This window comes from Streptomyces sp. CRN 30, assembly GCF_034105845.1.
In genome coordinates this window covers 1-45,690 of sequence record NZ_JAVRHI010000120.1, presented here as the reverse complement: position 1 = coordinate 45,690, position 45,690 = coordinate 1, and the positions used below count along the sequence as shown (strand labels likewise).

At 73.3% G+C, this 45,690-nt stretch carries 39 protein-coding genes, 2 pseudogenes and 1 riboswitch; of the genes and pseudogenes, 31 read left to right on the top strand and 10 right to left on the bottom strand.

Features of this window, described 5'->3' with window-relative positions:
• From UW392_RS11540 to UW392_RS11515, 6 genes are all read left to right on the top strand, one after another.
• On the top strand, window positions 1–283 hold a 283-nt coding region (locus UW392_RS11540), incomplete at its 5' end, for an integration host factor (RefSeq protein WP_320774833.1).
• Between the two features lie 37 nt (window positions 284–320).
• Window positions 321–914 carry a guanylate kinase gene (gene gmk, locus UW392_RS11535; protein WP_320774832.1) on the top strand — a complete coding sequence of 198 codons (594 nt, stop codon included), beginning with the start codon at window positions 321–323 and terminating at the stop codon, window positions 912–914.
• Window positions 915–979: 65 nt separating this feature from the next.
• Entirely contained in the window at window positions 980–1,252 is a 273-nt protein-coding gene (gene rpoZ / locus UW392_RS11530) for a DNA-directed RNA polymerase subunit omega (protein ID WP_006382157.1), read from the top strand.
• A gap of 109 nt (window positions 1,253–1,361) precedes the next feature.
• Window positions 1,362–2,564 (top strand): bifunctional phosphopantothenoylcysteine decarboxylase/phosphopantothenate--cysteine ligase CoaBC, encoded by a 1,203-nt coding sequence (gene coaBC / locus UW392_RS11525; RefSeq protein WP_320774831.1) that lies wholly within the window; start codon window positions 1,362–1,364, stop codon window positions 2,562–2,564.
• A 240-nt stretch (window positions 2,565–2,804) separates the two neighbouring features.
• A complete protein-coding gene (metK, locus tag UW392_RS11520) occupies window positions 2,805–4,013 on the top strand; it encodes a methionine adenosyltransferase (RefSeq protein ID WP_320774830.1) in 1,209 nt (402 codons plus the stop codon).
• Between the two features lie 121 nt (window positions 4,014–4,134).
• A complete protein-coding gene (locus UW392_RS11515; protein ID WP_320774829.1) occupies window positions 4,135–6,297 on the top strand; it encodes a primosomal protein N' in 2,163 nt (720 codons plus the stop codon).
• Window positions 6,298–6,383: 86 nt separating this feature from the next.
• Here the strand turns inward: UW392_RS11515 and UW392_RS11510 are convergent, their stop codons facing one another.
• Entirely contained in the window at window positions 6,384–6,923 is a 540-nt protein-coding gene (locus tag UW392_RS11510; RefSeq protein WP_320774828.1) for a hypothetical protein, read from the bottom strand.
• A 236-nt stretch (window positions 6,924–7,159) separates the two neighbouring features.
• Here UW392_RS11510 and fmt point away from each other — a divergent pair, with 236 nt between their 5' ends.
• The gene (gene fmt / locus UW392_RS11505) at window positions 7,160–8,092 is read left to right on the top strand and encodes a methionyl-tRNA formyltransferase (protein WP_320774827.1); all 933 of its coding nucleotides are present in this window, start codon (window positions 7,160–7,162) and stop codon (window positions 8,090–8,092) included.
• Between the two features lie 110 nt (window positions 8,093–8,202).
• Complete coding sequence (locus UW392_RS11500; protein ID WP_320774826.1) at window positions 8,203–9,624, top strand: RsmB/NOP family class I SAM-dependent RNA methyltransferase; 1,422 nt, start codon at window positions 8,203–8,205, stop codon at window positions 9,622–9,624.
• Between the two features lie 379 nt (window positions 9,625–10,003).
• On the opposite strand, the pseudogene UW392_RS11495 reads toward UW392_RS11500, so the two are convergent.
• Window positions 10,004–12,100 (bottom strand): annotated as a pseudogene (locus UW392_RS11495) (MMPL family transporter); the annotation flags it as partial.
• Window positions 12,101–12,257: 157 nt separating this feature from the next.
• Between UW392_RS11495 and rpe the strand changes: the two are divergent.
• The 8 genes and pseudogenes from rpe to UW392_RS11455 all read left to right on the top strand — a co-directional run bounded on the left by rpe (window position 12,258) and on the right by UW392_RS11455 (window position 20,675).
• Window positions 12,258–12,944, top strand: a complete 687-nt coding sequence (gene rpe / locus UW392_RS11490; RefSeq protein WP_320774825.1) for a ribulose-phosphate 3-epimerase — start codon at window positions 12,258–12,260, stop codon at window positions 12,942–12,944.
• Window positions 12,945–13,022: 78 nt separating this feature from the next.
• The gene (locus UW392_RS11485; RefSeq protein WP_320774824.1) at window positions 13,023–14,066 is read left to right on the top strand and encodes a sugar-binding domain-containing protein; all 1,044 of its coding nucleotides are present in this window, start codon (window positions 13,023–13,025) and stop codon (window positions 14,064–14,066) included.
• Window positions 14,067–14,124: 58 nt separating this feature from the next.
• Window positions 14,125–14,493: a barstar family protein gene (locus UW392_RS11480; RefSeq protein ID WP_320774836.1), complete on the top strand. Its 369-nt coding sequence runs from the start codon at window positions 14,125–14,127 to the stop codon at window positions 14,491–14,493.
• A gap of 134 nt (window positions 14,494–14,627) precedes the next feature.
• The gene (locus tag UW392_RS11475) at window positions 14,628–16,070 is read left to right on the top strand and encodes a GuaB1 family IMP dehydrogenase-related protein (RefSeq protein ID WP_320774835.1); all 1,443 of its coding nucleotides are present in this window, start codon (window positions 14,628–14,630) and stop codon (window positions 16,068–16,070) included.
• A gap of 80 nt (window positions 16,071–16,150) precedes the next feature.
• Complete coding sequence (locus tag UW392_RS11470) at window positions 16,151–16,603, top strand: Lrp/AsnC family transcriptional regulator (protein ID WP_320774823.1); 453 nt, start codon at window positions 16,151–16,153, stop codon at window positions 16,601–16,603.
• A 150-nt stretch (window positions 16,604–16,753) separates the two neighbouring features.
• Window positions 16,754–17,929 (top strand): annotated as a pseudogene (locus UW392_RS11465) (MFS transporter); the annotation flags it as partial.
• Window positions 17,930–18,147: 218 nt separating this feature from the next.
• A complete protein-coding gene (locus UW392_RS11460; RefSeq protein WP_320774822.1) occupies window positions 18,148–18,978 on the top strand; it encodes a carbon-nitrogen hydrolase family protein in 831 nt (276 codons plus the stop codon).
• Entirely contained in the window at window positions 18,975–20,675 is a 1,701-nt protein-coding gene (locus UW392_RS11455) for an NAD(P)/FAD-dependent oxidoreductase (protein ID WP_320774821.1), read from the top strand. Before UW392_RS11460 ends, UW392_RS11455 begins: the two co-directional genes overlap by 4 nt.
• A gap of 16 nt (window positions 20,676–20,691) precedes the next feature.
• Here the strand turns inward: UW392_RS11455 and UW392_RS11450 are convergent, their stop codons facing one another.
• Together UW392_RS11450 and UW392_RS11445 are read right to left on the bottom strand one after the other, a co-directional pair.
• Complete coding sequence (locus UW392_RS11450) at window positions 20,692–21,621, bottom strand: LLM class F420-dependent oxidoreductase (RefSeq protein WP_320774820.1); 930 nt, start codon at window positions 21,619–21,621, stop codon at window positions 20,692–20,694.
• Window positions 21,622–21,722: 101 nt separating this feature from the next.
• Window positions 21,723–22,418, bottom strand: a complete 696-nt coding sequence (locus tag UW392_RS11445; RefSeq protein WP_320774819.1) for a DUF5995 family protein — start codon at window positions 22,416–22,418, stop codon at window positions 21,723–21,725.
• A gap of 174 nt (window positions 22,419–22,592) precedes the next feature.
• Between UW392_RS11445 and UW392_RS11440 the strand changes: the two genes are divergently transcribed.
• Window positions 22,593–23,741, top strand: a complete 1,149-nt coding sequence (locus UW392_RS11440; protein WP_320774834.1) for a glycoside hydrolase family 6 protein — start codon at window positions 22,593–22,595, stop codon at window positions 23,739–23,741.
• A gap of 4 nt (window positions 23,742–23,745) precedes the next feature.
• Here the strand turns inward: UW392_RS11440 and UW392_RS11435 are convergent, their stop codons facing one another.
• Both UW392_RS11435 and UW392_RS11430 read right to left on the bottom strand, forming a co-directional pair.
• Window positions 23,746–25,155: a uracil-xanthine permease family protein gene (locus tag UW392_RS11435; RefSeq protein WP_320774818.1), complete on the bottom strand. Its 1,410-nt coding sequence runs from the start codon at window positions 25,153–25,155 to the stop codon at window positions 23,746–23,748.
• Between the two features lie 127 nt (window positions 25,156–25,282).
• Window positions 25,283–26,497, bottom strand: a complete 1,215-nt coding sequence (locus tag UW392_RS11430) for an MFS transporter (RefSeq protein ID WP_320774817.1) — start codon at window positions 26,495–26,497, stop codon at window positions 25,283–25,285.
• 147 nt (window positions 26,498–26,644) lie between these two features.
• Between UW392_RS11430 and UW392_RS11425 the strand changes: the two genes are divergently transcribed.
• A complete protein-coding gene (locus UW392_RS11425; protein WP_320774816.1) occupies window positions 26,645–27,892 on the top strand; it encodes an ROK family transcriptional regulator in 1,248 nt (415 codons plus the stop codon).
• Between the two features lie 15 nt (window positions 27,893–27,907).
• Here UW392_RS11425 and UW392_RS11420 read toward each other — a convergent pair whose 3' ends face one another.
• Window positions 27,908–28,192, bottom strand: a complete 285-nt coding sequence (locus tag UW392_RS11420) for a hypothetical protein (protein WP_320774815.1) — start codon at window positions 28,190–28,192, stop codon at window positions 27,908–27,910.
• Between the two features lie 230 nt (window positions 28,193–28,422).
• A riboswitch (FMN riboswitch) is annotated at window positions 28,423–28,553 on the top strand.
• Window positions 28,554–28,705: 152 nt separating this feature from the next.
• Between UW392_RS11420 and UW392_RS11415 the strand changes: the two genes are divergently transcribed.
• The 9 genes from UW392_RS11415 (at window position 28,706) to UW392_RS11375 (ending at window position 36,112) form a co-directional block, all read left to right on the top strand.
• Window positions 28,706–29,314, top strand: coding sequence for a riboflavin synthase (locus tag UW392_RS11415; protein WP_320774814.1), 609 nt, complete (start codon window positions 28,706–28,708; stop codon window positions 29,312–29,314).
• Entirely contained in the window at window positions 29,311–29,955 is a 645-nt protein-coding gene (locus UW392_RS11410; RefSeq protein ID WP_320774813.1) for a nicotinamide mononucleotide transporter family protein, read from the top strand. Before UW392_RS11415 ends, UW392_RS11410 begins: the two co-directional genes overlap by 4 nt.
• Window positions 29,952–31,232, top strand: a complete 1,281-nt coding sequence (locus tag UW392_RS11405) for a bifunctional 3,4-dihydroxy-2-butanone-4-phosphate synthase/GTP cyclohydrolase II (protein ID WP_320774812.1) — start codon at window positions 29,952–29,954, stop codon at window positions 31,230–31,232. The genes UW392_RS11410 and UW392_RS11405 overlap by 4 nt, the downstream gene beginning before the upstream one ends.
• 26 nt (window positions 31,233–31,258) lie before the next feature.
• Window positions 31,259–31,765 carry a 6,7-dimethyl-8-ribityllumazine synthase gene (gene ribH, locus UW392_RS11400; RefSeq protein WP_320774811.1) on the top strand — a complete coding sequence of 169 codons (507 nt, stop codon included), beginning with the start codon at window positions 31,259–31,261 and terminating at the stop codon, window positions 31,763–31,765.
• A 13-nt stretch (window positions 31,766–31,778) separates the two neighbouring features.
• Entirely contained in the window at window positions 31,779–32,051 is a 273-nt protein-coding gene (locus tag UW392_RS11395; protein ID WP_320774810.1) for a phosphoribosyl-ATP diphosphatase, read from the top strand.
• Between the two features lie 47 nt (window positions 32,052–32,098).
• On the top strand, window positions 32,099–32,956 hold the full coding sequence (hisG, locus tag UW392_RS11390) for an ATP phosphoribosyltransferase (RefSeq protein ID WP_320774809.1): 858 nt from the start codon (window positions 32,099–32,101) through the stop codon (window positions 32,954–32,956).
• 19 nt (window positions 32,957–32,975) lie between these two features.
• On the top strand, window positions 32,976–33,452 hold the full coding sequence (locus UW392_RS11385; protein ID WP_320774808.1) for a PH domain-containing protein: 477 nt from the start codon (window positions 32,976–32,978) through the stop codon (window positions 33,450–33,452).
• Between the two features lie 249 nt (window positions 33,453–33,701).
• Window positions 33,702–35,033, top strand: coding sequence for a hemolysin family protein (locus UW392_RS11380; protein WP_320774807.1), 1,332 nt, complete (start codon window positions 33,702–33,704; stop codon window positions 35,031–35,033).
• Window positions 35,030–36,112, top strand: a complete 1,083-nt coding sequence (locus UW392_RS11375; protein WP_320774806.1) for a hemolysin family protein — start codon at window positions 35,030–35,032, stop codon at window positions 36,110–36,112. The genes UW392_RS11380 and UW392_RS11375 overlap by 4 nt, the downstream gene beginning before the upstream one ends.
• 212 nt (window positions 36,113–36,324) lie before the next feature.
• On the opposite strand, the gene UW392_RS11370 is transcribed toward UW392_RS11375, so the two are convergent.
• Window positions 36,325–38,199, bottom strand: a complete 1,875-nt coding sequence (locus UW392_RS11370) for an AAA family ATPase (RefSeq protein ID WP_320774805.1) — start codon at window positions 38,197–38,199, stop codon at window positions 36,325–36,327.
• A gap of 460 nt (window positions 38,200–38,659) precedes the next feature.
• Entirely contained in the window at window positions 38,660–39,304 is a 645-nt protein-coding gene (locus UW392_RS11365) for a hypothetical protein (protein WP_320774804.1), read from the bottom strand.
• 207 nt (window positions 39,305–39,511) lie between these two features.
• On the opposite strand from UW392_RS11365, the gene UW392_RS11360 reads away from it, so the two are divergent.
• The 3 genes from UW392_RS11360 to UW392_RS11350 all read left to right on the top strand — a co-directional run bounded on the left by UW392_RS11360 (window position 39,512) and on the right by UW392_RS11350 (window position 41,886).
• Window positions 39,512–40,885, top strand: a complete 1,374-nt coding sequence (locus UW392_RS11360; protein WP_320774803.1) for a peptidase C39 family protein — start codon at window positions 39,512–39,514, stop codon at window positions 40,883–40,885.
• 127 nt (window positions 40,886–41,012) lie between these two features.
• Window positions 41,013–41,165 carry an SCO1431 family membrane protein gene (locus UW392_RS11355; protein WP_320774802.1) on the top strand — a complete coding sequence of 51 codons (153 nt, stop codon included), beginning with the start codon at window positions 41,013–41,015 and terminating at the stop codon, window positions 41,163–41,165.
• A gap of 64 nt (window positions 41,166–41,229) precedes the next feature.
• Window positions 41,230–41,886, top strand: a complete 657-nt coding sequence (locus tag UW392_RS11350) for a TetR/AcrR family transcriptional regulator (RefSeq protein ID WP_414495945.1) — start codon at window positions 41,230–41,232, stop codon at window positions 41,884–41,886.
• A gap of 55 nt (window positions 41,887–41,941) precedes the next feature.
• Here UW392_RS11350 and UW392_RS11345 read toward each other — a convergent pair whose 3' ends face one another.
• Window positions 41,942–43,186 carry a glycoside hydrolase family 18 protein gene (locus UW392_RS11345; protein WP_320774800.1) on the bottom strand — a complete coding sequence of 415 codons (1,245 nt, stop codon included), beginning with the start codon at window positions 43,184–43,186 and terminating at the stop codon, window positions 41,942–41,944.
• A gap of 361 nt (window positions 43,187–43,547) precedes the next feature.
• Here UW392_RS11345 and UW392_RS11340 point away from each other — a divergent pair, with 361 nt between their 5' ends.
• Window positions 43,548–44,720: an acyl-CoA dehydrogenase family protein gene (locus tag UW392_RS11340; protein ID WP_320774799.1), complete on the top strand. Its 1,173-nt coding sequence runs from the start codon at window positions 43,548–43,550 to the stop codon at window positions 44,718–44,720.
• Window positions 44,721–45,690 lie beyond the last annotated feature (970 nt).

Below are 45,690 nucleotides of genomic sequence, written 5' to 3'. Positions count from 1 at the left end.
GCTCGAAAAGGCCGCCGCGGCTCGCCGGGAGCGGGCCGAGGTCAAGAATCGACTCAAGCACTCCGGCGCCTCCCTGCACGAGGTCATCAAGCAGGGCCAGGAGAACGACGTCATCGGCAAGATGAAGGTCTCCGCCCTCCTCGAATCCCTGCCGGGCGTGGGCAAGGTCCGCGCCAAGCAGATCATGGAGCGGCTCGGTATCTCCGAGAGCCGTCGTGTGCGTGGCCTCGGCTCCAACCAGATCGCATCCCTGGAGCGCGAGTTCGGCAGCACCGGCAGCTGAGTCCGGACCACTCCGGTATTGCTGGAATAATCGCTGCATGGCTGCAACATTCCGGGGGACGACCCCCGAGCCCCCGGACGTACGTCCGCGGCTGACCGTGCTCTCCGGCCCCTCGGGGGTCGGCAAGAGCACGGTCGTCGCTCACATGCGCAAGGCCCACCCCGAGGTGTGGCTCTCGGTGTCGGCGACGACCCGCAAGCCGCGCCCCGGCGAGCAGCACGGCGTCCATTACTTCTTCGTCACCGACGAGGAGATGGACAAGCTGATCGCCAACGGGGAACTCCTGGAGTGGGCCGAGTTCGCGGGCAACCGCTACGGCACGCCGCGCGCGGCCGTGCTGGAGCGGCTGGACAAGGGTGAGCCGGTGCTGCTGGAGATCGATCTCCAGGGCGCCCGGCAGGTCCGCGACTCCATGCCGGAGGCCCAGCTGGTGTTCCTGGCCCCGCCCTCGTGGGAGGAGCTGGTGCGCCGGCTGACCGGCCGCGGCACCGAACCGCCCGAGGTGATCGAGCGTCGCCTCGGAGCGGCCAAGGTCGAGCTGGCGGCCGAGCCGGAGTTCGACACCACCCTGGTCAACACCTCCGTCGAGGACGTGGCGAGCGAGCTGCTAGCCTTGATGGACGTCGTGTGATCGTCGCCGGTCGTCCGGCGCCGGTCATCCCGACCACATCTTTCCCACCCATCGGAAGGTAGAGCGTGTCCTCTTCCATCTCCACGCCCGAGGGCATCATCAACCCGCCGATCGACGAGCTCCTCGAGGCCACGGACTCGAAGTACAGCCTCGTGATCTACGCGGCCAAGCGGGCCCGCCAGATCAACGCGTACTACTCGCAGCTCGGCGAGGGCCTCCTCGAGTACGTCGGTCCCCTGGTCGACACGCATGTCCACGAGAAGCCGCTCTCGATCGCGCTCCGCGAGATCAACGCGGGTCTGCTGACCTCCGAGGCCGTCGAAGGCCCGGCGCAGTAACCCTCTTCTTCGCACCACACACAGGCCCGGCGGCGCGACCGCCGGGCCTGTGGTGTGTCATGGGAGCACACGGACAACAGGGTTTTCCTTGAGGTGGGAGGCAGACACGGTGGACAGGCCCAGGGTCGTTCTCGGAGTGAGCGGCGGCATCGCCGCGTACAAGGCCTGTGAGCTGCTGCGCAGGTTCACGGAGTCGGGACACGACGTCCGGGTGGTCCCCACGGACTCGGCGCTGCACTTCGTCGGCGCGGCCACCTGGTCCGCCCTCTCCGGCCACCCCGTCTCCACCGAGGTGTGGGAGGACGTCCACGAGGTGCCGCACGTCCGCATCGGCCAGCACGCCGACCTGGTCGTCGTCGCGCCCGCCACCGCCGACCTGCTCGCCAAGGCCGCCCACGGCCTCGCCGACGACCTCCTCACCAACACGCTGCTCACCGCGCGCTGCCCCGTCGTCTTCGCCCCCGCCATGCACACGGAGATGTGGGAGCACCCGGCCACCCAGGAGAACGTCGCGACGCTGCGCCGCCGCGGCGCCGTCGTCATCGAACCGGCCGTCGGCCGCCTCACCGGCGCCGACACCGGCAAGGGCCGCTTCCCCGACCCGGCCGGGATCTACGAGGCGTGCCGCCGGCTCCTCGCCCGCGGCACCGCCGCTTACGACCTCGCCGGGCGCCACGTCGTCGTCAGCGCCGGCGGCACCCGCGAACCCCTCGACCCGGTCCGCTTCCTCGGCAACCGCTCCTCCGGCAAGCAGGGCTACGCCCTCGCCCGTACGGCCGCCGCGCGGGGTGCCCGGGTGACGCTCGTCTCGGCCAACGCGTCGCTGCCCGCCCCGGCGGGCGTCGACGTGATCGCCGTCGGCACGGCCCTGGAACTGCGCGAGGCGGTGCTGGCGGCGCTGCCCGGCGCCGACGCGGTGGTGATGGCGGCGGCCGTCGCCGACTTCCGGCCCGCGGCCTACGCCACCGGGAAGATCAAGAAGAAGGACGGGCAGGAACCGGAACCCCTCGCGCTGGTGCGCAACCCCGACGTCCTCGCGGAGATCTCCGCCGGCCGTGCCCGCCCCGGACAGGTGATCGTCGGCTTCGCGGCCGAGACGGACGACGTCCTGGCCAACGGCCGCGCCAAGCTGAAGCGGAAGGGCTGCGACCTCCTCGTGGTGAACGAGGTGGGGGAGCGCAAGACGTTCGGCGCCGAGGAGAACGAGGCCGTCGTGCTGGGCGCCGACGGCAGCGAGACCCCCGTTCCCTACGGTCCGAAGGAGGCCCTCGCGGACACCGTGTGGGACCTCGTGGCGGGCCGGCTCGGCTGAGGACCGGCTTCCTTCGACGGCACCTCTGAACCTCGTACATTCGTGCGTGGCGACCCTGGCCAAGGACGCAGGTCATTGGGCAGAATGCGGGTGCCGCAGGTCACAGGCTTCCCGAGAGGCGAGACGGGTGGGGCCCTGGCCGAGGGTGACCGATAAGCTGTTACCGGACGCCGCCGGGTGCAGCTCCCCGCGACGTCCGACCATGATCAGCCAGCAGCCGCTGCAACCACAGGGAGCGTTGTGTCCCGTCGCCTGTTCACCTCGGAGTCCGTGACCGAGGGCCACCCCGACAAGATCGCTGACCAGATCAGCGACACCATTCTCGACGCGCTTCTGCGCGAGGACCCGACGTCCCGGGTCGCCGTCGAAACGCTGATCACCACCGGTCTGGTCCACGTGGCCGGCGAGGTCACCACCAAGACCTACGCCGACATCGCGACGCTGGTCCGCGGCAAGATCCTGGAGATCGGTTACGACTCCTCCAAGAAGGGCTTCGACGGGGCCTCCTGCGGCGTCTCGGTGTCGATCGGGGCACAGTCCCCGGACATCGCGCAGGGCGTCGACACGGCGTACGAGAACCGTGTCGAGGGCGATGACGACGAACTCGACCGGCAGGGCGCCGGCGACCAGGGCCTGATGTTCGGCTACGCCTCCGACGAGACGCCGACCCTCATGCCGCTGCCGGTCTTCCTGGCCCACCGCCTGTCGAAGCGCCTGTCGGACGTCCGCAAGAACGGCACGATCCCCTACCTGCGCCCCGACGGCAAGACGCAGGTGACCATCGAGTACGACGGCGACAAGGCCGTCCGCCTCGACACGGTCGTCGTCTCCTCGCAGCACGCGTCCGACATCGACCTGGACTCCCTCCTCGCCCCCGACATCCGCGAGTTCGTCGTGGAGCCGGAGCTGAAGGCGCTGCTCGACGAGGGCATCAAGCTCGACACCGAGAACTACCGCCTGCTCGTCAACCCCACCGGCCGCTTCGAGGTCGGCGGCCCGATGGGTGACGCCGGCCTGACCGGCCGCAAGATCATCATCGACACGTACGGCGGCATGGCCCGCCACGGCGGCGGCGCCTTCTCCGGCAAGGACCCGTCCAAGGTCGACCGCTCCGCCGCGTACGCGATGCGCTGGGTCGCGAAGAACGTCGTCGCTGCGGGCCTCGCCTCGCGCTGCGAGGTCCAGGTCGCCTACGCCATCGGCAAGGCCGAGCCGGTCGGTCTCTTCGTGGAGACCTTCGGCACGGCGAAGGTCGACGCCGAGAAGATCGAGAAGGCGATCGACGAGGTCTTCGACCTCCGCCCGGCCGCCATCATCCGCGACCTCGACCTGCTCCGCCCGATCTACGCCCAGACGGCGGCGTACGGCCACTTCGGCCGCGAGCTCCCCGACTTCACCTGGGAGCGCACGGACCGCGTGGAGGCCCTGCGGGAGGCGGCGGGTCTGTAGCCCGGCGGCGTCTGACGCTCACGAGGCCCGGTGCCCCCTTGAGGGGGTGCCGGGCCTCGGTGCGTCACGGACCGGGCGCCGCCCGCCGCGGACTGTCAGTGGCCTTTGCGAGAATGCCGTTGTGAGCAGCGAGAACGAGCAGGTGGGCGGGGGCGGGGACGGGGCTTCGCATGAGCAGCTCGCGCTGATCCGGGAGAGTGTGCGCAAGGCCGAGGTGCCGCGGGCCAAGCCGCGGACCTGGCGTGGCGCCGCGCTCGCCAAGGAGCTGCCGGTCGCGCGGGTGCTGGTCGACAAGGGCGTGCTCCACCTCGACCGGTACTTCGACTACGCCGTCCCCGAGGAGCTGGACGCCGACGCGCAGCCGGGGGTGCGGGTGCGGGTGCGGTTCGGGGCCGGGACGAGGAACGTACGGGACGGGCGGCGCGAGGGCGGCGGGCTCATCGACGGCTTCCTCGTCGAGCGGGTCGCCGAGGCCGACTACCAGGGGCCGCTGGCCGCCCTGGCACAGGTGGTCTCGCCCGAGCCGGTGCTCGACCCCGAGCTGCTCGCCCTGACCCGGGCCGTCGCCGACCGGTACGCGGGCAGCCTCGCCGACGTGCTCCAGCTGGCCGTCCCGCCTCGGCACGGAAAGGCCGAGGCGCGGACCTTCCCCGCAGCGCCCCCGCCGCCAGGACCGCCCGAGCCCGGGTCGTGGACGCGGTACGAGCGGGGACCGCGGTTCCTCGACGCGCTCGCCTCCGGCGGCGCCCCGCGCGCCGTGTGGACCGCGCTGCCGGGCCCCGAGTGGGCCGGGGAGATCGCGCGCGCGGTGCGGGCGGTGCTCGCCTCGGGACGCGGCGCCCTCGTCGTCGTACCCACCGTGCGGCTCGCCGCCCGGGTCGACCAGGCGCTCGCCGAGGAGCTGGGGCCCGGACAGCACGCGCTGCTGACGGCGGACGCCGGACAGCAGCGGCGGTACTCGGAGTGGCTCGCCGTGCGGCGCGGCGCCGTGCGGGCGGTCGTGGGGACCCGGGCCGCCATGTTCGCCCCGGTCCGCGACCTCGGGCTCGTCGTCGTCTGGGACGACGGGGACGCCCACCACAGCGACGACCACGCGCCCTTCCCGCACGTGCGGGAGGTGCTCGAACTACGGGCCTCGCGGGACAACTGCGCCTTCCTGGCGGGCGGCTGGAACTGCACCGTGGAGGCCGCGCAGCTCGTCCGCACCGGCTGGGCCGGCGCGCTCGCCGCCCCCCGCGACGAGGTGCGGCGGACGGCTCCGCTGGTGCGTACCGTCGGCGACCGGGACCTGGCGCGGGACGAGGCGGCGCGGGCCGCGCGGCTGCCCTCCGTCGCCTGGCAGCTGGCCCGGGACGCGTTGCGGGAGGGGCCCGTCCTGGTGCAGGTGCCCCGGCGCGGGTACGTGCCCCGGCTGTCCTGCCAGCGGTGCCGCGAACCCGCCCGCTGCCGGCACTGCGCCGGTCCGCTCCAGGCCCGGGAGGCCACCGGCGTGCTCGCCTGCGGCTGGTGCGGGCGTGAGGAGAGCGGTTGGCACTGCCCGGAGTGCGGGTCGTTCCGGCTGCGTGCGCAGGTCGTCGGGGCCCGGCGCACCGCCGAGGAACTGGGCCGGGCCTTCCCCGCCGTCCCGGTGCGGACCTCGGGACGGGAGCACGTACTGGACACGGTGCCCGGGACGCCCGCGCTCGTCGTCAGCACCCCGGGCGCCGAGCCCGTCGCCGAGGGCGGCTACGCGGCCGCGCTGCTGCTCGACGGCTGGGCCATGCTCGGCCGGCCCGACCTGCGGGCCGGGGAGGAGGCGCTGCGGCGCTGGATCGGGGCGGCGGCCCTGGTGCGGCCGCAGAGCGCCGGGGGCGCGGTGGTCGTCGTCGCCGAGCCGACGCTGCGGCCCGTGCAGGCGCTGGTGCGCTGGGACCCCGTCGGGCACGCCGTGCGTGAGCTGGGGGAGCGGGCCGAGCTGGGTTTCCCGCCGGTGTCCCGGATGGCGGCCGTCGCCGGGCCGGGGGAGGCGGTGGCCGAGTTCCTCGGCGCGGTGGAACTGCCGCCCGAGGCGGAGGTACTGGGGCCGGTGCCGATGCCCGTCACCGCGCCGGGGCGGGCCCGGCGGCCGGGCGATCCGCCGCCCGGTGAGCAGTGGGAGCGGGCGCTGGTACGGGTGCCGCCGGGGCGCGGGGCGGCCCTGACCGCCGCGCTGAAGACCGCGCAGGCGGCGCGGATGGCGCGTGGGGGCGGCGGGGGCGGCGGCCCCGCCGTGCGGGTGCGGGTCGATCCGCCGGACATCGGGTGACGCGGTGGTGACCCGGGGGAGTCGCCCTCCCTGAACGCCGACTGCCCTCTCCGCCGGGCGCGGGAGGGCAGTGCGGGTACGTCCGTTCAGCCGTTGCGTGGACCGGGGAAGGCCGTCGGCCTCGGCTCCAGTGCGGGGCTGCCCGCCGTCGGCTGGGTCGGCATCGAGCGCGCCGCGGGGACCGTGGGGACCGGGGAGATGCCCGCGCCCACGTTCACCGTGCGGGAGCCCGGCGTCTCCTCGACGTGGTCGGGCTCGGCCGGGGCTCCCTGGGTGGCGGCACGGCGGGCGCCGTACCGGCGGTGCACCGCCTGCTTGGTGACCCCGAGCGCCGAACCCACCGCGTCCCACGAGAAGCCGAGCGACCGGTCGAAGTCCACGGCGGCCGTGACCAGGGTCTCGACACTGTCCCGCAACTCCTGGGCGAGACGGACCGTCGGCGCGGGGGCGCGCCCGTAGACGACGAAGCCCGTGGAGGGGCCCGAGCGGCGCGGGCGGTAGACGTTGCCCAGCTGGGCGGTGAGCGTGCGCAGCGCGTCCACCTGCCGGCGGACCCGCTCGATGTCCCGTACCAGAAGGTGCAGGCTGGCCCGAGCCTGGGCGTCGTGAGTTGCGTGGTCGGCCATGAACAAGCCTCTCGAACCGGCGTTGAAAGGGAACGGGCCGCGTGGCGGTCCGTTGTGGTCAACTCTTCCTTGACAACGCCGGAGCGGTCCGCGGGTCACGGGGTGGGGCGTGGGTTGGTCTTCTGTGCGCCCCCTCGGCCTTCGGCGGCCGGGCGCCGTCGACGGCGCCCGGGAGCGTGGCTCGTAGACTGGTGCGCTGCCCGCAACCGCCCCCGCCCGAGAGGCCCGTCCCACTCATGAAGCTGGTCTTCGCCGGTACCCCCGAGGTCGCCGTTCCCGCCCTGGACGCCCTGATCGCCTCCGAGCGGCACGAGGTCGCCGCCGTCGTCACACGGCCCGACGCCCCGGCCGGACGCGGACGCCGGCTCGTGGCCTCGCCCGTGGCCGAGCGGGCCGAGGAGGCGGGCATCGAGGTGCTGAAGCCCGGCAAGCCGCGCGACCCCGAGTTCCTGGAGCGGCTGCGGGAGATCGCCCCGGACTGCTGCCCCGTCGTCGCCTACGGCGCCCTGCTGCCCCGCGTCGCCCTCGACGTGCCCGCCCACGGCTGGGTCAACCTGCACTTCTCGCTGCTGCCCGCCTGGCGGGGCGCGGCACCCGTGCAGCACGCCGTGATGGCGGGGGACGAGATCACGGGCGCCTCCACCTTCCTCATCGAGGAGGGACTCGACTCCGGGCCCGTCTACGGCACCGTCACCGAGACCGTCCGGCCCACCGACACCAGCGGCGACCTGCTGACCCGGCTCGCGTTCGCCGGGTCCGGGCTGCTCGCCGCGACCATGGACGGCATCGAGGACGGCACGCTGAAGGCCGTACCGCAGCCCGCCGACGGCGTCACCCTCGCCCCCAAGATCACCGTCGAGGACGCCCGGATCGACTGGGCCGCGCCCGCGCTGCGGGTGGACCGGGTCGTCCGAGGCTGCACCCCCGCGCCCGGCGCGTGGACCACCTTCCGGGGCGAGCGGCTCAAGCTGGTGCAGGCCGTACCCGCGCCCGACCGCACGGACCTCGCCCCCGGGCAGATCTCCGCCGGGAAGAAGAACCTGTACGTCGGCACCGGTTCGCACGCCGTCGAGCTGCTCTGGGTGCAGGCCCAGGGCAAGAAGCCGATGGCCGCGGCGGACTGGGCGCGCGGGGTGCGCATCGCCGACGGGGAGCGGCTCGGCGCCTGATCCACCGGGGAGCCGGGCGGTCGGCGGCTGATCCACCGGGGAGTCGGGCGGCGCGGGCACCGACGTAGGCTGGTGGGCGCACGTCCCCCTGGATTCCGGAGCACCTTTTCGTGACTGAGCAGCCTCGCCGTCCGCACAAGCCGGGCAAGCCCTACCGGCGGCCCCAGAAGGACCCCGTCCGCATCCTCGCCTTCGAGGCGCTGCGGGCCGTGGACGAGCGGGACGCCTACGCCAACCTCGTCCTGCCGCCGCTGCTGCGCAAGGCGCGCGAGACGACGGAGGGCTTCGACGCGCGGGACGCGGCCCTCGCCACCGAGCTTGTGTACGGCACGCTGCGGCGGCAGGGGACGTACGACGCGGTGATCGCCGCGTGTGTCGACCGGCCGCTGCGCGAGGTCGATCCGCCCGTACTGGACGTGCTCAGCCTCGGCGTCCACCAGTTGCTGGGCACCCGCATCCCCAGCCACGCCGCCGTGTCCGCCTCCGTGGAACTCGCGCGGGTCGTCCTCGGCGACGGACGGGCCAAGTTCGTCAACGCCGTGCTGCGGAAGGTCGCGCGCGACGATCTCGCCGGCTGGGTCGAGAAGGTCGCGCCGCCGTACGACGAGGACCCCGAGGACCACCTCGCCGTGGTCCACTCGCACCCCCGCTGGGTCGTCTCCGCGCTGTGGGACTCCCTCGGCGGCGGCCGGGCCGGCATCGAGGAACTGCTCGCCGCCGACAACGAGCGGCCCGAGGTGACGCTGGTCGCCCGGCCGGGGCGGTCCACGCCCGACGAGCTGCTCGGCGAGGAGGCCGCCGTGGCGGGGCGCTGGTCGCCGTATGCCGTGCGGCTGGCCGAGGGCGGCGAACCCGGGGCCGTCGAGGCCGTGCGGGAGGGTCGTGCCGGGGTGCAGGACGAGGGCAGCCAACTGGTCGCGCTGGCGCTGGCCGACGCGCCGCTGGAGGGGACCGACCGGCGCTGGCTGGACGGGTGCGCCGGGCCCGGCGGCAAGGCCGCGCTGCTCGGGGCGCTCGCCGCCGAGCGGGGCGCCTTCCTGCTGGCCTCCGAGAAGCAGCCGCACCGCGCGGGGCTCGTGGCCAAGGCGCTGGCGGGCAACCCGGGGCCGTACCAGGTGATCGCCGCCGACGGGACGCAGCCCGCGTGGCGGCCCGGCGCCTTCGACCGGGTGCTGGTCGACGTGCCGTGCACCGGGCTGGGCGCGCTGCGCCGCCGGCCCGAGGCGCGGTGGCGGCGCCGGCCCGAGGACCTGGAGAACTTCGCACCGCTCCAGCGCGGGCTGCTGCGCGGTGCGCTGGAGGCCGTACGGGTCGGTGGCGTCGTCGGCTACGCGACCTGCTCGCCGCACCTGGCCGAGACCCGGGCCGTCGTAGCCGACGTGCTCAAGCAGATGCCGGACACCGACCTGATCGACGCCCGCCCGCTGCTGCCCGGCGTCCCCGACCTCGGGGACGGGCCGGACATCCAGCTCTGGCCGCACGTACACGGGACCGACGCGATGTACTTGGCGCTCATTCGCCGGACCGGTTGAGCCCTGGGCGCCCCGGGTCGCCCGGGTCGCCCGGGTCGCCCGGGTCAGCCGTGTCGGGCGCGCCGGGCGGGTCGGGCGGGGCGTCCGCGCCGGGTGGGTCGTCCGCGCTGGCCGCGCTGCCTGCGCTGCCAGCGCTGCTTGCGTCGCCTGCGCCGCCTGCGTGGTCCGCGCTGCTTGCGTCGCCTGCGCTGGCCGTGCTGCCTGCGCTGCCCGGGTCGCTCGGGACGTCAGGGGCGCGCGGGGCGTCAGGGATACGCGGGGCGTCGGGGTCGGCCGCAGCGCCCACGGTGGGTTTCCGCGCGGCCCCGGCACCGGGCTCCCCCGTGACCCCCGCCCCGACGGTCGGGCCTCCCGCTCCGACAGCCGGCCCTCCCGCCCCGACGGTCGGCTCCGGTGGTGGCCGGTGTGGCCACCACACCTTGCCGCCCGCGTCCAGGAACAGGGACGTGACCAGGACCGACCGTACGACGAACGTGTCCAGGAGGACGCCCAGGGCGACCGCGAAGCCGATTTCCGCGAAGGCGACCATCGGGAGCGTGCCGAGGGCCGCGAAGGTGCCGGCCAGGACCAGGCCCGCGGAGGTGATGACCGCGCCCGTCGCCGCCAGCGCGGTGATCACGCCCGGCCGGGTGCCCTGGCGGGCGGCCTCCTCGCGGACGCGGGTGGTCAGGAAGATGTTGTAGTCGATGCCCAGCGCCACCAGGAACACGAAGACGAACAGCGGGAAGTCCGTCGTCTCGCCCGCGTAGTCGAAGACGTGCCGGAACGCGAGCGCGCTCAGGCCGAGCGCCGCCGCGAAGGACAGGATCACCGTCCCGATCAGCAGCAGCGGCGCGAGCAGGGCGCGCAGCAGGGCGCAGAGGATGAGCAGGACGACCGCCAGCACCAGCGGGATGATCACTACGTTGTCGCGGGTGGTCGCCTCGTCCATGTCGAGGAGTGCCGCCGTACCGCCGCCCACCCGCGCGTCCGCCTCCGGCACCGCGTGCGCGGCGTCCCTGACCCGCTCCACCGTCCGCTTCGCGGCCTCGCTGTCCGCGGGGTCGGTCATCGTGGCCTCGAACAGCACCATGCCCTCGTGCAGCGGCTTGGTCCCCGGCGGCAGGCCCAGCGACTCGGGCACGACGCCCGGCGTCGCGGCCACCGCGCGGCCCACCTCCTCGGCCTGCTCCCGGTCGCTGACCACCACGAGCGGATCGCCGCTGCCCGCGGGGAAGTACCGCGCGGAGACCTCCTGCCCGACGATCGAGTCGGGCCTGCCGGTGAAGGAGTCGGCGTTGCCGATGCCCTCCGCGCGGAGCTGGATCAGCCCCAGCGAGCACAGCGCGAGCGCGGCCACCGTCGCCGCCCACACCAGGCGCGGACGGTGGGAGATACGGCGTCCCGCGCGCGCCCAGACCCCGCGTTCGGTCGGGTCCGGCGTGCCCTCGTGCGGGACCGCCGGCCAGAAGATCCACCGTCCGCAGATCACCAGCAGCGCCGGGAAAAGCGTCAACATGGCCAGCAGCGCCACCCCGACGCCGATCGCCGCCACCGGGCCGAGCCCCCGGGTGGAGTTCATCTCGGCGGCCAGCAGCACCAGCATGCTCAGTACGACCGTGGCGCCCGAGGCGAGCACCGCCGGGCCCGCCCGGTGCAGCGCCATCTCCATCGCCTCGTGCCGGTCACCGTGCCGGCGCAGCTCCTCGCGGTAGCGGGCGACCAGCAGCAGCGCGTAGTCCGTCCCGGCGCCGAACACCAGGACGGTGAGGATGCCGGCGCTCTGGCCGTTGACCGTCAGCCCCGCGTGCTCGGCCAGCAGATAGATCAGCGCCTGCGCGGTGAACAGGGCGCCGACCACGGCGAGCAGCGGGACGAGCAGCAGGGTCGGGCTGCGGTACGTGATCAGCAGCATGACCACGACCACGCCCATCGCCGACAGCAGCAGCGTCGAGTCGATCCCCTCGAACGCCTCCGAGAAGTCCGCCGACGTCCCGCCGGGTCCTGTGATGTGCACGGCGAGCCCGTCGCCGCCGTCGCCCACCTCGTCCCGGACCGAGTTGACCGCCGGCGCGATCCGCTCCCAGCCCTCCGCGTCCATCGTGATGGGGACGTAGATCTGCGCCGCTCGGGGACGCGTCTCACGGTCGAATACCGGGCCCCGGGTCTCGGCGCCGCGGACGCCGTGGTCGCGCAGCTTCCGCAGCTCCCGCACGTCCTGGCGGATCGCCACCCGGTCCCGGGCCGTCAGACCGCCTTCGCGCGCGTACACCACGACCGCCGGGATCTGCTCCGGCCGGAACTCCTCGGAGACCGCCAGCACCCTCGTCGACTCCGCCGAACCCGGCAGCCAGGCCGCCGCGTCGTTGTCCTGGGCGTCGGTGAGCTTCTGCGCGAGGGGCGCCGTCACCAGCAGCACCACCACCCACAGCGCGAGCACCAGCCACTTCGACCGGCGTCCGCACACCAGACGCCCGATGCCACGTGTCCCCGTCATGGCCACCCCCGCAGCCGCGCTGAGCCGCCCAGCATGGCACGCGGGGACCGCACGGAACACCCGGCGACGGGATCAGGTCCGTACCGGAAGGACCCGGCGACGGGATCAGGTCCGTACCGGAGGGACCGCACGGGCGCGGGCATGGCAGGCTTGGACCATGGCCGCGCAGATCAACCCCAGCATCCTGTCCGCCGACTTCGCCCGCCTCGCGGACGAGGCGAAGGCGGTACAGGGAGCCGACTGGCTCCACGTCGACGTCATGGACAACCATTTCGTCCCGAACCTGACCCTCGGAGTGCCGGTCGTAGAGTCCCTGGCGCGGGCGACGGACACCCCCCTGGACTGCCATCTGATGATCGAGGCGCCCGATCGGTGGGCGCCGCAGTACGTCGAGGCGGGGGCCGGTTCCGTCACCTTCCACGCCGAGGCCGCCGCCGCTCCGGTGCGTCTCGCCCGCGAGATCCGGGCCAAGGGCGCCCGCGCCTCCATGGCGCTCAAGCCCGCCACCCCGATCGAGCCCTACGAGGATCTGCTGCCCGAGCTGGACATGCTGCTGATCATGACGGTTGAGCCGGGCTTCGGCGGGCAGGCGTTCCTCGACATCATGCTGCCGAAGATCCGGCGTACCCGGGAGCTGATCGCCAAGCACGGCCTGGAACTGTGGTTGCAGGTGGACGGCGGGGTCTCCGCGAAGACGATCGAGCGGTGCGCGGAGGCGGGCGCCGACGTCTTCGTCGCGGGCTCGGCGGTCTACGGGGCCGAGGACCCGGCCGAGGCGGTCCGTGCACTGCGCAACCAGGCGGAGGCGGTGACGGCCAAGTCCTCCTGGGCGTGCGACCACTGAAGAACGAGAACGTGAACGGCTCCCGTCAGGGCTGATCAAGTGCGCCGAATCTGCAAGGATGAACGGCGAATCCAGAGTGTGAACAGCAGTGAGGAGATCGCCGTGTCGGGTATGTCGGCGGGCCGCGCAGCCATGCGGATGGGACCCGCTGAGCTGGTCCAGGCGGCGGCCATGGCCCGCCGCTTCTACCTAGAGGGCAAGTCCAAGATCCAGATCGCGGAGGAGTTCGGCGTCAGCCGCTTCAAGGTGGCCCGGGTCCTGGAGACCGCTCTCGAACGGGACCTCGTACGAATCGAGATCCGGGTGCCGGCCGAGCTGGACGCCGAGCGCTCCGACGCGCTGCGCGCCCGCTACGGCCTCAGGAACGCGGTCGTCGTGGAGTCACCGGCGGACGCCGAGGAGACCCCCGACCCCGAGAACCTCGGGGAAGTGGCGGCCGACCTGCTCGGCGAGCTGGTCAACGAAGGGGACGTGCTGGGCCTGGCCTGGGGCCGCTCCACCATCCACATGGCGGCGGCCCTCGACCGGCTGCCGCCCTGCACGGTGGTGCAGCTCACCGGCGTGTACGACGCCGGGACCGCCGAGCGCGGCTCGGTGGAGGCGGTGCGCCGCGCCGCCCAGGTCTCCGGGGGCGACGCCCACCCCATCTACGCGCCGATGCTGCTCCCCGACGCCGCGACCGCCGAGGCGCTGCGGCACCAGACGGGCATCGCGCGGGCCTTCGAGTACTTCGACAAGGTCACCGTCGCCTGTGTCTCCATCGGCTCCTGGGAGCCGGGCATCTCCACGGTCCACGACATGCTCAGCGACGAGGAGCGCGGCCACTACGCCTCGCTCGGTGTCGCCGCCGAGATGTCCGCGCACCTCTTCGACGCCGACGGGCGCCGGGTCGGGCGGGACCTGGGGGAGCGGTGCATCACCGTCAAGGCCGACCAGCTCCGCCGTATCCCCGAGGTGGTGGCGATCGCGGGCGGGCAGCGCAAGGCGGCGGCCATCGACGCGGTGCTCCGCTCGGGCCTGGTGACCAGCCTGGTCACGGACACCTCCGCCGCCGACTATCTGATGGCGGCCGGACCCACCCCGAAGTCCGCCCTGAACCGGACCGACCCGGACGGCGTCTGACGGCGTGGCGGCCTCGGAGGCAGGAGAGGACGGCGTGGCGGCGGCAGGGAAGGGCGGCATGGCGGTGGACCCGGTGGACCCGGCGGGCCGGATCACGGTCCGGGTGGACCTGGGCGGGGTCACGGACAAGGCGGGCCTGATGGACCGCTTCGCCCGGGACCTCGGCCTGCCCGAGTGGTTCGGACGCAACTGGGACGCCCTCGCCGACGTCCTGTCCGACCCCGCCCTCTGGCCCGAGGGGGCGACGGACCGGGGGCTGCTCCTGGAGGTCGGGGGCTGGCGGGAGTACGCCGACGCCCGGCCCGACGAGTGGCAGGTCGCCGAGGAGGTCTTCGCCGAGGCCACCGACCGCGGCCCGGGGCTCTACGTCTCGGTGGGCCCCGGCACCTCCCGTTCCGGGGGCCCCGCTCTTGGAGGTTCCTCCTAGGCGCCTCCCGGACAGCCTGGACGTTCTGCCCGGAGCGCTGTCACGGCCGGTCGTGAAAGAATGAAGTACGTGCTCTTTCCCCCTGGCTGACCTGTCCGGGGGCCACCTCTGAACCATCCCGGGATGTGCAGCACGTGCGTTTCCTCAACGACATCCAGCCCTCGTACGACCTGACGTACGACGACGTCTTCATGGTGCCGAGCCGCTCCGCCGTCGGCTCGCGGCAGGGCGTGGACCTCCGCTCCCCGGACGGCACGGGCACCACCATCCCGCTGGTCGTCGCCAACATGACGGCCATCGCCGGCCGCCGCATGGCCGAGACGGTGGCCCGGCGCGGCGGCCTCGTGGTCATCCCGCAGGACATCCCGATCGAGGTCGTCACCGACGTCGTCACCTGGGTCAAGAGCCGCCACCACGTTCTCGACACCCCCATCGTGCTCGCCCCGCACCAGACGGTCGCCGAGGCGCTCTCCCTGCTCCCCAAGCGCGCGCACAACGCGGGCGTCGTCGTCGACGAGGAGAACCGGCCCGTCGGCGTGGTCACCGACGCCGACCTGCGCGGCGTCGACCGGTTCACGCAGCTGGAGACGGTCATGTCCAAGGACCTCCTGCTGATCGACGCGGACCTCGACCCCCGCGAGGCGTTCAACACCCTCGACGCCGCCAACCGGCGCTACGCCCCGGCCGTCGACGCGAGCGGCCGCCTGGCCGGCATCCTCACCCGCAAGAGCGCCCTGCGCGCCACGCTGTACACCCCGGCCGTCGACGCGGCCGGCAAGCTGCGCGTCGCCGCCGCCGTCGGTATCAACGGCGACGTGGCCGGCAAGGCGAAGCAGCTGCTCGACGCGGGCGTGGACACCCTCGTCATCGACACCGCGCACGGCCACCAGGAGTCGATGATCAGCGCCGTCAAGCTGGTCCGCGACCTCGACCCGCGGGTGCCGATCGTCGCGGGCAACATCGTCTCCGCCGAGGGCGTCCGCGACCTGATCGAGGCCGGCGCGGACATCATCAAGGTCGGTGTCGGACCCGGCGCCATGTGCACCACGCGCATGATGACCGGCGTCGGCCGCCCCCAGTTCTCCGCGGTCCTCGAATGCGCCGCCGAGGCGAAGAAGTACGGCAAGCACGTCTGGGCCGACGGCGGCGTCCGCCACCCCCGCGACGTCGCGATGGCCCTCGCGGCCGGTGCGTCCAACGTCATGGTCGGCTCCTGGTTCGCCGGGACCTACGAGTCCCCGGGCGACCTCCAGCACGACGCGAGCGGCCGCGCCTACAAGGAGTCCTTCGGCATGGCCTCCGCCCGCGCGGTGCGCAACCGTACCTCCGAGGAGTCGGCGTACGACCGGGCCCGCAAGGCGCTGTTCGAGGAGGGCATCTCGACCTCCCGGATGTTCCTGGACCCGGCCCGGCCCGGCGTCGAGGACCTGATCGACTCCGTCATCGCCGGTGTCCGCTCCTCCTGCACCTACGCCGGTGCCGCCTCCCTGGAGGAGTTCGCCGAGAAGGCCATCGTCGGCATCCAGAGCGCCGCCGGGTACGCCGAGGGCAAGCCGCTGCACGCCAGCTGGAGCTGACGCGGACCGGTTGTGTTCTACTGCGGGAGCGGCGTCAGCCGCTCCCGGCCGGCCACTTTAGGAGAAGTGAACCACCCGCAGTGCTGAACGAACTCGACGAACGCATCGTGCACGCCCTCGCCGAGGACGCCCGCCGCTCCTACGCGGACATCGGGCAACAGGTGGGTCTCTCCGCGCCCGCCGTGAAACGGCGCGTGGACCGGCTGCGCGCCACCGGAGCCGTCACCGGCTTCACCGTCCGCGTCGACCCCGCCGCGCTCGGCTGGGCGACCGAGGGGTTCGTCGAGATCCACTGCCGCCGCAACACCTCCCCGGAGACCATCCGGCGCGGCCTTGAGCGCTATCAGGAGGTCGTCGCCGCCTCCACCGTCACCGGGGAAGCGGACGCCGTCGCGCAGGTCTTCGCCTCCGACATGCGGCACTTCGAGCGCGTGCTGGAGCGGATCGCGGGCGAGCCGTTCGTGGAGCGCACCAAGTCGGTGCTGGTGCTGTCGCCGCTGCTGCGGCGCTTCTCCTCGGGCTCGCCCGCCTGAGGCGAGTGTCGCCTGCTTGAGCCGGGCCTCGCCCGCCTGAACCGCGCCTCGCCCGCCTGTCCCGTGCCTCGCACGCCGGAGCAAATGCCTCGCGGGACGGGCGGGGTCCGCACTACCATCGCCGTCATGACCTGGCGACATTGACCCACCGGCGTACGGCGGCTCACCGCCGCGCTCTACTGCTACTCCTTCCTGGACGACTTCGTCCTGCTCTACCCGGTGTACGCGCTGCTCTTCGCCGACACCGGCATGTCGGTCTGGCAGTTGTCCTCCCTGTTCGCCCTGTGGTCGCTCACCGGCGTACTGCTGGAGGTGCCCTCCGGTGCCTGGGCGGACGCCGTCTCGCGCCGCCTGCCGCTGGTGCTCGGCCCGCTCCTGACCGCGGTCGGCTTCACCCTGTGGGTGCTGCTGCCGTCGTACGCGGCGTTCGCGGCCGGTTTCGTCCTGTGGGGCACGCGCGGCGCGCTCGGCTCCGGCGCGCTGGAGGCCCTCGTCCACGACGAGTTGACCCGGCTCGGCGCGGCCCACCGGTACGCCCGCGTGATGGGCCGGGCCCGCGCCGCCGGGCTGCTGGCCGTGATGGCCTCGATGGGCGCCGCCGGGCCGGTCCTCGACGCCGGCGGATACGCGGGTGTCGGCGCCGCCAGCGTTCTGGGGTGCCTGCTCACGGCCGCCGTCGCCCTGTGCTTCCCCGAACACCGGGAGGCCGGCGTCCGGGGTGAGGGCTGGGCCGTGATCCTGCGGGGCGGCGTCGCGGTGGTGCGCGCGCCGGGGGCGTTGCGCCGGGCGCTGTTCCTCGTCCCGGCCGTCGGCGCGGTGTGGGGCGCCCTCGACGAGTACGCCCCGCTGCTGGTGCGGGAGACCGGGGTGTCCGACCGGGCGGTGCCGTGGCTGCTGTCGCTGGTCTGGGCGGGTGCCACGGCGGGGAGTCTGCTGGCCGGGCCCGCCGCACGGCTCGGCACGCGGGGGTTCGCGGTGCTGCTCGCCGGTGCGGCGGGTGCGCTGGCCCTGGGGGCCGGGATCGGTACGCCGGCCGGTCTGGGGCTGGTTGCGGTGGCCTTCGGCGGGTTCCAGCTGGCGACGGTGCTGGCGGATGCGCGTCTGCAGGAGCGGATCGAGGTGGCCGGGCGGGCCACGGTGACGTCTGTGGCGGGGCTTGCCACCGAGGTGGTGACGGTGGGCGTGTACGGGGCGTACGCGGCTCTGGCCGCGGGCTTTGATCACGGGGTGGTGTTCTGCCTGTTCGCGGTGGTGTACGCGGGGGTGGCAGTGGGGTGTTGGGTGCGGGTGCGTGGTGGGCGCTCGCGCAGTTCCCCGCGCCCCTGACAGGGGCGTGATCGGGTGCGGGTGTGTGGTGGTTGTTCGCGGGATTCTCGCGTTTCTGACGGGGCGCAACGAATCGTTGTTCGTGGGGGTGGGGCCGCAATGAATCGCCACCCTGTGCGCAACAGGTGGTGCTTGTCGGGGCTGGTGGGGCGGCCATAGCGTCTACGTGGCCCGTCTCTCGCGGTCTTCCCGCCCCCTCCTCCCGGTGAGGTACCTCCATGCGCGTCGCCCTGTTGCAGAGTTCCGGCCGTCCCGGGGACGTCGCCGGGAACCTTCGGGAGCTGGACGAGGCCGCCGGGCGGGCCGCCGCCATGGGGGCCGGGCTGCTGGTGACGCCGGAGATGTTCCTGACCGGGTACGCGATCGGCGACGACGTGGCCCGGCTCGCCGAGCCCGCCGACGGCGACGCGGCGCAGGCGGTCGCCGGGACCGCGGCGCGGCACGGGCTCGCCGTCGCCTACGGCTGCCCCGAGCGGGACGGCACCCGCGTCCACAACTCCGTCCAGCTGATCGCCGCCGACGGCGCCCGCCTCGCCGGCTACCGCAAGACCCACCTCTACGGCGCCTACGAGCAGCACCACTTCGCCCCGGGCGACCGGACCGTCGTACAGGCCCGCCTCGGCGGACTGACCGTCGGCCTCATGATCTGCTACGACGTCGAGTTCCCGGAGAACGTCCGGGCCCACGCCCTGGCCGGCACCGACCTGCTGCTGGTGCCGACGGCGCAGATGCACCCGTACCAGTTCGTCGCCGAGTCCGTCGTCCCGGTGCGCGCCTTCGAGAACCAGCTGTACGTGGCGTACGTCGACCGGGTCGGCCGGGAGGGCGCGTTCGAGTTCGTCGGGCTGTCCGTCCTCGCCGGGCCCGACGGCACGGCCCGCGCCCGCGCCGGTCGCGGCACGGAACTGCTCGTCGCCGACGCGGACCCCGCCCTCCTCGCCGCCTCCCGCGCGGCCAACCCGTACCTCGCCGACCGCCGTCCCGGCCTGTACGGCTCCCTCGTCCGAACCCCCGCTTCCCAGCCCGCGCAAGGAGTCCGCGTCCGATGACGTCCACGGTGCCGAACGCCGTCGAGCACACCGACGGGCAGCAGCCCCCGATCACCATGTCCGGGCCGGACTTCCCGTACGCCTACGACGACTTCCTCGCCCACCCGGCGGGACTCGGCCGGATACCCGCCACCGAGCACGGTGCCGAGGTCGCCGTCGTCGGCGGCGGGCTCTCCGGCATCGTGACCGCGTACGAGCTGATGAAGATGGGGCTCAGGCCCGTCGTGTACGAGGCCGACGAGATAGGCGGCCGGCTGCGTACCGCCCGCTTCGAGGGCGCGGGCACGGAGGAACTGACCGCCGAGATGGGCGCGATGCGCTTCCCGCCCTCCTCCACCGCCCTGCGGCACTACATCGACCTGGCCGGGCTTGAGACCAGGCCCTTCCCCAACCCCCTCTCCGAGGCCACCCCGTCGACCGTCGTCGACCTCAAGGGCGAGAGCCATTACGCCGAGACCCTCGCCGACCTGCCGCAGGTCTACCGCGACGTCGCCGACGCCTGGGCCCGCTGCCTGGAGGAGGGCGCGGACTTCTCCGCCATGAACCGGGCCCTGCGCGAGCGGGACGTCCCCCGCATCCGCGCGATCTGGTCGAAGCTGGTCGAGAGGCTCGACAACCAGACGTTCTACGGCTTCCTCTGCGACTCGGAGGCGTTCCGCTCGTTCCGGCACCGGGAGATCTTCGGCCAGGTCGGCTTCGGCACCGGCGGCTGGGACACCGACTTCCCCAACTCCGTACTGGAGATCCTCCGCGTCGTCTACACCGAGGCCGACGACCACCACCGCTCCATCGTCGGCGGCTCCCAGCAGCTCCCGCTGCGGCTGTGGGAGCGCGAGCCGGCCAAGACCGTCCACTGGCCGTACGGCACCTCGCTGAAGTCCCTGCACACCGGCGGCCGGCCGCGCCCGGCCGTGACCCGGCTGCACCGCACCGCCGGCGACCGGATCACCGTGACCGACGCCGACGGCGCCATCCGCACGTACCGCGCGGCGGTCTTCACCGCCCAGTCCTGGATGCTGCTCTCCAAGATCGACTGTGATGACTCGCTCTTCCCGATCGACCACTGGACGGCGATCGAGCGGACCCACTACATGGAGTCCAGCAAGCTCTTCGTGCCCGTGGACCGGCCGTTCTGGCGGGACAAGGACGAGACGACCGGGCGCGACGTGATGTCGATGACGCTCACCGACCGGATGACCCGCGGCACCTACCTGCTGGACGACGGTCCGGACCGGCCGGCCGCCATCTGCCTCTCCTACACCTGGTGCGACGACAGCCTGAAGTGGCTGCCGCTCTCCGCGAACGAGCGGATGGAGGTGATGCTGAAGTCGCTCGGCGAGATCTATCCGAAGGTCGACATCAGGAAGCACGTCATCGGCAGCCCGGTGACGGTCTCCTGGGAGAACGAGCCGTACTTCATGGGCGCGTTCAAGGCCAACCTGCCCGGCCACTACCGCTACCAGCGGCGCCTCTTCACGCACTTCGTGCAGGACCGGCTGCCCGCCGACAAGCGGGGGATCTTCCTCGCCGGCGACGACATCTCCTGGACGGCGGGCTGGGCCGAGGGCGCCGTCCAGACCGCGCTGAACGCGGTCTGGGGCGTCATGCGCCACTTCGGCGGGGAGACCGACCCGGCCAACCCGGGGCCGGGCGACGTGTACGACTCCATCGCCCCCGTGGAACTGCCCGAGGACTAGGGCGCTTTCTGAGGGCCTAGATCCCCGCGGCCCGTGCCTTCTCGTACACCTCCGCCGCGACGTCCTTCAGCTCCTCCGCGTCGCGGAGACCGGTCTGGAGGTCGAGGAAGATCTCGTCCAGGCCGATCTCGGCGTGCTCGGCCAGGTCCTCGACGATCTGGTCGACGCTGCCGTGGAAGGGCCGGCGGGCGGCGCTGTCGTCCGTCGTGCGCGCGTACCGGGCGTTGATCCGCAGCGACGAGGCGATCGGTGCCGTACGCCTGCGCTCGGCCGCCAGTTCGCGCAGCTCCCGCCACTGGCCGGTGAGCGCCTCCACGCCGGTGCCCACCGGCAGCCAGCCGTCGGCGTGGTCGACGAGCCGGCGCCGGGCGCGCGCGTTGCCCGCCGCCAGCAGCACCGGGATCGGCCGGGCGGGCTTGGGGCCGACGACGGCCGACGCGATCCGGGTGAGCCGCCCGTCGTACGTCACCGGGTCCGGGCCCCACACCGCGCGGCACACCTCGATCAGCTCGTCCAGGACCCGGCCGCGCTCCTCGAACGGCGCCACGGACGCCGCCGCGTACTCGTCGTGGGACCAGCCCGTGCCGAACCCCGCGACCACCCGGCCGCCGCTCGCCGCGTCCAGCGTGGCCAGCGCCTTGGCCAGCTGGAACGGCACGTGCAGCGGTGCGATCAGCACGCTGGTGCCGAGCGTGGCCCGCTCGGTCGCCGCCGCGGCCAGCGTCAGCGTGACCAGCGGTTCCGCCACGCCCCGGTAGGAGTCGGGCCAGGGCAGGCCCTCGACGCCGTACAGGCCCTGGGTGGCGGGTTCGGGGAAGAGGGCGCGTTCGAAGACCCACAGGCTGCTGTACCCCGTGCGCTCGGCGGCGCGGGCCACCTCCGGGACGTCCTTGCCGATGTCGTACTGACGCATCTGCGGGAGTCCGAGTCCGAGGGGGATCGCCATGTCCGTGCTCCTTCGCCGTCGGTGGGGCCGTCGGTGACCCGGAGGCCAATGTGTGGCCATTACACGTGAGTTTCGGCCGGGGCGACAGGGGCGTGACGTTCTCAGGAGGGCAGCGGGGTCAGCAGCAGGCGGCTCGCCAGGCCCACCGCCGCGTCCAGCCGTTCCGTGCACTCCCCGGCCAGGCCGGGCAGCCGGCGCAGCGACCACAGGGTGCGGGCCGCGACCCACGTGGCGTCCCGGGCGCGCTCCAGGCTCCAGCAGCCGATCAGATGCGTCAGCGGGTCGGCGATCCGGAGCAGGTCGGGGCCCGGCGTCAGCTCTTCGCGGATGCGCTCCTCCAGCAGCACGAGGAGTTCGCCCACGCGGTCGAACTCGTCCTCCAGGTCGGCGGGTTCGCAGCCGAGCGTACGACAGGCGTCCACGACGGCCAGCGCGAGGTCGTGGCAGACGTGCGCGTTGATGCCCGCGAGCGCGAACTGCAACGGACGTACCTGGGGATGACGGCGGTACTGGAACAGGGGCCGCCAGCAGGCGGCCGGCGCGCGCCCGTCGGTCACGGCGTCGACGGCGGCCAGGTACCGCTCGGCGAAGAGGACGTCCAGCGTGGTCGCGGCCCGGGTGTCCGGGAACCGGCCCGCGTCGAGGTCCCGGCCGACGGCCTCGGTGACGGCGAGATAGACGCGGTTGAAGACCGCGACCCCGTCCAGGGGCGGCAGGGCCGCGTCAAGGGCGCGCATCCGGGAGAGGACGGCGTGCACCGAGCCGGTGGCCGTGGAGACGTGTCGACAGTGCGCCATGGGGGCAGAGTCGCAGCTTCGGGGTGACCGCAGGACCGGCGGGAGAGGCGCTTCCCCACAACGGGGGAACGCGGCCGCCGCGTGGGGGAGGGGTTTCTCATCATGTCCGGCCTTCGTACCCGACGCCTGGCCGCGCGCCGGGCCGCCCGCAGGCGTGCCGTCCTCCGCGGCGTGATGGTCGCCGTGGCCGCCGCGGTGGTCGCGGCCGGCACCGTCGCCGGAACGCTCTCCTCGCTGGACCACGACGGCGAGGGCCGCGGCGACGAGGCCCGGCCGCGCGTGACGCGCTCGGTCCGGCCGGCCCCCGAGCCCGTCCCGTCGTCCCCGTCGCCGTCCCCGACCCCGACGCCGACACCGACGACGGCGCCTCCCTCGCCGTCCGTGTCGCCGGTTCCGTCCCGTACGGAGCCGAGCGCCGCGCCCGGTGCCACGAGGGGGTCCGCGGCGGCGGGAGCCGACCGGGCCAGGCTCTACCGCCACCCCGACTCCCAGGTGCTCGACTGGGTGGCCGCCCACCCCGACGACCCCCGCCGGGACGTCATCGCCGCCCGGATCGCCGCCCGCCCGGCCGCCGTCTGGTTCGCCGACTTCACCCCCGGCACCGTCACCGCCCGGGTCCGCGCCGTCACCTCCGGCGGCGTCGAGGAGGGCCGGGTCCCGGTCGTCGTGCCGTACGCGATACCCGACCGAGACTGCGGCGGCCACTCCGAGGGCGGAGCGCCCGACCTCGCCGCCTACGACGACTGGATCGACCGCTTCGCCGCCGGACTGGGCTCCGGCGAGGTCGTCGTCATCCTGGAGCCCGACTCGGTGGCCCAGTCCGACTGCCTCTCCGCCCGGGAGCGCGCGGAGCGGTTCGCCTCCCTGGCGCGGGCCGGGCGCGTCATCAAGGAGGCGGCGCCCCGGGCCCGGGTCTACTACGACGCCGGCCACTCCGGCTGGCACGCGCCCGGCAAGCAGGCCGGGTGGCTGAAGCAGGCCGGTGCCGCCTCGGCCGCCTCCTCCGACGGCGTCTTCAGCAACGTCTCCAACTTCCACACCACCGCCGACGAGATGGCCTACGACCGTGCCGTCCTGGACGCCCTCGGCGGACCGGAAGGGCTGGGCGCCGTCGTCGACACCAGCCGCAACGGCAACGGCGCACCGGCCGACGACGCGTGGTGCGACCCCGCGGGCCGCGCCCTGGGCCGGGCGCCGACGCTGACCACCGGCGAGGACCGGATCGACGCCTACCTGTGGGTGAAGCTGCCGGGGGAGTCGGACGGCTGCAAGGGCTCCCCGGGCACGTTCAGCCCGTCGTACGCCTACGACCTGGCGCGCTGACGCCTCACGAGCCGGCGCTCCGCTCCCCGGCATCCGTGTGCGCGCTCTCGCCGTACGTCGACGTGCCCTCGTCCAGCAGCGGCTTCTGGTCCTTCAGGTGCGGCGGCGCGAAGGCCCGCAGCGCGTGGTAGCCGGTGATCACGACGATGGTGCCGAGCGCGATGCCGCCGAGCGAGAAGTTGTCCGTGAAGTCGAGGGAGACGCCGCCCACGCCGATGATGATGCCCGCGGCGGCCGGCACCAGGTTCAGCGGGTTGCGCAGGTCCACCCGGGCGTTGGTCCAGATCTGCGCGCCGAGCAGGCCGATCATGCCGTAGAGGATCACGGTGATGCCGCCGAGGACGCCGCCGGGGATCGCGGCGACCACCGCGCCGAACTTCGGGCACAGGCCGAACAGCAGGGCGAAGCAGGCGGCGGCCCAGTACGCGGCCGTGGAGTAGACGCGGGTCGCGGCCATCACGCCGATGTTCTCGGAGTAGGTGGTGTTGGGCGGTCCGCCGACCGCGGTGGAGAGCACGGAGCCGATGCCGTCGGCGGAGATGGCGGTGCCGAGCCTGTCGTCGAGCTTCTCGCCGGTCATCTCGCCGACGGCCTTGACGTGTCCGGCGTTCTCCGCGACGAGGGCGATCACGACCGGCAGCGCCACCAGGATCGCCGACCACTGGAAGGTGGGGCCGTGGAACGAGGGCAGACCGACCCAGTCGGCCTGGCCGACGGCGGAGAAGTCCAGCCGCCAGTGGTCGGTGACCTTGCCGCTGCCGTCCACCGAGTGGATCTTTCCGAAGATCCGGTCGAGGACCCAGGAGAGCACGTACCCGAAGACCAGGCCCAGGAAGATCGCGATCCGGGACCAGAAGCCGCGCAGACACACCACGGCGAGGCCGGTGAACAGCATCACCAGCAGCGCCGTCCACTGGTCCTGCGGCCAGTAGGTGGAGGCGGTGACCGGGGCGAGGTTGAAGCCGATCAGCATCACCACGGCGCCGGTGACCACCGGCGGCATCGCGGCGTGGATGATCCGCGCCCCGAACTTCTGCACGGCGAGACCGATCAGGAACAGCACGGCGCCGACGACCAGGACCGCGCCGGTCACCGTGGCGCTGGTGCCGCCCTGCGCCCGGATCACTGCGGCGACGCCGACGAAGGAGAGCGAGCAGCCGAGGTAGCTCGGCACCCGCCCGCGCGTCGCGAGCAGGAAGATCATGGTCGAGACGCCCGACATCATGATCGCCAGGTTGGGGTCGAGACCCATGAGGACCGGCGCCACGAACGACGCCCCGAACATCGCCACCACGTGCTGGGCGCCGAGCCCGGCGGTACGGGGCCAGGAGAGCCGTTCGTCGGGGCGGACCACCGCACCGGGGGCGGGCGTGCGCCCGTCGCCGTGCAGCTTCCAGCGGACGCCGAGATCCATGGGGTGTCGCTTTCTTCGTACGTGTGCTTCGTCCGGACCATTGTCGGTGGTCAGGGGCCGTGCTCCGTACAGATGGGGGGCCGGACGGCGGTCGGCGGCCGGCCGGTCCCGGGTCCCGGTACGCGCCTCAGGGCCGCGGGTCCGGCACCGGCGCCTTCGCCCGAGCGGGCGTCGCGCGTTCCCGGCGGTCCCCGGACCGCAGCACCGGCGCGAACGCCACCAGCCCGCAGGCCAGCACGGTCACCAGCCCGAACGACACCACCAGGCTGGTGGCCTGCGCCAGCCCGCCGATCGCGCTCGGGGCGATCAGCCCCGAGGTGTACGTGATCGTGGCGACACCCGCGATCGCGAGCGAGGGATTGCTGCCGCTGCGCCCGGCCGCCGCGAAGCAGAGCGGGACCACCACGGCGATGCCCAGCCCCATCGCCGCGAACCCGGCCATCGCCACCGCCGGATGGCCGCCCGCGACGATCAGCACCCCGCCGGCCGCGGCCAGCACCCCGCCCACCCGGACCGAACGCACCGCCCCGAACCGGTCCACCACCTTGTCGCCGACGAACCGGGCCACGGCCATCGTCAGGGTGAACCCGGTGGTGCACGCCGCCGCGAGCCCCGCGGAGGTGTCCAGCCGGTCCCGCAGGTACACCGCCGACCAGTCCAGGCTGGCGCCCTCCGCGAAGACCGCGCAGAACCCGACCGCGCCGATCAGCACCGCCGACCTCGGCGGCAGCGCGAACCGCGGCGGCGGGTCCTCGTCCTCGGCGGGCTGGAGGTCCAGCACCCACCGGCACACGACCACGCCCGCCGTGGTGAGCACCAGCGCGGCCAGCGCGTGGTGCAGCCGGGCGTCCGCGCCGAGGTGGGCGGCGAGCGTCCCGGCCGCCGACCCCGTCAGAGCGCCCGCGCTCCACATGCCGTGCAGCCCGGACATGATCGACTTGTCGAGACGGTTCTCCACCTCGACACCGAGGGCGTTCATCGCGACGTCGGAGACGCCCGAGGCCGCCCCGTAGGTGAACAGCGCCAGACAGAGGGCGGGCAGGTTCGGAGCGAGCGACGGCAGCACCAGCGACAGCGTCCACAGCGCCAGCAGCGCGCGCAGCGCGGTCCGCGCGCCGAAGCGGTGGCTGAGGCGGCCCGCCAGCGGCATGGCGACCGAGGCGCCGAGCGCGGGGAAGGCGAGGGCCAGTCCCAGCTGGCCCGCGCTCACCCCGGCGTGGTCCTGGATCCAGGGCACCCGTGTCGCGAACGAGCCCGTGACGGCGCCGTGCACCGCGAAGACCGCCGCCACCGCGTAGCGGGCGCGCCGCACCTCACGTATTCGAAAGACCACTTCACTCATACTTCGAGGCCCCTCCGGGTCGGGTCGGCTCCCCACTGCGCGCCGTAAACTATCAGGGACCTTGCCTGATAGATAGTGGGTATCGGTTGCGCACCGTCCACAACCGGCCGCGAGCCCCCGCGTCCGCCCGTCTGGAAGGATCCCGGCATGCCCGCGACACCGAGCACCGCTCGGGCCATCAACGACCGGCTCGCCCTCCGACTCCTCCAGCAGGAGGGCCCGTTGACCGCCACCCAGCTGAAACAGCTGACCGGCCTCTCCCGGCCCTCCGTGGCCGACCTCGTCGAACGGCTCGGCGCGGCCGGCCTGATCGAGGTGGTGGGCGAGGCGGGGGAGCAGCGCCGGGGCCCCAACGCCAGGCTGTACGGGATCGCCGCGCACCGGGCCCACCTGGCCGCCCTCGACGTACGGACCGAGAGCGTGTCCGTGCTTGTCTCCGACCTGGTCGGCGGCGTCCTGGCCGAGGCGTCCGTGCCGATCCGCGACGACGCCGGCACGGGCCCCGCGGTGGAGCAGGCGGTCGCGCTGGTCGAGCACGCCGCGAAGGAGGCCGGGGCGGACCGGCTGCACACGGTGGGGATCGGCGCCCCCGGCCTGATCGACCCCGCCAGCGGCGACCTGCGGGACTCCGGCGGCCTGCCCGCCTGGCACCGTCGGCTGGTCGCCGCGTTGCAGGAGCGCTTCCCCGAGTCACGGGTCAGCGTGGAGAACGAGACCAACCTCGCCGCCCTCGCCGAGCAGCGCGACGGCGCCGCCCGCGACCGGGACACGTTCGTCCTGCTCTGGCTGGACCTCGGCATCGGCGCGGCGCTGATGCTCGACGGCAGGCTGCGGCGGGGCGCCTCCGGGGGCGCCGGCGAGGTCGGCTTCCTGCCGGTGCCGGGCACCTCCGGGCTGCCGTCGGCCACGGACTGCGGCGGCGGCTTCCACTCCCTGGCCTCGGCGGGAGCGGTGACCGGCCTCGCGGCGGAGCACGGCCTGCCGGTACCGGACGACCCGACGCGGGCCGCGGCCCTGGTCCGCGAGGCGGTACGCCGTACGGAACGCGCGCCCGACGGTGGGGCGGACGCCGGTGGCGCGGACGCCGGTGGCGCGGACGCCGGCTCTCCCCCTGCCGCCGCCCGTTTCCTGGACGCCCTCGCCGATCGCGTGGCCCTCGGCGCCGCCGCCGTCGTCTCCGTGCTGGACCCGGGCTGCGTGGTCCTGGCCGGGGAGGTCGGCCGCGCCGGCGGTGACGTGCTCGCGCGCCGGGTCGCCGACCGCCTCACCCGGCTCTCCCCGCTGCCCACGCAGGTCAGGGCGAGCCTGCTGGGCGGCGGGGCGGTGCTGAGGGGAGCCCTGCTGACGGCCCGCGACCGCGCGCAGGAGGACCTGTTCGCACCCCGGGGGAGGTGACGTCCTGCCCGCGGCTCACCCCGCCCTCTCGGGTTCCGGGCCCCGCGTCCTCCCCGTGTCCTCCCGCGCGGCCGCCCACAGCAGTACCGCCGGAAGGACCACCGCCACCCCCAGCAGCGCCATGAACCCCGCCGCGCTCGCCGCCGTCAGCGGGGCCAGATGCCCGGCGTCGAAGAGAAGGTGGGGCACGGCGGAGACCAGGTAGGCCACCAGCGCGGTCAGCACCAGCCGCCGTTCCACCGTCGCGACCGCCGGGCAAGGGCCGTCGTCGTAGGCCTTCCCCGCGACCGGCGCGTTCACCGCGCTGGGTGGCCCGGCGGCGGGCAAGGGCCGTCGTCACCGCCGCCGGGCCGGCAAAGGGGGAGAGGTACGCCGTGCGGACGAGGTCGCGCAGACACTAAGTGGACTAGACCAGAGCGTCAATAGGTACAGACCAGCCGCTCATACGCAGGGGGTGGCTGTGAGCCACCCCACACCCTCCGCCTACCGGGGCGACGATCAGGCGTGGCACACTGGCTGAGTACCAGAAGCAGCGCACTCCGGGGTCGGTGAAAGTCCGAACCGGCGGTTACAGTCCGCGACCCGATCGCCTCCAGCGATCGGTTGACCAGGTGAAATTCCTGGACCGACGGTTAAAGTCCGGATGGGAGGCAGTGCGCGGCGGGCGGGCATTCGTGCGCGTCGCCGGCTTTTCGGACCCGTCCTCGGGGGACGGGTCTGACGAGGCGTCGTCCGGTGCCCTGTTCCGTACGTTCCTGTCGTCCGCGACAGATGCCCCGGAGTCCGTGCCCAAGAGGCAGGAGGACCCGGGAAGTGTTCACCGGAATCGTCGAAGAGCTGGGCGAAGTCACAGCCGTCGAGACCCTCGACGACGCCTGTCGCTTCCGGCTGCGCGGCCCCGTCGTCACCGAAGGCGCTCAGCACGGAGACTCCATCGCCGTCAACGGCGTCTGCCTCACCGTCGTCGACCACGAGGGCGACGAGTTCACCGCCGACGTGATGGCCGAGACCCTGCACCGCTCCAGTCTCGGCGTCCTCACCGTCGGCTCCCGCGTCAACCTGGAGCGACCCACCGCCGTCGGCGCCCGCCTCGGCGGCCACATCGTGCAGGGCCACGTCGACGGCACCGGCGAGATCGTGGAGCGCACCCCCTCCGAGCACTGGGAGATCGTCAGGATCTCCCTGCCCGCCGAGCTCACCCGCTACGTCGTCGAGAAGGGTTCCGTCACCGTCGACGGCATCAGCCTCACCGTCGTCGACGCGGGCGAGGACTTCTTCACCGTCAGCCTCATCCCGACCACCCTCGCGCTGACCACGCTCGGCCGCAAACAGCCCGGCGACCCGGTCAACCTCGAAGTCGACGTCATCGCCAAGTACGTGGAGCGCCTGCTCACGGTCCAGGCCCAGGGGGACACCAAGTGAACTGGCTCAACTCCGAGGCGTTCGTCCTCCTCGACCAGCACATCAAGTGGTCCGACATGATCGGCAACGTCATCGGGCTGCTGGGCCTCGCGCTCGGCTGGCGCCGCTCGATATGGAGCTGGCCGGTGCAGTTCGCCTCCGGCCTGATCCTCTTCGCCGCCTTCGCCACCGCCCACCTCTCCGGCAGCGCCGGCAAGCAGATCGTCGTCATGGTGGTCGCCGCCTGGGGCTTCTGGCAGTGGAACCGCGGCAGCCGGCACTCCCAGGACGGCTCCATCGCCGTCCGCTTCGCCACCTGGCGCGAGCGCGGCGCCCTGGCCGGCGCCGCCGCCGTCGGCACCCTCGCCGTCGGCGGCCTCTTCACCGCCGTCCCCAGCCTGTCCTGGGACCCCTGGCCGGACGCGTACATATTCGTCGGCACGGTCGTCGCCATGTACGCCCAGGCCCGCGGCATGGTCGAGTTCTGGATCGCCTGGCTCCTCGTCGACCTCGTGGGCGTCCCCCTCAACTTCGCCAACGGCTTCGCCTTCTCCGGCTTCGTCTACGTCATCTACGGCGCGCTCGTCCTGTGGGGCCTGCGTGACTGGTGGCTGCGGTCCCGCAAGGGTCCGCGGCCCGTGATGGAAGGAGCGCCCGCATGAGTACGGCACCCATCCTTTACCGCACCGAGGACCTCGTCCTCGACCCCGTCGAGCGGGCCGTCGCGGAGATCGCCGCCGGCCGCCCCGTCGTGGTCGTCGACGACGCCGACCGGGAGAACGAGGGCGACCTCGTCATCGCCGCCGAGAAGGCGACCGAGGAGGTCGTCGCCTTCATGATGAGCGAGTGCCGCGGCCTGATCTGCGCGCCCATGGAGGGCGACGAGCTGGACCGGCTGGAGCTCCCGCAGATGGTCACGGAGAACACCGAGTCCATGAAGACGGCGTTCACCGTCTCCGTGGACGCGGGCGCCGAACACGGCGTCACCACCGGCATCTCCGCCGCCGACCGCGCCACCACGCTCCGGCTGCTGGCGGGCGGCACCGCCGAACCCACCGACCTGGTCCGCCCCGGCCACGTCTTCCCGCTGCGCGCCCGGCCCGGCGGCGTCCTCGTCCGCGACGGCCACACCGAGGCCGCCGTCGACCTCGCCCGCCTCGCGGGCCTGCGCCCCGCCGGCGCCATCGTCGAGATCGCCGGCGAGGACGGCCGGATGCTGCGGCTGCCCGAACTGATCCCCTTCGCCCGCAAGCACGGCCTGACGATCATCTCCATCGAGGACCTGATCGCCTACCGCCGCGGCGCGGAACCCACCGTCCGCCGCGAGGCGGAGGTCCGCCTGCCCACCGCGCACGGCACCTTCACCGCCTACGGCTACCGCTCCACCGTCGACGGCGTCGAGCACGTCGCCCTCGTCCACGGCGACCTCGGCGACGGCACCGACGTCCTGGTCCGCATCCACTCCGAATGCCTCACCGGCGACGTCTTCGGCTCGCAGCGCTGCGACTGCGGACCCCAGCTCGACGCCTCCCTGGACCGCATCCAGGCCGAGGGCCGCGGCGTCGTCGTCTACCTCCGCGGCCACGAGGGCCGCGGCATCGGCCTGATGTCCAAGCTGCGCGCCTACGAACTCCAGGAGCGCGGCCGCGACACCCTCGACGCCAACCTGGAACTCGGCCTGCCCGCCGACGCCCGGGACTACGGCGCCGGCGCCCAGATCCTCAAGGACCTCGGCGTGCGCGGCGTCCGCCTGCTGACCAACAACCCCGACAAGAGCGACGCGCTCCTCCGGCACGGCCTCGACGTCACCGGCCGCGAGCCGATGCCCGTCCAGGCGGGCGAGCACAACCTGAGCTACCTGCGCACCAAGCGGGACCGGATGGGCCACGACCTGCCCTGGCTGGACACCACCGCGGTGTCCACCTGCGGCAACCAGTAAGCACGAGAAAGACCAAGGAGCGAGACGTGAGCGGCAAGGGCGCACCGGAACTGTCCGTGGAAAACGTGAGCGACCTCAGGGTCGCCGTCATCGCGGCGCAGTGGCACGAGAAGGTGATGGACGGCCTGGTGGACGGCGCCCTGCGCGCCCTGCACGACCTGGGCATCAGCGAGCCGACCCTGCTCAGGGTCCCCGGCAGCTGGGAGCTGCCGGTGGTCGCCAAGGGCCTCGCGGACCGCGGCTACGACGCGGTCGTCGCCCTCGGCGTCGTCATCCGCGGCGGTACCCCCCACTTCGACTACGTCTGCCAGGGCGTCACCCAGGGACTCACCCAGGTCTCCGTCGACACCGGCGTCCCCGTCGGCTTCGGCGTCCTCACCTGCGACACCGAGGAGCAGGCCCTGGACCGGGCCGGCATCGAGGGCTCCAGCGAGGACAAGGGCCACGAGGCGGTGACCGCGGCGGTGGCGACGGCGGCGACGCTGCGTTCAGTATCCGAACCCTGGCGCCAGGGCGGCCCGCACAACCCGTAGAGTGGTCGGCACCATGTCCAAGAAGACGTTCGAGGAGCTCTTCACCGAGCTCCAGCACAAGGCCGCCAACGCCGACCCCGCCACCTCCCGCACCGCCGAGCTGGTCGACAAGGGCGTCCATGCCATCGGCAAGAAGGTCGTCGAGGAGGCCGCCGAGGTCTGGATGGCCGCCGAGTACGAGGGCAAGGAAGCGGCGGCCGAGGAGATCTCCCAGCTGCTGTACCACGTCCAGGTGATGATGGTCGCCCGCGGCATCTCCCTGGACGACGTCTACGCCCACCTGTGAACCCGCCCGGTTCACGACCACCCGTTCGAGCAAAGGAAGCCGACCCCATGCTGCGCATCGCCGTCCCCAACAAGGGTTCCCTCTCCGGCCCTGCGGCGGACATGCTGCATGAGGCCGGCTACCGGCAGCGCCGGGAGTCCAAGGAACTGCGCATCGTCGACCCGGGCAACGAGGTGGAGTTCTTCTACCTCCGCCCCCGCGACATCGCCATCTACGTCTCCTCCGGCAAGCTCGACATCGGCATCACCGGCCGCGACCTGCTCGTCGACTCCGGCGCCGAGGCCGAGGAGATCCTCCCGCTCGGCTTCGCCCGCTCCACCTTCCGCTACGCCGGCAAGCCGGGCGCGGCCAGCGGCGTCCAGGACCTCAAGGGCAAGACGGTCGCCACCTCCTACGAGGGGATCGTCGCCCGGCACCTCGCCGACAACGGCGTCGACGCCTCCGTGGTCCACCTCGACGGCGCCGTCGAGACCGCCATCGAACTCGGCGTCGCCGAGGTCATCGCGGACGTCGTCGAGACCGGCACCTCCCTGCGCAACGCGGGCCTCGAGGTGTTCGGCGAGCCGATCATGAAGTCCGAGGCGGTCGTGATCCGCCGCACCGGCGACACCGCCGACGAGGCCACCGAGGCCAAGGCCCAGCAGTTCCTGCGCCGCCTCCAGGGCGTCCTGGTGGCCCGCACGTACGTGATGATGGACTACGACTGCCGGGTCGAGCAGCTGGAGAGGGCCGTCGCCCTCACCCCGGGCCTGGAGTCGCCGACCATCTCCCCGCTGCACAACGAGGGCTGGGTCGCCGTCCGCGCGATGGTCCCCGCCCGCGACGCCCAGCGGATCATGGACGACCTCTACGAGATCGGCGCCCGCGCCATCCTCACCACGGCCATCCACGCCTGCCGCCTCTGACGCTTTTCGGAGAGATCCCATGGCGGACACCAACCAGGGGCGGGCCGACCTGCCCGCCCTGCCCGTGACCTTCCGGCCGGGCCGCACCCGCGCCGTCCTGCTCGGCGCCGCCGTCGTGCTCTTCGCGGTGCTCACGCTCATCGCGCTGCTCCTCGAAGGGCTCGGCCCCGGCTCGCGCCTCAGCTTCGTCCTGACCGGCGTCGTCCTGGCCGGTGTCCTGCTCCTGCTGGCCCGGCCCAAGGCCGTCGCCGAGGAGACCGGTGTCACCGTCGTCAACTTCACCGGCAGCCGCCGTCTGGAGTGGGCCGAGATCCTCCGGGTCAACCTCCGGCCCGGCGACCCCTGGGTCTTCCTCGACCTCAGCGACGGCACCAGCCTGCCCGTCCTCGGCATCCAGCCGGGCATCGCCAAGCAGCGCGCCGTCGCCGACGCCCGCACCCTGCGGGCGCTCGCCGAGGCCCGCGCGGCCGACGACCCCGGGGCGCGGCCCGCCTGACATCCGGGTACCCCGGGAGTGCGCCCGGGGCGTCTCGGGGTGCGATCAGGGTCGTCCACCCTGCCGCACCGGGCCCTGTCGTGATTAATCTGGAGGGCGGAGGAGCGACATGAGCCCCTCCGCCCCTGTCGCTCCGCCCGGTGCACAGGGGTTCCTGCTACCCGAGGAGTGACTCCCTCCGGCGATGGACGGATCGTCCTGCAGTATCTGCGCCGCCCCCGGTCGTGACACGACACAGGCGGCGGCATCATGACCATCCCCCTGCTGCTCCTGGCAGCCGCACTCCTGCTGATCCTCGCCAACGGATTCTTCGTGGCGGCGGAGTTCGGCCTCGTCACCGTCGAACGGGCGGACGCCGAGCGCGCCGCGACGGACGGCGACCGACGGGCCCGGCGGGTCGTCGAGTCCCTCCGGGAGCTGTCCTTCCAGCTCTCCGGCACCCAGCTCGGCATCACCATCACCTCCCTCGTCGTCGGCATGCTCGCCGAACCGGCCCTGGCCGAGCTGCTGGCCGGCCCGTTCACCGCGATCGGCATCCCCGACGGCGCGGTGTCCGGGGTGGCCGTCGTCGTCGGCATGCTGCTGGCCTCGGCCGTGCAGATGGTGATCGGTGAGCTGGTGCCGAAGAACTGGGCGGTCTCCCGGCCCCTCCAGGTCGCCCGCTTCGTGGCCGGCCCCCAGCACGCCTTCGCCCGGCTCTTCCGCCCGGTGATCGCCGCGCTGAACGCCGTCGCCAACCGGCTCGTACGCGCCCTCGGCGTCGAGCCCGCCGAGGAGCTGGCCTCCGCCCGCACCCCCGGTGAACTGGTCTCCCTGGCCCGGCACTCGGCTCGGGCCGGTGCCCTGGAGCAGGACACCGCCGACCTCTTCGTACGGACCCTGTCGCTGGGCGGACTGACCGCGCAGCACGTGATGACGCCGCGGGTGAAGGTCAGCGCCCTGCACTCCGCGGCGACCGCCGAGGACGTGGTCAACCTGACCCGCGCCACCGGCCTGTCCCGTTTTCCCGTGTACCGGGAGAAGATCGACGAGATCGTCGGCACGGTCCACCTCAAGGACGCCCTCGCGGTCCGCGCCCACGAACGGCTGCGCACCCCCGTCGGCGCCCTGGCCCGTCCCGCGCTGCTGGTCCCCGAGTCCCTGCCCGTTCGGCCGTTGCTGGCCCGGCTGCGCAGCGAGCAGCCGATCGCGGTCGTCGTCGACGAGTACGGCGGCACGGCCGGAGTCGTCACCCTGGAGGACATCGTCGAGGAGATCGTCGGCGAGGTCCGCGACGAGCACGACGGACAGGACCTGCCCGAACTGGCCGCGGCCCCGCCCGAGGACGGCCGGCCCGCCTGGGACGCCGACGGCAGCTGCCGCGTCGATGCCCTGCGCCGCATCGGCCTGGAGGTCCCCGAGGGTCCCTACGAGACCGTCGCCGGTCTGGTCGCCGATCTGCTGGGCCGTATCCCGGCCGTCGGCGACCGCGCGGAGCTGCCCGGCTGGCGGCTGTCCGTCCGCCGCGTCGGCCACTACCGCGCCGAGCGGGTGCGGCTGGTGCGCACGGCGTCCGTCCCGGCGCTGGAGGCCGTCCGATGAGCGTTCTCCAACTGCTGCTGGCCGCGGCGCTCGTGCTCGCCAACGGCTTCTTCGTCGGCGCCGAGTTCGCGCTGGTCTCGGTCCGCCGCAGCCAGATCGAACCGCTCGGCACCGCCCGCGCCCGGCAGGTCGTGCACGGCCTGGAGCACCTGCCGCAGATGATGGCCGCCGCCCAGTTCGGCATCACCGTCTGCTCGCTGACCCTCGGCGCCGTCGCCGAACCGACCGTCGCCCACCTGCTGGAGCCGGTCTTCACCTGGATCCACCTGCCGCACGGCATGATCCACCCGCTCGGGTACGTCATCGCGCTGGCCCTGGTCGTCTTCTGCCACCTGGTCATCGGCGAGATGGTCCCGAAGAACCTCGCGATGGCCGCCCCCGAGAAGGCCGCGCTCTGGCTCAGCCCCGGCCTGGTCGCCTTCGCCCGCCTGTGCCGTCCGGTCACGGCCGCCCTCGGCGCCTGCGCCCAGGGCATCCTCCGGCTGTTCCGGGTGGAGCCCAAGGACGAGGTCGAGGCCGTCTTCACCAGCGAGCAGCTCAACCGGCTCGTGGAGGACGCGGGACAGGCCGGCCTCCTCGACCCCGAGGAGCAGGAGCGGCTGGAGGACGCCCTGGAGCTGGGGTCCCGCCCGGTGACGGACGTCCTGCTCAAGGGCGAGTCCTGGGTGACGGTCAGCCCGTCGGTGACGCCGGGCCGGATCATCGAGCTGACGGCGCGCACCGGGTACTCCCGCTTCCCGGTCGCCGCGGACAACGGCGCCTTCATGGGATATCTGCACGTCAAGGACGTCCTGGACCTGGAGGAGTCCGACCGGGCCGTGCCCCAGCGGATCTGGCGGCCCATGACGACGCTCCGTCCCGAGCTGCCGCTCGACGACGCGCTCACCGTGATGCGCCGCGCCGCCACCCACCTCGCCCAGGTCGTCGACACCAGCGGCCGGGCCCTCGGGCTCGTCGCGCTGGAGGACGTACTGGAGCTGCTCGTCGGCGAGGTACGGGACCCGGCGCACCGCGAGGTGGCGCGGGTGACGGTGGCCGAGCCGCGGACCAGCGGGTCGCCCGAGGAGGTGCTCGCCTAGGCCCTGTCGTCACATTCCCGTCGTCGCCCGGAGGGCGGCCGTGCGGCGCCAGGTGCGTGCTCTCGCCGTGCCGCCCCCAGGCCCTCGTACTGGGCGTACTCGGGTTTGGGGGCGGTGCGGTGAGAGTGCGTGCATGGCGTCGCGCGGCAGACGGGAATGTGACGACAGGGTCTAGGGAACCGGGGCGCCCGGCACCGCGGGCGCCCCGCCCGTCACAGCGGCGGCGGGTCCTGCGGGCCGCGGCCGGAGAGCACCTCGCCGTAGGCCTGCATGAGGTCCGGCAGCCGCAGGGTCGCCAGGTCCTCCCGGGTCAGCGCGCCCGGATAGGTGGAGAGCCGCAGGTCCCGGTAGGCGCAGCTCTTCTCGTACAGCGTCCGCAGGAATCTTCCGTTGCCCAGTTCGTCGATCCAGCCCTGGTCGACGACGTGCCCGGCGATCGAGCGCAGTTCGTCCAGGGCCTCCTCGTCCCACTGGTCGCCGTTCTCGGCGGCCAGCACCCGGCCGATCGACGTCAGCTCCGAGGGACGGTACGAGGGGAAGTCCACGCGGGTGGTGAAGCGGGAGGAGAGCCCGGGGTTGGCGGCGAGGAGCCGGTCCATGCCCTCCGGGTAGCCGGCCAGGATCACGACGAGGTGGTCGCGGTTGTCCTCCGCGCGCTTCAGCAGCACCTGGAGCGCCTCGTCACCGTAGGCGTCGCCCTTGCCGTAGCCGGAGTTGGAGAGCGAGTACGCCTCGTCGACGAAGAGGACACCGCCCAGCGCCGAGTCGATCAGCTCGTTGGCCTTCACGGCGGTCTGCCCGAGGTACTCGCCGACCAGGTCGGCCCGCTGCGCCTCCACCAGGTGGTCGCCGCCGAGCAGGCCGAGGGCGTAGAAGACCCGGCCGAGGATGCGGGCCACGGTCGTCTTGCCGGTGCCGGAGGGGCCGGAGAAGACGAAGTGACGCTTGGGCGGCTGGACCGGAAGCCCCTGACCGGCTCGCAGCCGTGCCATGTTGAGCTGCGCCGACAACGCCTTGACCTGCCGCTTGACCGGCTCGAGCCCGACCATCCGCTCCAGCTCGGCGAGTGCCTCCTCCAGTAAACGCGGATCGGTGGGCCCCGCGGGCAGCGACGGGTCGGGGACGGCCGTCCGCTCGCGTACGAAGGAACCGGCGACCGGCGGCAGCGAGGACGAGGGCGGGCCGAACGCGGACAGCTTCAGGTCGCGCTCCTCGGTGGAGCCGAAGAACGGGTCGAGGCCGTCGGCGCCGTCGGTCGCGTCCACGGCGTCCTGGCCGACCCCGGTCAGGGTCAGCGGCGCCAGGCCGGCGGAGTCCTCGTAACCGTCGCCCTCGGCGATCGCCGCGAGCCGGGCCGAGGTGTCCATGAAGGCGGGGTCGACCCGGTGCACGGCGCGGTACAGCGGCAGCGCGGCGGCGCTGCGGCCGGTGCCCTCGTGGGACCGGGCCAGCCAGTAGCGCAGCTCCTTGCGCTGCGGCTGCTCGCTGCGGCACCGCATCAGCGCCGCCGACAGCAGCGGCTCCGCCTGTCCGTACATCTCCAGCCGGACCCGGGCCATGCCGCCGAAGAGACCGGCCTCGATGCCGAGCAGCGCGTCGCCGAGCAGCGGGTCGGTGTGCCGGACGAGCTGCTCCCAGTCCTTGACGAGGTAGGCCCGGCAGGCGTGCAGGAAGCGGACGTGCTGGTCGGTGTCGACCGGCGGCAGCCCGGCCAGCGCGCGGTCCAGCTCCGGTACGTGGCGGCCGTCCAGCCAGTGCGAGGCGTGCGCGAGCAGCAGGTCGCGCGGGCTCTCCAGCACCGGCTGGACCCACCAGCCCAGCCAGTACCAGGAGTTGAGGGTGCGGCGGTGGCGGGCGCGCTGCTCGCCGAAGCGGTCGCGGTGCCGGAACATCTTGAGCAGCGCGGCCGTCGTGTCGACGCGCAACGCGTGCAGTCCGAGCCAGCCGTCGGCCATGCCCGGGTCGATGCGCACGGCGACCCTGAACTCCTCCTCCGCCTGCGGGTAGGCGCCCATCGTGTAGGCGTCCACGCCTCGCAGCCAGGCGAGGTCGGCCGGGGCCGGCGGGCCCTGCGTGCCGAAGTCCATCACGTCCCCCACAAACCGTGCCCCCGTCGGTATGCCGTCGGGCCGTCCGCCGGCCGCGTCGGTCCGGCCGCTGAACCGCTGTGCCCCGGTAAGGAGTTGCCGGGTGCCCGGACAGTTCCGTCGGTGGGCCGCACCCAGGGCATCGTACCTGCGGGGGTCTTCCGTCCGAAGGGTGCCGTGACGAGCCGTTCGGCGGGGTGGGGGAGGGCGGGCCGCGTACGGAGCGGTGACCGAGTGTGAGCGTACGGTGTCGCCGGGCGTCCCGAAAAGGATGATGTGGACAGAACGAAGCCCCCGATCACGGGGGAACAACCGGGGGCTTCGCGTCTGCCGGCGGCCTCGGGAGGCCGCACATTGAGAACGTAAGACCTGTACGGCCCCCCGGTCAAGCCGAGTTGGGGCGCACGGGGAAGTTGTCGAGTGGGGCTCTTCACAAGTTCGACACATTGACGGCGACCGGTCACACAGGGTGAGAATCGGGCGGCCGAAGACCCCTGCCGACGGGCCCGTCCAGCACCTCGTACCCCTCCGGACGCAGAAAAACCAGGAGATCCGCATGGGAGCGCGAGGGATCGTCCAGAAAGTGCCGTCGCTCGGCCGGGACCCAGCCGTCCCAGAACTCCCGCTGCTCCTCACCGTCCCGCTCACGCCCCCGGGCCCACGCCTGCCCCGAGGGCACCTCCATCCACAGCAGTGCGGCCAGCCACGGACGCAGCGCCCGGCGGCCCGCGCCCACGCCCTCCACCAGCACCACCGGGGCGGGCGGCAGCGCGCGGGCCGGTCCGAAGCGGCGGGCCCGCCAGTCGTAGGGGGTGTAGCGGGCGCTCTCGCCCCGGCCGAGCGGTCCGATCACCTGCTCCCGCAGCCGGCCGGTCCAGTCGAACAGCGCGTCGTGGCTGGCGATGTCGTCCAGGTGCAACACGGGGGCGCCCCCGAGCGCCTCCGCGAGCCGCCCGGCGAAGGTCGACTTCCCCGACCCGGCGTGCCCGTCGACCCCGACGAGCCGGACCGGTCCGCAGGAAGGGGGCAGCCGCAGCAGACGGGAGGCGAGGTGACGGATGACGGGTCCTGGGGGTCGGGGGAACGACGAGCGGTCGCGGCTCACTCTAATCCGGCCGCTACCGGGCGCCGGCGCGCGGCTGCCGCCGGTGCGCCGGAGCCCGGACGGGCCGACTCCCCGTTGACGGCCGACGGGCGATTGATGGGTGTGCCACGGTCAAAAGTGCTGGCAGCGGCGCGCGGCTGCGGTCATAGTTGGCGCACAACCGTGCAAGGACCTGCCCCGACTCGGACAACTGGGAGTCTTCCGCCCATGAGCAGAGCCGAACAGCCGTCCCGCAGAACCGTTCTGGCCGCAGCGGTCGCCGCCGCGGTGGCGGGCGGCGTCGCACCGGCGGCCGCCGCCGACGCCGCGGCCGACGCGGACACCGGCGCCGCCGACACCGACCGCGCCCCCGCCCGGGTGGACAACCGGGCCTGGACCACGTACCGCGACTGGCGGTCCGGCACCGCGCGAGGCACCCGCGCCGCCGCGGGCAGCCGTCCGGGCGTCGTGCTCGCCACCCCCGCCGGCACCACGTCGTACACCGACCCGCACACCGGCCGCACCGCCGACTGGGAGTACGGGACCTGGACCTCGCCCGTCCACCGGCTCGCCGTCCCCGCCACGGAGGCGATCGTCTCCTGGAACGCCCACACCCCGGACGGCACCTGGCTGCAGGCCGAGCTGAAGGGCACCTACTCCGACGGCACGGACACCCCCTGGTACGTGATGGGCCGCTGGGCCGCCGGTGACGAGGACATCCGCCGCACCTCCGTCGACGACCAGAGCGACGGCCGCAGCAGCATCTGGACGGACACCTTCTCGATCGACGACGCCTCGACCGGGCTGCGTCTGGTCTCCTACCGGCTCCGGCTGACGCTCTACCGCCGGCCCGGCGCGCACACCACCCCCACGGTGTGGCGGCTCGGCGCGATGGGCTCCGACATCCCCGACCGCTTCACCGTCCCGGCCTCCCGTCCGGGCCTCGCGCAGGAACTGTCCGTCCCGCGCTACTCGCAGGAGATCCACAAGGGCCAGTACCCCGAGTACGACAACGGCGGCGAGGCGTGGTGCAGCCCGACCTCCTCGCAGATGATCATCGAGTACTGGGGCGGCCGCCTCACCGAGGAGCAGCTCGCCTGGGTCGACCCGTCCTACGCCGATCCCCAGGTCTGCCACGCGGCCCGGTACACCTACGACTACCAGTACGCCGGCTGCGGCAACTGGCCTTTCAACGCCGCCTACGCCGCCACCTTCGACGGCCTCCAGGGGGTCGTCACCCGCCTCGGCTCGCTCACCGACCTGGAGACGCTGATCGCGGCCGGCATCCCGGCCATAACGTCCCAGTCGTTCCTGGCCGAGGAGCTGACCGGCGCCGGCTACGGCACCTCCGGCCACCTCATGACCGTGATCGGGTTCACGGCCGACGGCGACGTGATCGCCAACGACCCGGCCTCCGACAGCGACGCGGAGGTGCGGCGCGTCTACAAGCGGCGCGAGTGGGAGAACATCTGGCTCCGCACCAAGCGCTACAACGCCTCCGGCAACGTGGCCTCCGGTACGGGCGGCGTCTGCTACCTCTACTTCCCGGCGCACCCGAACGCGCGCCAGCGCAAGGCGCTCGCGGCGGTGGGTGTGCGCTGACCACGCACCGCCCGGTCACGGCGGGCGGCCGCGGGTCGCCGTCCGCTGTGACCGACATCTCCGACTCACGGTCCGTTTTCGGTGGCAAAGTGGACGCGTCCGAGAAATCCGACCCCTGCGAGACGTCATGACCGCGCACACCGCCACCGCCACCGCCACCGCCACCCGCGCCCGCACCGGCGGCCCGAAGGAAGACGGCCCCCAGATCCTGGAGCACGTCCTCGGCTGGGTCCTCGTCGTGGTCGTCGCGATGCTCGTGGTCCAGCTCGGCCTGCTGTGACCTGACGCTCCTGCGTCCTGACGCTCCTGTGACTTGGGGCACGCCCCGACCTGCCATACTGCGCATGTCCAGCCGCCCGTCGCAGACCAGGGTGTCGCCCTTGACCACCAGCCAGCGTTCAGTGGCCCGCCGCGCCGAACTCATCGCCATCGGCCGCCGGCTGTTCGCCGACACGTCCTACGACGCCCTCTCCATGGACGACATCGCGCGCCAGGCCCAGGTCGCCAAGGGGCTGATCTACTACTACTTCCGCTCCAAGCGCGGCTACTACCTGGCCATCGTCCAGGACTCCGTGGCCGACCTGGTGGCCTTCGCCGAGGGCGGCCTCGACCTCCCGCCGGCCGACCGGGTGCACCGCAGCATCGACGGCTACCTGCGTTACGCCGAGCACAACCAGGCCGCGTACCGCACCATCGTCACCGGCGGCGTCGGCTTCGACGCCGAGGTGCACGCCATCCGCGACGCGGTCCGCGAGACGATCGTCACCACCGTCGCCGAGGGCGCCTACGGCCGCCGTGACATCTCGCCGCTGGCCCGGATGGGCCTGATCACCTGGGTGTGCGGCGTGGAGGGCGCGACGCTGGACTGGGCCGGCCGCCCCGAGGTGTCCCGCGAGACCATGTGCGACCTGCTGGTGAAGACCCTGGGCGGCGCCCTGCGCGCCATCGAGGAACTCGACCCCGCCCATCCCGCGCCGGAGCCCGCCCGCCGCGACGGCTGAACGCGCGGAGGCGGAGACCGCGACGGCCTCCGCCTCCCCCCGTGCGCCCGTGGCGTCAGCCGATCGCGCGGATCAGCTCACCGCCCGAGGTGTCACCGCTCAGTTCCCAGAAGAAGGTGCCGCCCAGCCCCTCCTGGTCCTTGAACGCCATCTTGGTCGCGATGGTCTGCGGGGTGTCGTAACTCCACCAGTCGGCGCCGCACTTGGCGTACGCCGTCCCCGCCACCGTGCCGGTCGCCGGGCACGTGTCCTTCAGCACCTTGTAGTCCTCGATGCCCGGCTCGTACGTCCCCGCCGCCGGGCCGGTCGCCGTGGCGCCGGGCGCCTCCTGGGTGACGCCCGTCCAGCCGCGCCCGTAGAAGCCGATGCCGAGAAGCAGCTTCTCGGAGGGGATGCCGAGGCCCTTGAGCTTCGCGATCGTCGCCGAGGAGTGGTAATCGGCCTTCGGGATGCCGTCGTACGACGTCAGCGGCGAGTGCGGGGCGGTCGGGCCCGTGGCGTCCCAGGCGCCGAAGAAGTCGTACGTCATCGGGTTGTACCAGTCGACGTACTGCGCCGCGCCCGCGTAGTCGACCGCGTCGAGCTTGCCCCCGGAGGTGGCGTCGGCCGGGATCGCCGAGGTGATCAGGGAGTCGGCGCCGAACTTCGCGCGCAGCGCCTTCAGCACCTCCCCGTAGGCATCCCGGCCGCTGGTGTCGCAGGTCAGGCCGCAGGCGTTGGGGTACTCCCAGTCGATGTCGATGCCGTCGAAGACGTCGGCCCACTTCGAGTTCTCGACCAGGTCGTAGCAGGACTGCGCGAACGCGGCCGGGTCCTTCGCGGCCTCCGCGAAGCCGCCGGACCAGGTCCAGCCGCCGAACGACCACAGCACCTTGAGGTCCGGGTGCTTCGCCTTCAGCTCCAGCAGCTGGTTGAAGGTGCCCCGCAGCGGCTGGTCCCAGGTGTCGGCGACGCCGTCGACCGACTCCTCGGCGGTGTAGGTCCGTTCGGTCGCCGCGTAGGAGTCGCCGACGGCGCACTTGCCGCCGGTGACGTTGCCGAAGGCGTAGTTGATGTGCGTCAGCCTGTCCGCGGAGCCGGACGTCTCGATGTTCTTGACGTAGTACTGGCGGTCGTAGGTGCCCCATTCGGTGAAGTAGCCGACGACCTTGGAGCCGGCGGCGGCCTCGGTGGCCCTCTCGGGGGCGGCTGCCGGGGCGGCGTTCGCCGCGCCCGCGCCGGCCAGCAGACCGGCGCCGAGGACGGCGGTACAGAGCGCGGCGACGGCGCCCCTGAGACGGGGGAGGTTCGGGAGGTGCATCGGGTGGCTCCTCGTGGGGGGAGGGGGAACGCGCCGATTGGCATGAACGCGGTGAGGCGTTGGGGCGTCACAGTAGGAGGACTAGACCAGTGAGGTCAATGGTGTGGACCATTCCCGGCCCAATTTCCGAACGGGCGTCCTCCGCTTGCGCACTCCCGTACGGAGCCCGCAGTATTTCCTCGAAGTGAGCGCTCGTTAACTGGTGACTCGCTGCCTCCGATCGGGCATACTCACCGCAGAACCGCTGGTCAGCCGCATCCGAGACCCGGAAGCGGGCGTGCGGCCACGGTTGGTCAGACCCGGCGAGCCGCCTACCCGGCGCACGCGCGCCGGTGCGCCCGACAGGGAGGAGAGCGTCGCCATGCACGACCGCGCCCCGCAGCCGGTTGATCGCCAACTGCCCACCGACGAGGCCCGGGACCTGATCTCGCTCGTCCGCGACATCGCGCAGCGCGAGGTGGCGCCGAAGGCGGCCGAGGAGGAGGACGCCGGACGCTTCCCGCGCGAGGTCTTCACCCTGCTCTCCGCCTCCGGCCTGCTCGGCCTGCCCTACGACGGTGAGCACGGCGGCGGCGACCAGCCGTACGAGGTCTACCTCCAGGTGCTCGAAGAACTCGCCGCCGTCCGGCTCACCGTCGGGCTCGGAGTCAGCGTCCACACCCTCGCCTCCTACGCCCTCGCCGCGTACGGCACCAAGCAGCAGCGCGTCGAGCACCTGCCCGCGATGCTCGGCGGGGGGCTGCTCGGCGCCTACTGCCTCTCCGAGCCGTCCTCCGGGTCGGACGCCGCGTCCCTGCGCACCAAGGCGGTACGGGACGGCGACGACTGGGTGATCACCGGCACCAAGGCGTGGATCACGCACGGCGGCATCGCCGACTTCTGCACGGTCATGGCGCGCACGGGGGAGGAGGGCCCGCGCGGCATCACGGCCTTCCTGGTCCCGGGGGACGCGGAAGGGCTGAGTGCCGCGGTGCCCGAGAGGAAGATGGGGCTCAAGGGCTCGCCCACCGCGCAGGTCCACCTCGACGGTGTGCGGGTGTCCGACGCCCGGCGGATCGGCGAGCCGGGCCAGGGGTTCGCGATCGCCCTGTCCGCGCTCGACTCGGGGCGCCTCGGCATCGCCGCGTGCGCGATCGGCGTGGCCCAGGCGGCACTGGACGAGGCGGTGCGCTACGCGACCGAGCGCCGGCAGTTCGGCCGGCCGATCGCCGACTTCCAGGGCCTGCGGTTCATGCTCGCCGACATGGCGACGCAGATCGAGGCCGGCCGCGCGCTGTACCTGTCGGCGGCGCGACTGCGGGACGCGGGGCGGCCGTTCGCCCGGCAGGCGGCGATGGCCAAGCTGCACTGCACCGACACGGCGATGCGGGTGACCACGGACGCCGTGCAGATCCTCGGCGGTTACGGCTACACCGCGGACTTTCCCGCCGAGCGCTACATGCGCGAGGCGAAGGTCCTGCAGATCGTCGAGGGCACCAACCAGATCCAGCGCATGGTCATCGCCCGCCACCTCGCGGGCCCGGAGGAACGCTGAAGCCGGCCGACGGGCCGGGAGGAGTGTGGAAGTCAGCGGGCCGGCCCTGGGGGGCGCGGATGTCCGCGGGCCGGCGCGCGGCGGTGTGGAAGTCGGCTGCCGAGCGCGGAGGGACGCCGAAGCCGGCCGACTGGCCCGGAGGGACGTGGGTGTCCGGGTGCTGACCCGGACCCGGACCCGGAGGAAGGTGGAAGTCGGCCGACGGGCCCGGAGGGACGCGAAAGTCCGCGGGCGGGCCTGACGGAACGCCGAAGTTGCCCATCGGGCGCGGGCTCGGGGGGATGCCTGGGTCGCCCAGGGTGCGCGCGGCTGCCGTCAGTTCGACCCACTCGGGGTCGTGGCGCCCGGGAAGGGTGCGGCCGCGGTCGGCCCAGGCCCGCATCAGCTCGCGGTAGATCGGCGGGTCCGGGAGCTGGGGCGCCGGCAGCAGGGCCCCGGAGGGCACCGGGACGAACATGCGCCGCCGACGCCCGGTCGCCGTGAACGTGGGGGTCATACCGGGGCAACGCGCAACAGTGCGGACAGGTCACCGGCGTACGTAATCGCGCATGGGTTCACCCGATTCCGTCCGGACACCACGGGTGACGCGCCGCCTCAACGGGATTTGATCCGCGTGTAGTTGAGGGAAATGGGCCCTGCTTGGATCCGTACCCGCTCCTCGGGTGACGGGGGCGCGTGGCGCGGCCTGTGCTCGCGCGGCGGCTTGTGCCTTGCCTGCGGGTCGGCCTGTGCTTTCACGGCGGCCGGTGCTCTCGCGGCAGCCCGGGGTCACGACCCGTCCGTGCCCGTTCGGGTGGCGGGAGTGTGTGTGACTGGGCCTGTGCCGGCGCGGCGGCCCGGGGCCGTGATCCGGTCGTGGCCGCGCGAGGCGGCCGTGGCGTGCGGTCCGGTATACGCCCGCCGGGGCGCCCGAAGCCTGCGACGCGATCCGCGCCCGCTCGGGCGGCGGGAGTGCGCGACCGGGTTTGTG

What these genes read in the sequence shown, in the direction of transcription:
- gmk (WP_320774832.1), top strand. Translation starts at nt 321, where the DNA reads ATGGCTGCAACATTCCGGGGGACGACCCCCGAGCCCCCGGACGTACGT.
- UW392_RS11510 (WP_320774828.1), bottom strand. Translation starts at nt 6,923, where the DNA reads ATGGCCGACCACGCAACTCACGACGCCCAGGCTCGGGCCAGCCTGCAC.
- fmt (WP_320774827.1), top strand. Translation starts at nt 7,160, where the DNA reads ATGAAGCTGGTCTTCGCCGGTACCCCCGAGGTCGCCGTTCCCGCCCTG.
- rpe (WP_320774825.1), top strand. Translation starts at nt 12,258, where the DNA reads ATGGCCGCGCAGATCAACCCCAGCATCCTGTCCGCCGACTTCGCCCGC.
- UW392_RS11480 (WP_320774836.1), top strand. Translation starts at nt 14,125, where the DNA reads ATGGCGGTGGACCCGGTGGACCCGGCGGGCCGGATCACGGTCCGGGTG.
- UW392_RS11460 (WP_320774822.1), top strand. Translation starts at nt 18,148, where the DNA reads ATGCGCGTCGCCCTGTTGCAGAGTTCCGGCCGTCCCGGGGACGTCGCC.
- UW392_RS11455 (WP_320774821.1), top strand. Translation starts at nt 18,975, where the DNA reads ATGACGTCCACGGTGCCGAACGCCGTCGAGCACACCGACGGGCAGCAG.
- UW392_RS11450 (WP_320774820.1), bottom strand. Translation starts at nt 21,621, where the DNA reads ATGGCGATCCCCCTCGGACTCGGACTCCCGCAGATGCGTCAGTACGAC.
- UW392_RS11445 (WP_320774819.1), bottom strand. Translation starts at nt 22,418, where the DNA reads ATGGCGCACTGTCGACACGTCTCCACGGCCACCGGCTCGGTGCACGCC.
- UW392_RS11440 (WP_320774834.1), top strand. Translation starts at nt 22,593, where the DNA reads ATGGTCGCCGTGGCCGCCGCGGTGGTCGCGGCCGGCACCGTCGCCGGA.
- UW392_RS11435 (WP_320774818.1), bottom strand. Translation starts at nt 25,155, where the DNA reads ATGGATCTCGGCGTCCGCTGGAAGCTGCACGGCGACGGGCGCACGCCC.
- UW392_RS11430 (WP_320774817.1), bottom strand. Translation starts at nt 26,497, where the DNA reads ATGAGTGAAGTGGTCTTTCGAATACGTGAGGTGCGGCGCGCCCGCTAC.
- UW392_RS11425 (WP_320774816.1), top strand. Translation starts at nt 26,645, where the DNA reads ATGCCCGCGACACCGAGCACCGCTCGGGCCATCAACGACCGGCTCGCC.
- UW392_RS11405 (WP_320774812.1), top strand. Translation starts at nt 29,952, where the DNA reads ATGAGTACGGCACCCATCCTTTACCGCACCGAGGACCTCGTCCTCGAC.
- UW392_RS11395 (WP_320774810.1), top strand. Translation starts at nt 31,779, where the DNA reads ATGTCCAAGAAGACGTTCGAGGAGCTCTTCACCGAGCTCCAGCACAAG.
- hisG (WP_320774809.1), top strand. Translation starts at nt 32,099, where the DNA reads ATGCTGCGCATCGCCGTCCCCAACAAGGGTTCCCTCTCCGGCCCTGCG.
- UW392_RS11385 (WP_320774808.1), top strand. Translation starts at nt 32,976, where the DNA reads ATGGCGGACACCAACCAGGGGCGGGCCGACCTGCCCGCCCTGCCCGTG.
- UW392_RS11380 (WP_320774807.1), top strand. Translation starts at nt 33,702, where the DNA reads ATGACCATCCCCCTGCTGCTCCTGGCAGCCGCACTCCTGCTGATCCTC.
- UW392_RS11375 (WP_320774806.1), top strand. Translation starts at nt 35,030, where the DNA reads ATGAGCGTTCTCCAACTGCTGCTGGCCGCGGCGCTCGTGCTCGCCAAC.
- UW392_RS11370 (WP_320774805.1), bottom strand. Translation starts at nt 38,199, where the DNA reads ATGGACTTCGGCACGCAGGGCCCGCCGGCCCCGGCCGACCTCGCCTGG.
- UW392_RS11360 (WP_320774803.1), top strand. Translation starts at nt 39,512, where the DNA reads ATGAGCAGAGCCGAACAGCCGTCCCGCAGAACCGTTCTGGCCGCAGCG.
- UW392_RS11355 (WP_320774802.1), top strand. Translation starts at nt 41,013, where the DNA reads ATGACCGCGCACACCGCCACCGCCACCGCCACCGCCACCCGCGCCCGC.
- UW392_RS11350 (WP_414495945.1), top strand. Translation starts at nt 41,230, where the DNA reads ATGTCCAGCCGCCCGTCGCAGACCAGGGTGTCGCCCTTGACCACCAGC.
- UW392_RS11345 (WP_320774800.1), bottom strand. Translation starts at nt 43,186, where the DNA reads ATGCACCTCCCGAACCTCCCCCGTCTCAGGGGCGCCGTCGCCGCGCTC.
- UW392_RS11340 (WP_320774799.1), top strand. Translation starts at nt 43,548, where the DNA reads ATGCACGACCGCGCCCCGCAGCCGGTTGATCGCCAACTGCCCACCGAC.